Genomic DNA, 56,314 nt, shown 5'->3' with positions numbered 1-56,314 from the left:
GACGCCCTCCTCCTCGATGGTGCGGCTGTTCGCCGGCATCGAGCCCGGCGCGATGCCGCCGATCTCGGCGTGGTGGCCGCGGGAGGCGACGTAGAAGAGGATCCGGTCACCCTCCGTGGCGAAGACCGGTGTGATCACGGTGACGTCGGGCAGGTGGGTGCCGCCGTGGTAGGGGTCGTTGACGGCGTAGGTGTCGCCGGGGCGCATCGAGGTGCCGCGGCTGCGGATGACCTCTTTCACGCTGGTGCCCATGGAGCCCAGGTGGACGGGGATGTGCGGGGCGTTGGCCACCAGGTTCCCGTCCGGGTCGAACAGGGCGCAGGAGAAGTCGAGGCGCTCCTTGATGTTGACGGACTGGGCCGTCGACTCCAGGCGGGCGCCCATCTGTTCGGCGATCGACATGAAGAGGTTGTTGAAGACCTCGAGCAGGACCGGGTCCGCTTTCGTGTCGAGATCGGAACTCTGCGTGACCGTCGCGCGTTCCATGACCAGATGCCCGTCGCCGGTCGCCGCGGCCCGCCAGCCGTCGTCGACGACGGTCGTGGCACTGGCCTCGGTGATGATCGCCGGGCCGGTGACGGCTTCGCCGGGGGGCAGGGCCTCACGGCGGTGCAGGGGTACGTCGCGCCAGGCGCCGCCGGTGTGGAGGCAGACGGTCTCCGGGGCGGCGGGAGTGCCCTCGTAGGGGGCGAGGGCGGAGAGATCGGGGGGTTGGGTGATGCCGGTGGCTTCCACGGAGAGGGCTTCGACGACGACCGGGCGGTCGAGCGTGAAGGAGTACGTGGCGCGATGACGTTCTTCGAAGGCGTGTTTCATCGCCGCGGGCTCGGTGAGTTCGACGGTGAGGGTGGTGTCGGTGCCGTCGTAGCGGAGCTGGGCGCGGCGGGTGACTTCGACGCGGTCCTCGGGGACGTCCTCGGCGAGGAGTTCGGCGCGGGCCGCGGCCTCCAGGTCGTCGGCGGTCTTGCGGATGCCGGCCATGGCGGCGGGTTCCAGGGGGGCCTCGACGGACTGTTCGCGCATGGCCGTGGTGTCGGCGAGCCCGATGCCGAGCGCGGACAGGACCCCGGCCATGGGTGGCACCAGGACGGTGCGGATGCCGAGCGAGTCGGCGACCATGCACGCGTGCTGTCCGCCGGCCCCGCCGAAGGTGGTGAGGGCGTAGCGGGTGACGTCGTGGCCCTTCTGGACGGAGATCCGCTTCACGGCGTTGGCGATGTTGGCGACGGCGATGCTCAGGTAGCCCTCGGCGACCTGTTCGGGGGTGCGGTCGTCGCCGGTCCGCTCGCGGATCTCCCGGGCGAGCTCGGTGAAGCGGTCGCGGACCAGGCCGGCGTCGAGCGGCTGGTCCCCGCTCGGCCCGAACACCTGGGGGAAGTGGGCCGGCTGGATCCGGCCGAGCATGACGTTGGCGTCGGTGACGGCCAGCGGTCCGCCGCCCCGGTAGCAGGCCGGGCCGGGGTCGGCACCCGCCGAGTCCGGGCCGACGCGGTAGCGGGCGCCGTCGAAGTGCAGCACCGAGCCGCCGCCCGCGGCGACGGTGTGGATGTCCAGCATGGGGGCGCGCAGCCGGACGCCCGCGATCTGCGTGGTGAAGACCCGTTCGTAGCCGCCCGCGAAGTGGGAGACGTCGGTGGAGGTGCCGCCCATGTCGAAGCCGATGACCCGGTCGAAGCCGGCCAGCTGCGACATCCGGGCCATGCCGACGATCCCGCCGGCCGGACCGGAGAGCACGGCGTCCTTCCCGCGGAACTGCCCGGCCTCGGCGAGCCCGCCGTTGGACTGCATGAACATCAGCCGGACGCCTTCGAGTTCGTCGGCGACATGGCGGACGTAGCGGCGCAGCACGGGCGACAGGTAGGCGTCGACGACGGCGGTGTCGCCGCGCGGGACCAGCTTCATCAGGGGGCTGACCTCGCTGGACAGCGAGATCTGCGGGAAGCCGGTGCGGGCGGCCAGCTCGCCGATCGCCTGCTCGTGGGCGGGATACAGGTGACTGTGCATGCAGACGACGGCGACCGCGCGGATCCCGTCGTCGTACGCCTGCTGGAGCGGGCCTGCCAGGGCGTCCAGGTCGGGTGCGCGCAGCACTGTGCCGTCGGCGGCGATCCGCTCGTCGGCTTCGACGACCCGTTCGTACAGCAGCTCGGGCAGGTCGATGCGGCGGGCGAAGATGCGGGGGCGGTTCTGGTAGGCGATGCGCAGTGCGTCACGGAAGCCGCGGGTGATGACGAGGAGGGTGCGCTCGCCCTTGCGTTCGAGCAGGGCGTTGGTGGCGACCGTGGTGCCCATCCGGACGGCGTCGACGGAGGCGCCGGAGCCCTCCAGGAGCTCGCGTACGGCGGCCACGGCGGCGTCGGCGTAGCGCGCCGGGTTGTCCGAGAGCAGCTTGTGGGTGAGCAGCCGGCCGTCCGGGCGCCGCGCGACGACGTCGGTGAACGTACCGCCACGGTCGACCCAGAACTGCCAGCCTGTCACGTCACTACTCCGCTTCCGCGCCGGTCACAGCGCCCGGAGGCCGTTGATCACGTCGCGCAGAATACTCTCGTCCACCAGCTCGGCCGGGGGTACCGGCCGGTTGACGTGGACGAGTTCCCCGTCGACGAGGTCGCCGACCAGGACCCGGACCACTCCGACGGGGAGGTCGAGTTCCGAGGCCAGCTCGGCGACCGACTGCGGTGCGTCACGGCAGAGCTCGACGATGTCCACGTGTTCCGGGGACAGCGTCCGGTCGTCGTCCGGGTCGTCCACGTGCGGCTCCGTGACGACCACCGCGATCAGGTCGAGCCGGTGCTGGGCCGCACTGGTGGTGCGGCCCCGTGTCATCGCGTACGGACGGACGACCGGTCCGGCCTCGTCGTCGAACCAGTGACTTCTTCCCTGACCGTCTCCGCTCATGTCATCCCACTACCCGCCCGAGGGCAGATCGGTGCGCGGAGCGGACCCCAGATGTACGCCGACCCTCTTGACCAGGAGAGTCATCTCGTACGCGACCTGGCCGACGTCGGAGTCCGCGTCGGAGAGGACGGCGAGGCAGCTGCCGTCACCGGCGGCCGTGACGAACAGGAAGGCGTCGTCGAGCTCGACGACGGTCTGCCGGACACTGCCCGCCTCGAAGTGCCGGCCGACGCCCTTGGCGAGGCTGTGGAAGCCGGAGGCCACGGCGGCCAGGTGCTCGCTGTCCTCTCTGGTGAGGTCCTTGGACACCCCGGTGGGCAGGCCGTCGCCGGAGAGGACGACGGCCTTGCGGATGCTGGCGACCCGGTCCACGAGATCGTCCAGCAGCCAGTTCAGCTCGCCCTTGTTCGTCGCCGTGTGGCCGGTCGCCTTCGGATCGGTCATCGACCGTCCCCCTTAGTCGTTCCTTGTGCTGTGCTGTCCCGGGAGCCCTCGCCCTCGGCGTTCTCCGCACGGCCGCGCTGCCAGCCGCGCTGGAGCGAGCCCATGCGGCTGCGGACCTCGTCGGCGTCGCGCTCGACGGGTTCCGGCTCGCGCGCGGTGGGTGATGCGGGTTCCTGTCGCAGCTGTGGGGCCAGGTTGGCCTGCCGTACCCGCCTGGGCAGCGGCCGGGTGCCGGACGCGGCCTCCGGTGGTGTGCTGCCGGGGGGCGGGACGGAGTCGTCGGTGCCGCTGCCGGGGGTGTCCGCGGAGCGATGGGTGCGCCGGGGCAGGGCGGGGGGCCCGGGGGGTTCGTCCGGGCCGCCGGCCCGGGGTGCCGTGCGCTCCTCGACGCGGTCGGCCGGGCCGACGGTGCGGTGCGAGGACGAGTCGGTGCGGCGGCGGGAGGGCAGTGGGGCGAGTCCGCCGGGTTCGGGGCCGCCCTGGTCGCCCGGGGCGCGCTCGTCCGGGCCGACGCGACGCGAGCGCTGCTCGGTGACCGGCCTGCCGTGCGAGCTGACCAGCTTGGGCGTCCGCCGTACGGGCAGTGGCACGGGGCCGCCGGGGTGCTCCTCGCCGAAGCGCTCGGCGGTCTCGCGGCCCGGGTGGCGGAGTTCCGTCACGGCCGGCGTGGGGTCGTCCGCGGCGTCGGCGAGGGAGCGGCGGGGGCGGAACAGGCCGCCGCGCTCGCTGTCGTCGTCGGTGAGGGCGCCCGGGAAGTCGTCCAGCGCGTCCAGGTCGACGGGTGCCTCCAGCTCGACCGGGCCGTCCAGCAGTGCGGCCGGCAGGCCGGGCCGCTGCCCGGACACCTGGGCCAGGGAGCCTGCGCGGCTCTCGTCGGGCTCGGCCTCCCTGGCCGGGCGGCCGCGGTCGAGACGGAAGCCGACGCCGTTGGTGTCGGGGACGTCGTCGGTGAGCAGGACGTCGGGGATGAAGACGACGGCGGTGGTGCCGCCGTAGGGCGACGGCTGGAGCGAGACGCGGACGTTCTGGCGCTGGGCGAGGCGGCTGACCACGAACAGGCCGAGCCGGTCGGTGTCGGAGAGCTCGAACTCGGGTGTCTCGGCGAGCCGCAGGTTGGCGTCCAGGAGCGCCTCGGCCGCCATGCCGAGACCCCGGTCGTGGATCTCCAGGGTGAAGCCGTTGGCGACGCGCTCGCCGAGGACCTGCACGGCGGTGTGCGGCGGCGAGAACACCGTGGCGTTCTCGAGGAGTTCGGCCACGAGGTGGGTGAGGTCGGCGACGGCGGGTCCGGTGACGGCGACGCGGGGCAGCCGGCGGACCTCGATGCGTTCGTAGTCCTCGACCTCGGCCACGGCGGCGCGCACCACGTCCATGAGCTGGACGGGCCGGCGCCACTGCCGTGAGGGCGCGGCGCCGGAGAGGATGACCAGTCCCTCGGCGTGCCGGCGCATACGGGTGGTGAGGTGGTCGAGGCGGAAGAGGTCGGCGAGTTCGTCGGTGTCCTCGGTCCTGCGTTCCATGGAGTCGAGCAGGGTGAGCTGCTTGTGCAGCAGGACCTGGCTGCGGCGGGCGAGGTTGACGAAGACCTCGGAGACACCGGCGCGTAGTTCGGCCTGCTTGACGGCAGCCTCCACGGCGGCGCGCTGCAGGGTGTTGAGGGCCTGGCCGACCTCGCCGATCTCGTTCCTGTCGTACTCCAGGCGCGGGACCTCGGTCTCCACGTCGACCTGTTCGCCCGCGGACAGCCTGCGCATCACGCTCGGCAGCCGGACCCCGGACGCCTCGTGCGCCTCCTGGCCGAGCAGCCGCAGGTCGCGGATGAGGCTGCGGCCGACCCGGACCGAGACGACCAGCGAGAACAGTACGGCGACCACACCGAGGACGCCGACGACGGCCGCCTGGACGATCACGGTGACGGAGACGGGCCGGACGCGGTCCTGGAAGCGGTCGCCGACCTGGTCGTCGAGGGTGCGCAGTTCGCCGAGCACCGTGCCGGCGGTGGCGTCCCAGCTCTTGGCGCCGACGTCGTTCGGCATGCCGGACCCGGCGGCGAGGACGGACTTCTCGGCGGCCAGCAGCGGGGCGGTGGTGGCGCTCCTCCAGAAGCGGTCGAAGCGGTCGCGTTCGCCGGCCGGCAGCAGCGGGAGGCTGATGTCGTAGAGGAGGGTGCGCTGGGCGATGAGGTCGGAGATCTCGCGGGTCTCCTCCCGGGAGACCTTCCCGACCACCAGAGCGGAGCCCAGCAGGGCGTCCTCGCGGGAGACGAGCTCCCGGGCGCGGGTGATGTTGACGAGGGCGCGGGCCTGCTTGTCCATCTCGACGTCGTCGATGCCGTCGAGGGAGCCGAGCAGCGCGTAGCAGGGGTCGACGACGGCGTTGTAGAGGCCGAAGGCCTGGGCGCGGTCCACGGTGCCCTGCTCGACGCTGCGGCGCAGGGGGGCGATGCCGTCGAGACCGTCGAGTTCCGCGGTGAGGCGGTCGTTGTCCTCGGCGTCCAGGCCGTCGCGTACGCGCTGTTCCCGGGCGTTCCGGCGGAGCTCGGCCACGGTCTCGTCGGTGGCGGCGCGCGTGCGGTTCAGGGCGCTGAGCGCGTCGGAGGCGCGCGGGTCGGCGAGATAGACCAGGGTCTGCCGGCGTTCCTGCTGGAGAGCGCGGACCGCGTCCTCGGTGGGGTAGCCGAGGTCCTCGACGATCGCCGACACGTGGAACAGGTGAGTGACCTCGCGTCCCGTGAGCACGGCCGCGAATCCCCAGACGGCCGTCAGGGACACCAGCGGCACGAGAAGCAGCGCCACGATCTTCCGGCGGATCGACTTCCCGCGAAAGCGCATGGCCTCCCCCAGCTCGACCCCCGCCGGCCGGGGGTACACGTGTACGTCAACAAACGGCGCGAGCCTACTACCGTCACAGGGATAACTCGAAGAACTGTCCGGACGGTGAACTTCCGCCTGGGTGTGCGGACATGACGGACAGGAAGGACGAGTTGTCCGGGCATTGCGGGAGATTGCCACCGCGATCGCGTCGACTTCACGCGAGTAGGGCGGGAACGGCACGAAGGATCAGTTGGCCGGAATTTTTCCCTGGTCGGGAATCATCGGGCGAGTTCGTTCGTCCTTGTAGACGGGTGATGAGTGCGGATTCGGCCACAGGAGCCGCATCTCTGATCCGGGCGGCGTAAAACAGCGCAAGCCGGGCAGCCACTGGGGAGCCGGGGTCGTCGGACACCGGTGCGAGGGCTTGCCGGCGGTGGGGAGTGACACGTTGATGGGGACGGCTGAGCGGCGCCTGGCGCCCGAGGACGGCGCGGCCACGCACTTGACGGTGCGGCAACAGCAGGCGCAGTACCGGACGTTGTGGGTCGAGGAGCCTGCCAAGCGGTACCGGATGCCGGACCCGGTGCGGACGGCGGCGGTGCGGTCGGTGATCATCATCTCTGTCACGCTGATCCTGGCCATGGTGGCGTTCTTCTGCACGATGGCGGAGTCCTGGCTGGCGTTCCCGATGGTGATCAGCAGCGTGGTGAGCACGGTGGTGGCCACCTGGAGCGCGGTCGACGTCCTGGTGACCCGTCAGGTGTGGAACCAGCGCTACGGCGTGGTCTCGGAGCCGAGCAGCACGGCCCGCAGCCTCCGCCGCGAGCGGCGTACGGCCCGGCGGCAGCAGCGGGCCGCCGCGCGCGAACAGGAGCGGATACGGCGGCGGGGCGGCCAGAGCCAGACCGGACAGCTGACGCACCCCTGACACACCCCTGACGCACCTCCCGAGACCGCCGTGCCCGGTGCCGTGGGGGGGGCGACCGTCCGTCAGGCCGACGGCTTCCTGAACATCCGCGTGGCGGTGATCTCGCTGCGCACGGCCTCTCCCGCCTGCGGCTGCTGCGGCAGCCCTGGCCGGAGATGTTCCTCCACACTGATGTACTTGAGGCCGGCCCGTAGGTCGGCGTCGTTCCGCAACCGGATGACCAGGGGGAACTCGGCAAGCGCCGTGGTGTCGAACAGCCCGGTCGTGTAGAGCAGTTGCACGCCCAGCGCGTCCGACACGGCCCGCTGGAGCTCCAGCAGGTACGTCGCGTTGGCCCGCCCGATGGGATTGTCGAGGAACAGCGTTCCCGCGTGCCGGTGCTTGTCCCGTCCCCGGTCGTTGGAGCGCAGTGCGGCCATCGTGCAGTACAGGGCGATGGCCGCGGTCAGCAGCTGTCCACCGGAGAACACGTCCCCCATCTGCCCCACCGGTACCCGCTCGGCGCGCAGTACCGCGTCCGGCTTGAGGATCTCGACGGCGACGCCCTTCGGCTGCAGGGCGGCCGCGACTCCCCTCAGCAGCAGGGACATTCCGTCCCGTCGGAGATCGGAGTTCTTCTTCACGGCGGCGCGGGTCGCGTCGTCGACGACCTCGCCGAGCCGCTCGGTGAGCGTGGCCTGGTCGGGCTCCTCGAAGCGGATGCGGAGGAACTCCTGCCCGGACCACTCGCCGAGTCCCTCGGGCAGCCGGGAGAGCCGCTGGGCGGAGCGCAGGGTCGCCAGCGCGGACTCGACGAGCCCCCGCAGCCGGTCCACGATCGAGTCCCGGTTCCGCTCCAGCTGGGCCAGCTCGTCGGTCAGCACCCGCAGCCGCGGCGCGAAGGCGTCCGCCCACTTCTGGGCGTGCTCGGGCAGCGCGGCGGCGGGGAGCTCCCGGATCTGCTGGCGTGCGGGCGTCCGCACCGCCTCGTACCGGGTGGCGTTGGCGTGCCGTACGAGGACGTCGCTCGCCTCGCGGACGGCGGACTCGGCGGCAGACAGGTCACCCGCGCAGCCGCGCAGCGACCTGCGGGCCTCGGCGGCGGACTGCCGGGCCTCCTCCAGGCTGCCGGGATACGGCTCGGGCTCCTCCTGCTCCTCCTCGGCGGTGTGCTCGCGCAGCAGGTCGCGGAGCATGGCGGCGATCTCCTCGAAGCCGCCCGCCGCGTCCTCGGCCGCGCGGTGCGTGTCCAGCAACTCGGCGTGCGCCTCCCGGGCCTGGGCCAGCGCCTCGGTGCGTGCGGCCAGTTCGGCCGTCGCCGTGCGCAGCAGCGCCTGGGCGTGCTCGGCGTCGCGTGGCCGGAGCTCCTCGGGCAGTTCGGTGTGCGCGTCGCCGTCCGCGGGGGCGTGCCGCTCGGCCTCGCCGCGGAGCCGCCCGAGCTGCTCGCTCGCGGTGGACATGCGGGTCTCCAGAAGCTGCACCAGTTCCTCCGCGCGGGCGGCGGCGGCCTGCCGGGAGGGCCCGTCGGAGCCGTCGGGCGACAGCAGCAGCTGCTCGGCGCGGGTGCGGACCTTGTTGGTCAGCCGTTCCAGTTCCGCGAGCGCGGCGCTCTCGTCGCTCTCCGCACGGGCCTGCTCGGCCCGCAGGTCGGCGCCGACACCGACCTTCTCGTACACCTGCGAGGCGGCCCGGTAGGCCTCGCGCAGGGCGGCCAACGGGGACGAGGAGCCGGGGGCGTCCTCTTCGCTCTCGGGCATGTCGTCGGGGGCGCCGGCGATCTCGGACCGCTCGGCGCGCAGCGTACGGGCGGTGCGGCGGGCGTCGTCGGCGGCGCGCTGGGCGGCACGCCGGTCCTCGTCGGCGACCCTGGCGCGCTCCAGACAGGACTGGGCGCGGGCCTCCGACTCGGTGGCCTCGTCGGCGAGTTCACGGAGCCTGACCTGCCAGCCGGCCCGCTCGCGCAGCCGGAACGCGAGGCCGGCGAGCGCGTCGGCGGCGCGCCGGGCCCGCTGGGCGGCCTCCTGGCGCTCGTCGCGCAGCTGCGCGGCCTCGGCGGCGACCTCCTCGGCCTCCGCCCGCACGGTCCGGGCCTCGGCCAGCTCGGCCTCGGACTCCTCCGCGAACACCCGCGCGTCCCGGGCCTCCTGCGCCAGCTCCACGAGCCGTCCGGCCGGGCAGCCGGTGCGCCAGGAGGCGAGCCGCGCGGCCAGCTCGCGGTCCTTGCCGAGCCGGGCGGCAAGGGTGCGGATCTCCTCGTCCCGCTCGGTGGCCCGCGCGCGCAGCGCCTGCCGCTCCTCGTCGGCGGCGTGCTCGTCGTGCATGGCCGGGTTCGGCGGCACGAGGAACACGTCGCCCGGAACGGCGTCGGCGGCCGGGGTCGGTGCGAGCAGGGCGGCGGCGGTGCCGACGGCAACGGCGGAGCGGGGCAGCAGGGCCGCCTCGCTGAGCGCCTCGCGGGCGCGGGCGTGCGTGTCGGGGTCGGTGATGACCACGCCGTCGACGAGTTCGGGGCGGGCGGCCAGCACGCGCGCGTGGTCGGCGGGGTCGACGGCCTGGGCGAGGTAGCGCCAGCCGGGCAGGGCCGGGATGCCGTGCTCGCCGAGGAACTCGACGGTGGCCAGCACGTCGGGGCCCGGCGGCAGCAGCCCGCCGTCGCCGAGGGCGCCGAGGATCCGGGAGTCGTCGGCGGCGGCGGTCCGCAGGTCGAACAGCTGCCGCTCGGCGGATCCGACGGCGTCGTCGAGCAGCTCCCGCAACTCGTCCGCGAACCGGTCGAGTTCCTCGGGCACGAGGGCCGCGGGGGTGTCGCCGCCGCCCTCGTGCCGGGGCCGCGGAAGGGCGGTGCGGGAGCCTGTGAGGCCCAGCAGTTCGGTGAGCCGCTCCTCCGCCGCGAGGGTCTCGGCCAGGCGTTTCTCGGCGTCGTACGTCCGCTCGGCAGCGGTCGCCGCGTCCGCGGCACGGGCGGCGGTGAGTTCGGCGCGGGACTCGGCGGAGGCCGCCTCGCGCGCGTGCTCGCCCGCTCGGTGGGAGGCCTCACGGGCGGTGTCCCAGGCGGCCACGGCCGTCTTCTCGGCGTCGCTCGCCGCGAGGGCGGCTCTTGCCGGGTCGGCGTCCGGGGCGCTGTCGTCGAGCCAGCCCGCGCGGACCGCCTCGGCGGTCTCCTGCTCGACCTCGCCGAGCCGCTGCCTGAGGTGCCCGGTCTCGCTGCGGGCGCGCTGTGCCTCGGTGGCCGCGGAGGTCGAGTCCCGGTACGCGCTGTCGCCGACTTCCTGGAGTGCGGCGGACCGCTCCTCCTCCTCGTTGGCGAGGGTCTCCGCGCTCTCGGCGGCCCCGTGCAGGGCCCGGACGAGTGCGACGGCGGCCTTGGCGCGGGCGGCGAGGGCGGGGGCCGCGTCCCGCTCGGCCTCCTGGATGGCGGCGGCCACGCGCGCGACGCGGTCGGCGGCCGCGCGGTGGCGCAGCACGGCCTCGGCGGCCTGCCAGGCCGCGTGCAGGGTGCGGGCGTCGGCCAGCTCGCGCTTCTGCGCGGCGGCGGACTTCTCGCCGACGGCGAGCGCCAGGGAGGCGTGCCGGTAGGCGAGTTCGGCGGCGATCAGCGCACTGCGCTCGCGAGCTCCGTCGGAGTGCGTGACGGCGTAGGCGGCGGCCGTGACCCGCTGGGCGAGGTCGGCGGCGCGCACCCGCTCCTGCACGCCCCGTGCGGACAACCGGCGGGCCAGTGTCCGCGTACGGCGTTCGGCGCCCGCGTGGATGTCACGCGCGCGTCCCCGTGCCTCCGCGGCCTCCACGATCCGCCCCAGGAGGTCCACCGACCCGGCGGTGAAGTCCCGTTCGGCGATCAGCTCGGCGCGCCGTCCGAGCTTGTTGCCGAAGCCGCCGACCAGGTCGGCGAGTCCGTCGGTGTCCCGGGTGTCGGTCACGGCCCGCAGCAGCAGGTCGGTGAAGTCGGAGTCCTTCTTCACCGCGAACAGGCCCGCGGCCTCGCCCTCGTCGGCGTTCATCTCGCGCTGGTAGCGGAAGAGTTCCGGGTCGAGGCCCAGGTCACCGAGGTGCTCGATCCAGCGGTCGTGGATCTCCTCCCAGTACACGTCCAGGTGCGGGTAGGCCTTGCCGGCCTCGGTGATGGCGTCCCGGAAGCCCTTCATGGTGCGCCGCCGCCCCTGCGCCCCGGAGGTGCCTTCCACGGGCTGCTGCCGTACGGCGGTGGACTCGGCGACCGGCAGACTGTCCAGCGAGAGTCCCGGGCCGGGCCGGAACGAGTACCAGGCTTCGGCGAACTTCCGCGGGTCGTTGGAGACCTGCCGCCCCCGCCACTCGCTCGCCTTGCCGACGACCACGCACTCGCCGGTGAGTGTGTGCTGCCACTCCAGGGCGACGTGTCCGCAGTCGTCGGCGAGCAGGAACTTGCGCAGCACACCCGAGCTCGCGCCACCGAGGGTGTTGCGGTGACCCGGCAGCATCACCGAGAAGATCAGCTTGAGCAGCACCGACTTGCCGCCGCCGTTCTCCAGGAAGAGCACGCCCGCGGGCGCGGGGCGGCGCGGCGGGCCGACCGGCTCCTCCTCGAAGAACTCCGCCTGCGTCGGCGCGGGGTCGGGCACGGGCTCGCCGACACCCCGCAGGTCCAGCACGGTGTCGGCGTAGCGCGCACCGGCCGGCCCGATGGAGTAGAGGCGGACCCGGGACAGCTCGTACATGGCGGACTCTCGTAAGACGTGGGAAGAGGGTGGTGACGGCTCGGAAAGGGCTTCGGGAACGGCTCAGGAGTGGAACGGCAGACCCGCGTCGGCGACCAGGTCCAGATCCTCGGTGGCGTCGGCGGGCAGCAGGCTGGCCGTGCCGTCGGTGACCGGGACGACGCCGAGCTCCAGCAGCTCGGCCATGGCGGCGCTGCCGGCCATGTCCCGCACCTGGAGCTGGTAGCGGGCCGTCGTGCGGTACGTGCCGCCCTGGTCGTCGCCGGTGCGCTGGAGGAACCCGGAGTCGGTGAGGAAGACGACCGCCTTGCCGATGATGCCGGTGGTGGAACCGGCCAGCCGGCGGGCGTCCTTGGTGGCGCCGGTCGCGCTGCGTCTGGCCCAGATCCGCCAGGCGGCCTCCAGGCCGGGCGCGTCGGTGGCCGGGTCGGTGTTCTCCCCCGCCTCCTCGGCCCGCTCCTCCAGCCGCCGGCAGGCCTGCCGGACGAAGGCGTCGACGCCGTTGACGGTGATCCGCCCGATGTAGCCGTCGTCGGCCAGGTCCTCGGGGCGGGGGAACGCCAGCGCGGCGACGGCGAGATGGGCGAGGCCGTGCAGGAAGCGGTCGCTGCCGTCCGCCGACGTACGACGCGCGTAGTCGCCCATGCGAACGGCGAACACCGAGTCCTCGGCGGCCGTCACGGCCATCCCCGCCCGGGGCGACACCTCGAGCACCACCAGCCCCAGCCCGGCGGCAACGGCATCGGCGAGCCGCGCGAACGGTGGGTCCTCCCGGTAGCGCCGCAGCAGCTCCGTGTACTCCTGGTCACGCGCGGGCTGCAGCTTGGGCTGCAGCCCGAAGGCGACGAGCCGAGCCGCGTCGGCGGCGTCGGCGGGCGTGACGGCAGCGTTGGCCGGCGCAGCAGATGCGTCTGCCTCGACGTACTCGTTCACGACTACAACTCCTCGATCTTGAAAACAGAGGGCTGCGCAAGCGCCCCTTCAGGGGCGCTGGGGGTGCCCCCGGCCGAAGGCTGGGGGAGGAACCGCGCATCAGCCCCCACCGGCCCGCACCCGGCACTCGGCATCACGCGGCCTCGGTCCGGTCCGCAGCCATCCCCACCGCATCCAGCAGAGCGGTCCCCACGATCAGGTCGGCACCACCGAAGCCGGCGTCGTCCAGCTCCGTACCGTCGTCCACCGCGAACAACAGCTTCTCCTCGCCCTGCCGGTAGGCCGAGCCCACGGCCGGGCTGGCGGCGTGCACCGCCAGCAACGCGACGAGATAGGCCAGGTCCTCGCCGCCCACGCGCCGCGCCTCCGCCAGCAGCCCCGACAGTCTCCGCGGCGCGTCGGCCGGAAGGTCCAGCAACCGCATGGCGTCGGCCAGCTGCTCCTCGCTGAACCGGCTGTCGTCCGGCGTGGCGATGAGGTCCGGCTCCGGCATCTCCGCGCCCAGGTGCTCGCGCTCCACCGGCGGCGTCAGCAGTATGTCGACGAGGTCGCCGACCCGCACCGACACCGGTGTCCGCAGCCCGGTCCCGCGTGCGAAGAACGCCCCCGTGACGCGGCTCGCCTGCTCCAGCGGCAGCGGCAGCAACGGCGCGAGGAGGTGCCCGTACAGGTCCGTCCCCGACGTCGTCATGGGCGTCGCGAACGCCTGCCGGTCCTGCTCCGCACGGAACAGCGGCCCCGCCTCCAGCAGTCGCGACTGCAACTGGGTGTGCCGCCGGATGCAGTCCTTGACGATGTCGACGAGCTCGGCGGCGCGCCGCTTGTTCTCGGGCTCCTCGGTCTCGTCGCGGGCCTTGCGGATGTTGGTGAGGATCGCGTTCTCGTGCCGGTAGCGGTCGGCGACGTGGTCCAGGGCCTCGGCGATCATGTCGGGGACGGCGTTGAGCCAGTCCACCGCGCGGACGTTGCGCCGGGTGGCCTCCAGGGCCCGGCGCAGGCTCTCCGAGTACTGGACGGTCCGGTAGCGGGCCTGCTCCGCGGCGAGCTGGGCGTCGGCGAGCCGGCCGCGGTTGACCAGCACCTCCAGCTTGACCTCGGCGGCGATCTGGGCGCTGGTGACGTCCGTGTCGAGGGCGCCGACGAGGACGTTGACCGCCTCGTCGGTGGTACGGAGGTACACCGTGCCCTCCGGTCCCGGCACCTCCTCGATGAGCTTGAAGTCGTAGTCCCGGCGGACGTACGACCCGTCCGGCGCGAAGGTGCCGTACACCGCGCGGAAGCCGCGGTCGACGCTGCCGACGTTGATCAGGTTCTCCAGGACCCAGCGGGCCACGCGCTCGTGCTCGGCGACGGGGCGGTGCGGGGTCTGGGCGGAGATGCGCGGGATCAGCCGGGCGACGATCTGCTCGTGGTCCGCGCCGGTGTCGAAGTCCATGTTGAGGGTGACCAGGTCGATGGCGGAGAGGGCCACCTCGGCCATGCCGTACACCGAGTACTCGCCGGCCAGGTTCGCCTTGCGTGCGTCGAGGTCGTGCAGCGGCGCCGTGCAGGCGAGCGCGCGCAGCCGCCGCGCCAGGCCCTCGTCGGCGGCCGGGCCCGGTGCGGGGCGCGGCCCCGCACTGAGCTGGGGCGGCACGCTGTCCGTCGATGCAGGCGAAGTCACGGTGCACAGACTAGGTCCTGGGTCTGACATCGGCCCAAACGACGCGGAGCGGCTACGCCGGGAGCACCGGGTAACCGCAGGTGGTGCGTCAGAGTGCGGGTCGTCCGTGGCTGGTCGCGCAGTTCCTCCCCCAGCCTTCGGCCGGGGGCACCCCCAGCGCCCCTTTCGGGGCGCTTCAGTGCGGGGCGTTTCACGGGGTGCTGTCGACGCGGCGGCGGTAGACCTCGACCACCCGTTCCAGGGAGTCCGTGAGGTATGTCTCCAGCAGGCGCTCCGCGGCGCGCCTGTCGCCGCGCTCCAGCGACTCCAGGATCTCGCGGTTGCGGGCCAGGTACGGCTCGTGCAGGGCGTGGGGGTCGTCGACCACGTGGAAGGCGAGGCGGAGTTCCGCGAAGACGCTGCGCATCAGTTCGTCGGTGCGTTCGCTGCCGGCCAGGGCGACCAGTTCCCGGTGGAAGTGGATATTGGCCGTACCCACCGATTTCCAGTCATCCGCCGTGGCCGCCGACTGCCCCTCGACGACCGCCGCCGACAGGCTCTCCAGGGCGTACGGCGGGTCGCCGAGGCCGCGGACGACGGCGCACTCGACGAGGACGCGGGTGCGGTAGATGTCCTCGACGTCCTCCACGGTGAGAACCCGGACGAAGACGCCCCGGTTGAGTTCGTGGACCAGCAGGCGTTCGTGCGTGAGCAGCCGGAACGCCTCGCGCAGGGTGTTGCGGGAGACCCCGAGCGCGCCGCCGATGCCGTCCTCCGACAGGCGGGTGCCTGGCGGGAAGTAGCCGTCGGCGATGCGGCTCCTGAGGATGTCGGAGACCCGTTCCGCGGTGCTGGTCCGCCCGAGGAGGGCGCGGTCGTCGGCCAGTCCCGTCAGCTGCTCTGCCATGCCCGGAATTCAACCGCAGACACAGGAACGAAACAACACGGGTATTGAAGGATCGTTGAACGATCCTCTACGGTGCTCATCACGCTCACCTTGGTACGGCCGTTGACACGGCCCCGGCACGGCCCCGCACCGCTCACTCCCCGCACCCTCCGTCCCTCATCTGCGAGGTGCCCATGAGCACGACTCCTCCACCGCAGGCCCTGTCCTCCGACGCGCACCCGGGCAGGGGTGAACGCACCGCCGAGGACGGCGCGTTCGGCTGGCTGCGCGCCCTCGGCCCGCGCGGCCGGCGTGCGTTCGCCGGAGCTTTCGGCGGATATGCCCTGGATTCGTACGACTACTTCACCCTGCCGCTGAGCATGGTCGCGCTCGCGGCGTACTTCGGCCTGGACAGCGGCCAGACCGGCCTGTTCACCACCGTCACCCTGGTGGTCTCCGCGGTCGGCGGCGCCGCGGCGGGCGTGTTCGCGGACCGGGTCGGCCGGGTCCGCGCGCTGATGATCACGGTGATCACCTACGCGGTCTTCACGGTGGCCTGCGGCTTCGCACCCAACTACGAGACCCTGCTGGTGTTCCGCGCGCTCCAGGGCCTCGGCTTCGGCGGCGAGTGGGCGGTCGGCGCGATCCTGGTCGCCGAGTACGCGAGCGCCCGTCATCGCGGCCGTACGCTCGGCGCCGTCCAGAGTTCCTGGGCCGTCGGCTGGGCCCTCGCCGCGATCGTGTACACGCTGGTCTTCTCGTTCGTCGGCGGCGACCTGGCCTGGCGGGTGATGTTCTGGACCGGCGCGCTGCCCGCGCTTCTCGTGGTGTGGCTGCGCCGCCGGGTGCACGACGCCCCGCAGGCGGTCGCGGTACGCGAACAGAGCCCGCGGCGCGGATCGTTCGCCGCCATCTTCCGGCCGGGCACGGCCGACGCGCCCGGTCTGCTGCGTACCACGGTCTTCGCGGGCCTGCTGTCCACGGGTGTGCAGGGCGGCTACTACACGCTGGCGACCTGGGTCCCGACGTACCTCAAGACCGAGCGCGGTCTGTCGGTCGTCGGCACCGGCGGCTACCTGACCTTCCTGATCTCGGGGGCCTTCCTCGGCTATCTGACCGGTGGCTACCTCACCGACCGGCTGGGCCGGCGCCGCAACATCTGGCTGTTCGCGGTGCTGTCGGCGGTCTGCGTGCTGGCCTACGCGAACATCCCGGGCGGCGCCAACACCCTGCTCCTGGTGCTCGGTTTCCCGCTCGGCTTCTGCATGTCGGCGATCTTCAGCGGCTTCGGTTCGTACCTGAGCGAGCTGTACCCGACGGCCGTGCGCGGCACCGGCCAGGGCTTCACCTACAACGCGGGCCGCGCGGTGGGCGCGGTCTTCCCGACCCTGGTGGGCTTCCTGGCCGACAGCTGGGGCGTGGGCGGCGCGCTGGTCTTCGGTGCGGCCGGCTACGCACTCGCCGCCGTGGCCCTGTTCGGACTCCCGGAGACGCGCGGGAAGGAACTGGCGTGAACCGTACGGAAGAGCTCCTTGCCGCCCGTCCCGCGGAGGACCTGCCCGTCGCTCTCGTCGACGAGCACGCGCACGCGTGGAGCCCGGGAAGCGCCCGGGCCCGTTTCCGGGCGGGCCTCACGGGCCCCACGGCCGGGGTCGCGGCCGGTCACACGCAGGCCAACCTGATCTCGGTGCCCGCCGACTGGGCGTACGACATGCTGCTGTTCTGCCAACGCAATCCGAAGCCCTGTCCGGTGCTCGACGTCACCGACGCCGGTGCGACCGGCACCGAACTCGCCGAGGGCGCGGACCTGCGCACCGACCTGCCGCGCTACCGGGTGTGGCGGGACGGTGAGCTGGTGGACGAGCCGACGGACGTGCGCGCGTACTGGCGCGACGACCTGGTGTCGTTCCTGCTCGGATGCAGCTTCACGTTCGAGTGGGCGCTGGCCGGGGCCGGGGTGCCGATCCGCCATGTCGAGCAGGGCCGGAACGTGCCCATGTACGTGACCAGCCGGCCGTGCCGTCCGGCGGGACGGCTGCGCGGGCCGATGGTGGTGTCCATGCGCCCGGTGCCCCCGCAGCATCTGTCGGCGGCGATCCGGGAGAGCAGTCTGCTCCCGGCGGTGCACGGCGGCCCCGTGCACTGCGGCGATCCCGCCGCGCTCGGCATCGCCGACCTCGGCCGGCCCGACTTCGGCGACCCGGTGGCCGCCGAACCGGACGACATCCCGGTGTTCTGGGCGTGCGGGGTGACCCCGCAGGCGGCCGTGACGGCCTCCCGGCCGCCGTTCGCGATCACGCACGCACCGGGCCAGATGTTCATCAGCGACGCCCGCGACGAGCAGTACCGCGTGGCCTGACAGGAGAGACGGCACATCCATGACCTCGATCGACCTCAATGCCGACCTCGGCGAGGGCTTCGGCCGCTGGAAGCTCACCGACGACGAGCAACTGCTGTCCGTCGTGACCAGCGCCAACGTGGCCTGCGGCTTCCACGCGGGGGACGCGGCCACCATGCGGCGGGTGTGCGAGCTGGCGGCCGGGCGCGGGGTGACGATCGGCGCCCAGGTGTCCTACCGGGACCTGGCGGGGTTCGGGCGGCGCGCGATGGACGTGCCGCCCGCCGAACTGGCCGCCGAGGTGGCCTACCAGATAGGCGCCCTGGAGGTCTTCGCCCGGGCCGCCGGCGCACGCGTGGCGTACGTGAAGCCGCACGGCGCGCTCTACAACCGGGTCGTGCACGACGAGGAGCAGGCCGCCGCGGTGGTCGACGGCGTGCTCCTCGCGGACGCCTCGCTGCCGGTTCTGGGACTGCCCGGCTCCCGGCTGCTGGCGCTGGCGGGGAAGGCGGGGCTGCCGACGGTCACGGAGGCGTTCGCGGACCGCGCGTACACCGACGAAGGGACGCTCGTCCCGCGCGGGCAGCAGGGCGCGGTGCTGAGCGACCCGGAGGCGGTGGTGGAGCGCTCCGTGGAACTGGCGCGCTCCGGTGCGGTCGTCTCGCGCACCGGCGCCCGCATCGCGGTGCGCGCCCGCTCGCTCTGTCTGCACGGCGACACCCCGGGCGCCGTGGAGCTGGCGCGCAGGGTGCGCGCGCGGCTCACGGCGGCGGGCGTGACCGTGGCGGCCTTCGCATGAGCATGAGCACGAACACGGGCGGAAGCGTGAGCACGAGCACGAACCTGGGAGGAGACGCGCGCACGAGCACGAGCCCTCCGTCAGGCACGCGCGAAGCCACGCCCCTGTCGGTCCACCTGGTCGGCGACGACGCCCTCCTCGTCGAGGTCGGCTCCGGGGCACAGGCCCAGGCCCTGCACGCCGAGTTGCTGCGCCGCCGCGCGGAAGGCTCGCTGACGGTCCGCGAGATCGTGCCCGCCGCCCGCACGGTCCTGCTCGACGGCCTCGACGACCCGGCCCGCCTGGCCACCGAGCTGGCCACCGCCGTGGTCCCGCCCGCTCCCCCACGCGCGCGTGCGGCGATCGAACTGCCCGTGCGCTACGACGGTCCGGACCTCGCCGAGGTCGCCGCCCACTGGCGGGTTCCCGAGCGCGAGGTGGCCCGCATCCACGCGGACACCGAGTTCACGGTCGCCTTCTGCGGCTTCGCGCCCGGCTTCGGCTACCTCACCGGGCTCCCGGACCGCTACGACATGCCGCGCCGGGCCACTCCGCGCACCGCCGTGCCCGCGGGCGCGGTGGCGCTGGCCGGGCCGTACACCGGCGTGTACCCGCGTTCCTCACCGGGTGGCTGGCAGCTGATCGGGAGGACGGAGGCGGTGCTGTGGGACCACGCGCGCGTGCCGGCCGCGCTGCTGGCGCCGGGGACGCGCGTGCGGTTCGTGCCGGTGGAGGACGTATGACGGACCGCGCGCTCGTCGTGGTGCGGGCCGGTGCACTGACCACCGTGCAGGACCGGGGGCGGCCGGGACACGCGCATCTGGGGGTGCCCCGCTCCGGGGCACTCGACGCACCCGCCGCGGCGCTCGTCAACCGGCTGGTCGGGAACGCACCGGACGCGGCCGTTCTGGAGACGACGCTCAACGGGTGTGCCGTGCGGCCGCGTTCGACGGTCGTGGTGGCGGTCGGCGGCGCGCCGTGCCCCGTCGCGGTGGGCGGGCGTCCGGCGGCCTGGGGCGCGCCCGTCGTGGTTCCGGCCGGGGAGCTGCTGGAGGTGGGAGCGGCCCGCTCCGGCGTACGGAGTTATGTGGCCGTCTCCGGCGGGATCGCGGTGGAACCGGTGCTCGGCAGCCGGTCCACGGACCTGCTCTCCGGGCTCGGTCCCGCTCCGCTGGCGGACGGCACGGTGCTGCCGGTGGGCATGCCCGTGGGACCGCACGCGCGCGTGGACGTCGTGGCGCAGCCGTCCCCGCCGGCGGAGCTCGTGCTGCGGGTGACGCTCGGCCCACGGGCCGACTGGTTCACGGCGGCGGCCGTCCGGGCGTTCACCTCGCGCGCGTACCGGGTGTCGTCGGCGAGCAACCGCATCGGGCTGCGCACGGAAGGGCCCGCCCTGGAGCGGGCCCGTACCGGTGAACTCCCCAGCGAGGGCATGGTTCTCGGTGCCGTGCAGGTACCGCCGGACGGCCGTCCGGTGGTGTTCCTGGCCGATCATCCAACCACCGGCGGCTATCCGGTGATCGCGGTGGTCCGCGCCGCCGACCTCCCGCCGGCGGCCCAGGCGGTCCCGGGCATCCCGGTCCGCTTCGTGGCCGTACGCCGTCGCTGAGCCGCTGCGGCGGCCTCGTCCGGTGCCGTCGTCCGTGTGACCTCGTCGTCCTCACGCGGCGTCGGCGGGCCGCTCCGGCGGCTGGAGGGCGGCCAGCGCGGCGGAGACCGCGGCGGACGCGCTCAGGTCCAGGCGGGCGCTGGTGCCCCTGCGGCGGTGCCGCATCTCGTCGACGGCCAGCCGCAGCAGCTGGGGCAGCAGGTCGCGGCAGCGCCTGATCACCCAGGCGGTGCCGGCCGTGGCCAGCCAGAAGAGACTCGCCTTCTTCGTCGGCGGCGGGAACTCGGGCTCGGGGGACGGCGCCGTCCCCGTCGCCATGCCCAGCGGGGCGAGCAGGGCGTGGAAGCGGACGGCGAGCTGCCGGTGCCCGCGCTCGCACGGGTGCAGCCGGTCCGCGCTCCACATCTCGCGGTCGGTGAGCCAGGCGCCCTCCGACGCGTGCAGGTGGACGGCCCCGTACCGCTCGGACAGGGCGTGCACCACCGCGTTGACCGCACGCCCCCGGCGGGCCAGCGGACGGGCCAGGGCGCCCGGGAGTCCCCACATCGCGCCGGGGTCGGGCAGGCACGCCGTGAGCAGGGTCGCGCCCTGCTCGGTCAGGGCCGCGTAGACCTTGTCGAGCCGTTCGGCCACCGCGTGGATGTCGAACGTGCAGCGCAGGGTGTCGTTGACGCCTATGACGACGGCGACGATGTCGGGACGCAGTTCCAGCGCGGCCGGGGTCTGGCGTTCCAGCACGTCCCGGGTCTGCGCCCCGCTGACCGCGAAGTTGGTGAACTCCACCTCCCTCGCGGCGAGTCCGCCGGCCAGCAGCGCGGCCCAGCCGCGCCACCCGTCGCCGGCGGGGTCGCCCACGCCCTCGGTCAGCGAGTCCCCGAGCGCCACGAAACGAACCGTTCTCATGCCACGCCCTCCGGCACGACACGACGGACCGGTGCCGTCGTTCCGCTCTCGTCACGACGGGACAGCACCGGCGCGTCGTGCGCCGCGAGGAACGCCTCCACGGCAGTTCCCCAGCCGAAGCACTCCGCACGCGCGCGTGCCGTTTCCCGGCGCTCGGCGGCGGGCCGCTCCAGGAGCATCTCCACGGCGTCGGCGAACGCCTCGCCCCGGTCCGCCGCGGTGGCCCCGGCGGAACCGATCACCTCGGGCAGCGCGGAGGAGGCGCTCGCGACGACGGGCGTCCCGCAGGCCATCGCCTCCAGGGCGGCCAGCCCGAAGGTCTCGGCGGGTCCCGGCGCCAGGGCGACGTCGGCGGACGCCTGGAGGGCGCCCAGGCTGTCCCGGTCGGAGACATGCCCCAGGAACGTCACCGGCAGCCTGCGCTCCCGCACCCGCTGCTCCAGACGCTCCCGCAGCGGCCCGTCGCCGGCCACCACCAGGATGACCCGGCGGCCGCGCCGTGCCAGTGCCTCGACGGCGTCGATGGCGGTGCCGGGCCGCTTCTCCACGGACAGCCGCGAGCACATGACGAGCAGCGCCTCGTCCTCGCGCGCATAGCGGGCCCGCAGGTCGAGGTCGCGCAGCGAGGGGTGGCGGCCTGTGAGGTCGACGCCCAGCGGGGCGCGTACGACGTTCCGCGCGCCGATGCGGATGAACTCGCGCTCGGCGAACTCGGTGGTGCACACCACGCGTGCGTACGTGTGCGCGGTACGGATGTTGAGCGCGTCCGCGGTGCGCCGGGACATGTTCTCGGACATGCCCCAGGTGCGCAGGACTCCGTCGGCGGTCTCGTGGGAGACCATCACGGCGGGGATCCGGGCGCGCCGGGCCCAGCGGCCGGTCCAGCGCAGGGTGGTGCGGTCGGACACCTCCAGCCGGTCCGGGGCGAGGTGCTCCAGGAGGCTCTGGACCCGCTTCTTGTCGACGAGGACGCGGTAGCCGCCGGTGCCGGGCAGCAACGGGCCGGGCAGCGTGATGACCCGGCCCTGCTCCTCGTACCGGTCCGAGTAGCGCTCGCCGGGCACGATCAGCACCGACTCGTGCCCGGCCGCCACGAAGCCCTTGCCGAGTTCGCGCAGGGCGGTGCGCAGGCCGCCGGAGGCGGGGGCGACGAAGTTGGCCAGCCGGACGATACGCAGCGGGCCGGGCGAGGTGGCACTCATGCCGCCACCACCGGTCGGCGCGCCGCGAGCACGTCCTCGTAGTGGCCGATCAGCTGATCGCCGACGGCGGCCCAGGTGCGGCCCTCGACCGTGGTCCGCGCGGCGTGGCCGAACGCGGCCCGCATCCCGGCGTCGGCGACGAGGGAGGCCACGGCCTCCCGTACGGCTCCGGCGTCGCGGGGCGGGACCAGGAACCCGGTGCGGCCGTGGTCGACCAGGTCGATCGGGCCGCCGGCGGCGGGCGCGACGACCGGGACACCGCTGGCCATGGCCTCCTGGACGGTCTGGCAGAACGTCTCGAAGGGGCCGGTGTGCGCGAAGACGTCGAACGAGGCGAAGATCCGCGCGAGGTCGTCGCCGGTGCGGCGGCCGAGGAAGACCGCGCCCGGCAGCACCTCGGTGAGGTGGGCCTGGGCGGGCCCGTCGCCCACGATCACGACCTTGACGCCCTCCAGGCCGCAGACCCCGGCGAGGAGTTCGACCTGCTTCTCGGGCGCCAGGCGGCCGACGTAGCCGACGATGACCTCGCCGTTCGGGGCGATCTCGCGGCGCAGGGCCTCGTCGCGGAACTCGGGGCGGAAGCGGACGGTGTCCACGCCGCGCTGCCACAGCTGGATCCGGGGCACCCCGTGTGCCTCCAGGTCGCTGATCGAGGCGGTGGACGGGGCGAGGGTGCGGTCGGCGGCGCCGTGCACGGACCGGATCCGCCGCCAGGCGGCCGCCTCGCCGGCACCCACGTAGGTGCGGGCGTATCCGGCCAGGTCGGTCTGGTAGACGGCGACGGCCGGGATGCCGAGCCGGGCGGCGGCGGCCATGCCACGGACGCCGAGGATGAAGGGGCTGGCCAGGTGCACCACGTCGGGGCGGTGCTCGATCAGCGCGGCCGCGAGCTTACGGCTGGGGAGAGCCACGCGGACCTGGGGATAGCCCGGGAGCGGAAGGGAGGGGACGTGGACGACAGGGCACGGCGCGGCGGCCGCGGCGAGCCTGTTTCCGGGGGCGGGGGCCGGTGCGACGACGAGGGGAGCGTGACCGCGATCGACGAGGTGTCGGGCGGTCTGGAGCGCGCAGTGGGCCACGCCGTTCACATCGGGGGGAAAGGATTCGGTCACGATGACGACACGCATACCGGTGTTGTCGCCGCGCTGGACGTGGCCGCGTCAAAGTGGATCTTTCCGATTGTTAAACGTCCCATGAGCGTTGCCCTGCACACCCGAGCGGGCCAACCTGCGTCCATGCCCGGCTGACCCGACGGTCACCGGCCGTTCACCCAGCGGGCAGTTGTCCACGTATGGAACGTGTACGGGATCCCCCGTGGTTCCCGTGCTTCCCGCGCTTCCCGCGGTGAAGCAGTTGTCCGCTGCAGTGATATGTCACATAGCGGCAGCGATATGTCACATGGCGGCAGCGTCCGGCCCGATACGGCTGCGTACGGCCGTCTGCACCTCCGCCTCCTCGGCGGGGTCGGCGGCGAGCCGCCGGAGCTGTTCGACGACCCGGGCGTCACCGGTCTCGGCGTGCCGGGCGGCGAGTTCGCGGGTGGTCTCCTCGCAGTCCCACAGGCACTCGACGGCGAAGCCGGTGGCGAACGAGGGATCGGTGGCGGCCAGGGCGCGGGCGGCGCGGCCGCGGAGGTGGGACGAGGCGGTCTCGCGGTAGACGTGGCGCAGGACGGGGGCGGCGCAGACGATGCCGAGGCGTCCGGTGCCGTCGACGAGGGTCCACAGCGTCGGCGCGTCCGGGCCTTCGCCGCGTACGGCCTCCCGCAGGGCGGCGAGGACCAGCTCGCTGTCCTTCGTCCCGCCCCGGCAGGCCAGCATCCGTCCCGCGGCGGCGCCGAGGGCGTCGGGCCGGCGGGCCCAGCCGCGCGCGCGGTCCACGGCGGCGATACTGCGCATGCGTTCGAAGGCGTCGACGGCGGCCTCCACGACGGTGACCGTGCCGTCGGTGACTGCGGCCTCGATCAGGTTCAGCGCGTTGGGGTCGTTGCTGTCGGCGAGGTAGCGCAGGGCGGTGCAGCGGGCTCCGTCGGTGCCGTCCTTGGCGGCCTGCAGGATCTCCGGCCGGTCCTCGGGTCCGGCGACGGCGACCAGGCAGCGGGCGGCCGGCACATGGAGGGCCGCGCCCCGTTCGACACCCTGCTGGGCCCATTCGAAGACGGCCCGCACGCTCCACCCCGGACGGGGCCCGGTAGGTCGCATCTGGCGCTGCCAGCGGTCGAAACAGCCGGTCTCCTGCGCGGCACGCACGCGCGTGGCGACCGATTCGCGGGGATCCTCGGCCCACAGCCGCCAGGGCCGTGGCTCGAACGCGTCCCGTACGGCGGCGGCCAGCTCGGCCTCGCCCTCGGCGTCCGTGGTGAAACGCGCCAGCACCGGGGCGGCGAGGGCGCGCAGGCCCGCGTCGTCGTCGCGCAGCGCCAGCTCGTCCAGGGCCCAGGCCCAGTTGGAGCCCACCGCGGCATACCTGCGCAGCAGTGCGAGCGCGTCCAGCCTGCCGTAGGAGGCGAGGTGGCCCAGCACGGCCAGCGCGAGGCCGGTGCGGGACTCCTCGGTGTCGAGGACGTCCTCGGCGTCAAAGAGGTGCGCCTCGATGGCGTCCAGCTCGCCGTGCAGGTCGAGGTAGAGCCGGGCGTAGTACAGGGAGCGGTTCTCCACCTGCCAGTCGTGGCGGGGGTCGTGGAGCACGCAGTGGTTCAGTGCCGCGAGCGCCTCGGCGCGCGGGGCGGTGAGCGCGTGCAGCGTGCCGTCGCCACGGCCCCGCTGCAGCAGGCCGAGCAGCGTACCGCTGGGCGCTATGACCGGATCGAACATGGGAAACAGCCTCACATCAAGCGTCGACGCAACCGGAGAACACGCACTACCTGGCCGCGTGACACAACGTCGGAGCGCCCGCCGTCTCTTGCTTGCTGTAGACCATTTCTCTCTGCCTCTCGTCAGTGGCCCATGCGGGCCGCATCACGGCCCGCGCGGTGCGGCAACACCTGCCCGGCCATCGCGTCCGTGAATCACGACGTCATGATGACTCGGCACTTCGACCTGCCGCGACCGAAATTTCGGCGGCCCTGTACCGCCTCCCCCGTTTTGTGTGTTTTAGCTGGTCAGAACAGATGGGTCAGGAGGTGCCGAACAGTTCCAGAACCTCCACCTTGCCGAACATCCGTGCGGTGTCGACGGCCGAGGGAGTGCCCGCCGCCGGGTCCGCGCCGGCCTCCACCAGCACCTTGACGACTTCCGTCTCACCCTTGAAGACCGCTCCGGCGAGTGGCGTCTGACCTCGGTCGTTGACCCGGTCCGCCTCGGCGCCCCGGGCGAGCAGCTCACGCACCGCCGCGGCGTGGCCGTGATAGGCGGCGAGCATCACGAGGGAGTCACCGCGGTCGTTGGTGAGGTTGGCCGGAACGCCCGCGTCGAGGTACGCCACGAGCGCCTCGGTCCGCCCCTGCCGGGCCAGATCGAAGATCTTGGTCGCCAGCTCCACGACCTCGGGGTCGGGGGCTTCGCTCATCGGCCGGACCGCCTCTCCTGTGCACTGCGGGGACTATCGCGGACTGAGGGAGCGTACGGCAACGGGCGGGCCGCGGGGCCGTACGAGTGAATCGTCAGCGTACTGGCTCAGGGTGCACATGACCGGATCTGCCCGAGGTAAAGATCACCGCGACCCCGCCGGACGATCACTTTCCCGCACCACACGGCGGCCAATCCGGCCAACACAGGGCAAGAATGATCCACCAAACGGGTGAAATAAGCCGGGATTCACCCATTTACACCTTTAATCGTATGGATACCTGCTGTGATCCTGGAAGAACTCATGGTGACTGTCCCCCTTCGACACCAGGAGATCTCAAATGATCCTCTCCATCTCAGGCGTCATCGTGCTCGGCATCGTGGTCTTCCTCTTCTTCCGCAAGGACGGACTGAAGCCGTCGCACGCCACGGTCTCGGCGCTCTTCGGCTTCTATCTCGCCAGCACGGCCATCGCACCGAGCATCAAGGCAGGCGGCGAGAGCCTGGCGAGCCTGCTCGGCGGCATCAAGTTCTGACGCCCCACCCGCCCGTACGCACCGTGAGGAGACAGCAGTGGCCCGGCGCCCTCTCCCCCGCATTCTGAGCAACGGCGGCGCGCAGCTCGCCCGCAGCCGGGAGCTGGCCCGGACGGCCGCCGACAGCGCCACCGACGTCCTCCACCCCCTCATCACCGTGACCCGCGGGCTGAGCCGGCTGGCCGCGGCCGGGCGGCGCAGATGGGCGGAGACACCCAAGGACAAGCGCGGGCCGCTCCTGTTCCTGGTGGCCTCGGTCGTCCTGGTCGTGGCGCTGGTGCCGTACGGACCGCTGCTCGCCGTCATCACCCTGATGGCGGCGAGCGCCTGGCAGGGCCGCGACCGCACCCCACCCCCGCCGGAGGGCCCCGACGAGTCGCAGACCCAGCGGCTCCAGTCCCTGTACGAGGCCCTGGTGCCGTACTTCTCGGCCGCCGAGGACCCGGCGCCGCTGTACGCACACGGCGGGGAGTGGGACAAGGCCTTCCTCGCCCACGAGTTCGACGACGCGGGCCGCCTCGGCCAGCTGCTGCTCCGCTACCCCGCGTACTTCCCGGACGGCGAGCCACAGGCCCGCGCACGGATCGAGAACCTGCTCACCGCGAAGTCCGGACGGGGCCGCGAGTACCACTTCGGGTGGGACGAGGAGGGCAACCGGCTCACGGTGACCGTCCTCGCCCCGCTCCCCACCGACATCGCCGCCCAGCGTTTCGTCACCGCGCCGGGCGAGACGGTCCTCGGGTTCACCGACCCCAGCGAGGTCCAGCGCACGCTCCCGCTCGGGTACGGCGACGAACAGCGTGACGTACCGCCGGTGGTCTGGCGCACCGGCGCCCGCTCCACCGAACCGCACCTGCTGGTCATGGGCCGCCCCGGCAGCGGCACCTCGACCCTGCTGCGCTCCATCGCCCTGCAGGCCCTCCAGTACGGCGACGTCCTGATCGTCGAGGGCGGCGGCACCGGCGAGTACCTGTGCCTCGCCGGCCGGGACGGGGTCCTCGCGGTGGAGTGCGGGCTCGCCGGAGCCCTGGCCAGCCTGGAATGGGCCGCGAACGAGACGGAGCGGCGGCTCATCGCCCTCAGCCGTGCACGCCAGGCGGGCCACCCGCCGCCGGACGACTGCCGGCGGCCCCTGTGGATCCTCCTAGACCGCCCGAGCGCCTTCGTCCACCTGGCCACGGCGGACGGCCACCAGGACCCGCAGGCCCTCCTCCAGGCACCCCTTCGGCACGGCCGCGCGGCCAACGTCACCGTGGTGGTCGCCGAACAGCTCGACAACGCGGACGTGCTGAGCGAGGCGGTACGGCAGCACGCGTGCGCGCGTGTCGTGCTGGGACCGGCGCTGCCGGACGAACTGGCCGCGGTGCTGGGAGCCCCGGCGCACACGACGCCGTTGGCTCAGGTGCCGCCGGGTCGGGGATATGCCCGGCTGGGACACGGTCCGGTGCTGCGGCTTCAGGTACCGGCGACTCCGGATCCGTACGACGACGCGACGAGCGAGGTGGACCGGGAGGCGGTGCTGGCTCTGCTGCCGCCGAGGAGTGAGGTGGTGGAGCAGGCGGGGGTTCCGATGGAGGCCGCGGTCGCCGAGGGCTGAGGCGGGGTGGGATCGCCCGCCCGCGCTTGCGGGGTGCCGCTGTGCCCGCCCTCCCCCGCTCAGCCCCCACCCATCCGCAGCCGAACGCCCCGCCGCTACGCCACAAAGGTCCGCGGCGCCTCCGAGTTCCCCCCGCTGACCCCCGACTCCACCAGCCGCGCCGCCGCCGCCAGCCGCGCCGCCGCCTCCTCCGCCACCGCTCCGCCGACGGTGAACGGGAGGCGCACGTAGCCCTCGAAGGCCCCGTCGACCCCGAAGCGCGGTCCGGACGGGACGCGGACACCCACCCGCTCCCCCGCCTCCGCCAGCCGGGAGCCGGACAGGCCCCCCGCCCGGACCCAGAGGGTCAGCCCGCCCTTGGGCACCTCGAACTCCCAGGTCGGCAGCTCGCGGCAGACCGCTGTCACCAGGGCGTCCCGGTTCTCGCGGGCCTGGTTCCGGCGCAGTTCGACGGCCTGGGCCCAGCCCCCCGTGCTGAACAGCCAGTTCACCGCCAGCTGCTCCAGCACCGGCGTGCCCAGGTCGGCATAGGCCCGCGCGGCGACCAGGCTGCGGATCACGTCGGGAGCCGCCCGCACCCAGCCGATGCGCATGCCCGCCCAGAACGCCTTGCTGGCGGAGCCGACGGTGATGACGGTGGAGCCCGCCGGGTCGAAGCCGCAGACCGGGCGGGGCATCTCCACGTCGTCGTCCAGCCAGAGCTCGCTCATCGTCTCGTCGGCGACCAGCACCGTGCCCGCCGAGCGGGCCGCGTCCACCAGCCGACGCCGCTGGTCGTCGTCGGCGAGCGCCCCGGTGGGGTTGTGGAAGTCGGCGACCACGTAGGCGATCCGGGGCGCCGCCTCCCGCAGCACCTGGCGCCAGCGGTCCAGGTCCCAGCCGCCCAGCCCCTCGGCCATCGCCACCGGAACCAGGCGGGCGCCCGCCTCCCGCATCAGCTGGAGGATGTTGGCGTAGGACGGCGACTCGACGGCGATGCGCTCGCCGCGCCCGCCGAAGAGGTGGCAGATCGCGTCGATCGCACCCATCGCACCGGTCGTGACCATGATCTGCTCGGGCATGGTGGGGATCCCGCGCGTCGTGTAGCGCTCGGCGATCATCGAGCGGAGGACGGGGAGGCCTGCCGGGTAGTCACCGTGGGTGTGGGCGTACGGCGGGAGTTCCTCCAGGGCGCCCTGGACCGCGCGGGTGAGCCACGGCTCGGGGGCCGGCAGCGCGGCGCAGCCCAGGTCGATCACCGAGCCGAGCGCCTCGGGAGGCAGGGGTTCCAGGCCGCGGGCCGGGAGCGGGTTGCCGGCCGGGACCGCGGTCCAGCTGCCCGCGCCCCGGCGGGACTCGAGGAAGCCCTCCGCCCGCAGCGCCTCGTACGCCGCCGCCACCGTCGTACGGCTGACGGACAGGGCGAGGGCCAGTTCGCGTTCGGCGGGCAGCCGGGCGGCGACCGGGACACGGCCCTCCAGGACCAGCAGCCGGATGCCGTCGGCGAGGGCGCGGTAGGCCGGCGGCCGCCGGGTGCCGGGGCCGGCCGGGCGCTCCTGCTGCGAGTTGAGCAGCCGGGCGAGCTGCGCGGGCCCCACCGCCGAGGTCCACTGCGCCATGTGAATCAGTCCACCTTCCCCGAATTGGCCATGGATGGCTTTCCCTTCCAAGCCACAGAGTGACATGAGCCAGTCCACCTTTTCCACTGCCGTCTTTTCCACCAGGGGGGGTACCACTTGTCCACGCAAGGCCGTCTCGGACGACGGTTGGTCCAGCTCTACGCGGGGCTCACGCTGTACGGCGTCAGTTCCGCGCTGCTCGTCGAGGCCGGCCTCGGCCTGGAGCCCTGGGGCGTGCTGCACCAGGGGCTCGCCGGGCACACCGGGACGAGCATCGGCACCGTGTCGATCGTCGTGGGGGCGGCCGTGCTGCTCCTGTGGGTTCCACTGCGCCAGCGGCCGGGCCTCGGCACGGTCTCCAACGTCTTCGTCATCGGCCTCGCCATGAACGCCGCGCTCGCCGTCCTCCCCGACGCCCACGCCTTCGCCGTGCGGATTCCGCTGATGGCGGCCGGCATCGTGCTCAACGGGGCGGCGACCGGCCTGTACATCGCGGCGAGCTTCGGGCCCGGCCCGCGGGACGGCCTGATGACGGGGCTGCACCGGCGTACCGGCCGTTCGATCCGGCTCATCCGGACGGCGATCGAGGTCGCGGTGGTCGTCACGGGGTTCGCGCTCGGCGGGACGGTCGGCGTCGGCACCCTGCTCTACGCCGTGTCCATCGGCCCCCTGGCACAGCTGTTCCTGAAGGTGTTCGCCGTCCCGGCGGCATCCGGCCGCAGCACGGTCGTTGCCACGGGGTCATCCGAGCGCGCGATACTGCCCAAGTGAGCACGCTGACACGCCACCCGTACCTGGACCACCCCGGCCCCATCGCCTTCGCCCATCGGGGCGGAGCCGCGGACGGCCTGGAGAACACCGTGGCGCAGTTCCGGCGCGCGGTCGAACTCGGCTACCGGTACATCGAGACCGATGTGCACGCCACGGCCGACGGCAGGCTCGTCGCCTTCCACGACGACACCCTGGACCGGGTCACCGACGGGGCCGGCCGGATCGCCGACCTGCCGTGGGAGGACGTACGGCAGGCGCGTGTGGCGGGCCGCGAGCCGCTTCCTCTCTTCGAGGAGCTGCTGGAGGAGTTCCCGGACGTCCGCTGGAACGTGGACGCCAAGGCGGAACCGGCCCTGCGGCCGCTCCTCGACCTGATCGAGAAGACGGACTCCTACGACCGGGTCTGCGTCGGGTCGTTCTCGGAGGCACGGGTGCTGCGGGCGCAGCGGCTGTCCGGGCCGCGCCTGGCCACCTCGTTCGGCACCCGCGGTGTGGTCGGGCTGCGGCTGCGCTCCTGGGGACTGCCCGCGTCGGTGCGCCGGTCGGCGGTGGCCGCGCAGGTGCCCGAGTCCCAGTCGGGGGTCCCGGTGGTCGACCGGCGCTTCGTGCGCGCCGCCCACGCGCTCGGACTGCACGTCCACGTCTGGACCATCAACGAACCCGAGCGGATGCACCGGCTCCTGGACCTGGGAGTCGATGGCATCATGACCGATCACATCGACACGTTGCGTGAGGTCATGCAGAAGCGCGGCGTCTGGTTCTGAGGCGCGCGGGCGGTACTGCTGCGGGAGAGGCAAGGGCACGGGTGGGCACCGAAACCGTGCGGTCGGGGGTCTTCGACGAGGCCACCGAGCTGCGGCGCGAACAGCGCGGCTGGTATTTCTACGACTGGGCGTGCTCGGTCTACTCGACGAGCGTCCTCACCGTGTTCCTCGGTCCGTACCTCACGTCGGTCGCCGACCACGCGGCGGACGCCGACGGCTACGTCCACCCGCTGGGCATCCCCGTCCGGGCGGGCTCCTTCTTCGCCTACTCGGTCTCCCTGTCGGTGATCCTCGCGGTCGTCGTCATGCCCCTGGTGGGCAGCGCGGCCGACCGGACCGGCCGCAAGAAGCAGCTGCTCGGCGTGGCCGCGTACACCGGGGCCGCGGCGACGACGGGCATGTTCTTCCTGGCCGGCGACCGCTACCTGCTGGGCGGGCTGCTGCTGATCGTCGCGAACGCCGCCCAGTCCGTCGCCCTGATGCTCTACAACTCCTACCTCCCCCAGATCGCCCCGCCCGAGGAACGCGACACGGTCTCCGCCCGGGGCTGGGCCTTCGGCTACGTGGCGGGCTCACTGGTACTGATCGTCGACCTGGTCCTCTACTCCGCACACGACTCCTTCGGCCTCTCCGAGACCGAGGCGGTCCGGATCTGCCTGGCCGGGGCGGGTCTGTGGTGGGGCGCCTTCGCCCTCGTTCCGCTGCGGCGGCTGCGAGACCGGGGCGGCCGGGCGGCCGAGGCGACGGCGCCGGGGCTGCGTCAACTCGTGGCGACCGCCCGGGACATGCGCCGCCATCCGCTGACGCTCTCCTTCCTGCTTGCCTACCTCGTCTACAACGACGGCATCCAGACCGTGATCTCCCAGGCGTCCGTCTACGGCTCGGAGGAGCTCGGGCTCGGCCAGTCGACGCTCATCGGCGCCGTCCTGATGGTGCAGGTGCTGGCCGTGGCGGGGGCGCTGACGATGGGGCGGCTGGCCAGGACGTACGGGGCCAAGCGCACGATCCTGGGGTCGCTGGTGGCGTGGACGGTGACGCTGGCGGCCGGGTACTTCCTGCCGGCCGGGGCACCGGTGTGGTTCTTCGTCCTCGCGGGCGGCATCGGCCTGGTCCTCGGCGGCAGCCAGGCCCTGTCCCGCTCCCTGTTCTCCCATCTCGTGCCGCCCGGAAAAGAAGCCGAGTACTTCGCGGCGTACGAGATGAGCGATCGGGGGATGAGCTGGCTGGGACCGCTGTTGTTCGGGATCACCTACCAGCTGACCGGGAGCTACCGGTCGGCGATCATCTCGCTGGTGGCGTTCTTCGTCATCGGGTTCGCGCTGCTCGCGCGGGTGCCGGTGCGGCGGGCGATCGGCGAGGCCGGCAATCCGGTTCCGCAGAAGATCTAGCGGAAGATTTAGCGTTCAACGCGGAAGGGCGGTAGTGTACGCGTTTGGCCTGCCAGGCGTACCGTTACTGCGCGTCAAAGATGCCGAAACGGTGGGTGACATCTGATAGCAGATGTGACAAACCGGGCGCTGGTGGGTACAACAAGGGGCGGCTACGACGGCGACGCATGACCCTGAACGGGAATCTTTACCGCCGACCGGACGTTGACCGGATGACGACGACAGCGACACCTGTCCTGTGGGCGACAAGCCCGGGAGGCACGATTCATGAGTGAGCGAGCTCTTCGCGGTACGCGCCTCGTGGTGACCAGCTACGAGACGGACCGCGGTATCGACCTGGCCCCGCGCCAGGCCGTGGAGTACGCATGCGAGAAGGGGCACCGGTTCGAGATGCCCTTCTCGGTCGAGGCGGAGATCCCGCCGGAGTGGGAGTGCAAGGTCTGCGGGGCCCAGGCACTCCTCGTGGACGGCGACGGCCCTGAAGAGAAGAAGGCCAAGCCCGCGCGTACCCACTGGGACATGCTGATGGAGCGGCGCACCCGCGAGGAACTCGAAGAGGTCCTCGAGGAGCGTCTGGCGGTTCTGCGTTCCGGGGCGATGAACATCGCGATTCATCCCAGGGACAGCCGCAAGTCCGCATAGTTCCGTGTAGTTCCGTTTGTTTAACGGAAGCCGACACAACAACCGAGGGCGCCGTACGTTCTGTGACGTACGGCGCCCTCGGTTGTCGCGTTGTCCGGTGCCCACGGACTCCCTGCGGGCACCGGGTCGGAAGGAGACCGTCACCGCGTCAGCGGCGGCCGCTCCCCCGTCGGCTCGTCACCCGGCCGGGGGCCGTCGTTCCGGATCACCTCGCCCTGGACGACCTTTCCGTCCGGGCGATGCATGCGGGCCTGCTGGAAGGCGTCGCCCAGGGTGCCGGGTGCGGCGGAACGGAGCTTGCGGTCAAGGGTGCGCTCGGCGAAACGCGAGACCGCCTTCTGGACCGGGGGCAGCAGGAGCAGCAGGCCGAGGGCGTCGGAGACCAGGCCGGGGATCATGAGGAGCAGGCCGCCCAGCATCATCAGGCCGTTGCCGCCGCCGCGCTCCGGGGAGCCGCCGCGCTGGATCGCCTCGTTGAGACTGCGGAACGCACGCCGGCCGGCCCGCTTGATGACCACGGAACCGGCGACGAAGCCCGCCACCAGCAGCAGGAACACGGTCATGCCGCCCGCCGCGCCCGCGACCACCGTCAGCAGCCAGATCTCCAGCACCAGCCACACCGCGAGACCCAGCGGCAGGTATCTGCCGAGCCGGGAGCGACGGGGCCGGGTGGTGTACGGAGGGGTCTGCGCGCCAGTCGTCATGCACCCAGTGTGCCTGGGCCCGGCTCAGTGCGGCATAAGGGGATGATCAACCGGAACTGTGAGGTTCCCGGGCGTCCGCTAGGACGGCTTGCCCTTGCCGGTCATCCTGCCCACCCGCTCGGTGACGCCCCACGAGGTGACCCGCCACAGCGCCTCGACCAGGATGTCGCGGCTCATCTTGGAGTCGCCGAACTCCCGCTCGACGAAGGTGATGGGCACCTCGACGACCTGGTAGCCGGCCTTGACCGCGCGGCGGGCCAGGTCCACCTGGAAGCAGTAGCCCTGCGACGCGACCTCGTCGAGCCCGAGCCCCTCCAGGGCCTCGCGGCGGAAGGCGCGGTATCCGCCGGTGATGTCCCGCAGGGGGAGGTCGAGGGCGAGCCGGGAGTACAGGGAGCCGCCCCGGGAGATGAACTCACGGGACTTCGGCCAGTTGACCACCCGGCCGCCGGGCACCCAGCGGGAGCCGAGCACCAGGTCGGCGCCCTTCAGCGCGGTCAGCAGCCGGGGCAGCTCCTCCGGCTGGTGGGAGCCGTCCGCGTCCATCTCGACGAGCACGCCGTAGCCGTTGTCCATGCCCCAGCGGAAGCCCGCGAGGTAGGCGGCGCCGAGGCCTTCCTTGCCCTTGCGGTGCAGCACCTGGACGTGGTCGTCCTCGGCGGCCAGTTCGTCGGCGAGCTTGCCCGTGCCGTCGGGGCTGTTGTCGTCCGCCACCAGCACGTGCGCCTCGGGGACGGCCTGGCGCACCCGGCCGACGATGGACTTGATGTTCTCCGCCTCGTTGTACGTGGGAATGATCACCAAGGCCGTGCCGAGCGGGCCGAACCGCCTGCCCCGGGACTGTGCCGCAAGGGTTCCGTCGCCGTCGTTCACTGCTGCCCCTTCATGTCGTACGCAGGGGACCACCATAGTGGCCGCGGCCTGCACTGACGCGACGGCTCATTCGTATGGTGGTGTCGATTCCGCAAGAACGGGGTAAGGATGCCCGTTTCGGGTGGCGCCCATACGTGCGTTCGTCACTGTGTTCGCCCGCGGAGCCACTCTGTTCCCCTGCGGATGGGGGCCCGGCGCCCTTCGGGCCGACCTGGGACCCGCTGGCTGCGGGTCGACCGAAAGCCGTTGTCTACTGAGCTCCGGGCCCCACCCGGGTCACACCTCCCGACCGGCCGGAACGTTCCCTCGTCGGCGCGGGCGCTGAGCCTGGCTCCCAGTGACGGTGCCCCGGTGCGGCACACCGTCCCTGACCCAGCGGCGCTGCGACGAGGGCGCGAACTGCTCCCTGGTCGGGCGTCCGGTGGTGGACTCCGCCGAACCTACCGGCCCGCTGCCGCTGGCTGTCAACAGCCGTTTGACCTGCGGAAACGACCTCAAACCCCTGGTCAGCGCAGAGGATGCGCAGGTCGCGCGACGGGGCGGCGGCCGTCGATCACGGCCGCGCCACCCCGGGAGATCACTCGCCCGGCCGTACGAATGCGGGAGGTCACTCGCCCGGTCGTACGAACACGGTCCGGCCGCCCACCACGGTGCGCAGACAGACCGGCAGCTCGCGGCCCGGGGTCAGGTCGGGCAGGCCGGGGGTGCCGGAGCGCGGGTCGGTGGACCAGCGGGCGACCCGGTCGTCCGGTGCCTGCACCACCAGTTCGTCGGTGCGCCAGACCGCGTAGTCGGCGGGCGCCCCCGGCACCAGGACGCCCGCGTCGTCCCGGCCGATCGCGCGCCAGCCGCCGCGGGTGTGCGCGGTGAAGGCGGCGCGTACGGAGACCCGGTGCTCGGGCGTGTGGTGGAAGGCCGCGGCCCGGACGGTCCCCCAGGGGTCGAGCGGGGTGACGGGACTGTCGGAGCCGAAGGCGAGCGGGACCCCGGCCTTGAGGAGGGCGGCGAACGGGTTGAGGGTGCGGGCCCGCTCGGCGCCGAGCCGCTGGGCGTACATGCCCTCCGGGCCGCCCCACAGCGCGTCGAAGGCGGGCTGCACGGAGGCGATCAGGCCGAGTTCGGCGAAGCCGGCGATGTGCTCGGGCGTGAGCATCTCGGCGTGCTCGACGCGGTGCCGGGCAGCCCGTACCCGGGCCAGGCCGACCTTCTCGGCGGCGGCGCGCACGCCCTCCACGACGGCGGTCACGGCCGCGTCGCCGATGGCGTGGAAGCCGGCCTGCAGACCGGCCTCGGTGCAGGCGGCCACGTGGGCGGCGACGGCGTGCGCGTCCAGGTAGGCGGCCCCGGTGTGCACCTCGTCGGCGTACGGCTCGTGCAGGCAGGCGGTGTGGGAGCCGAGGGCGCCGTCGACGAACAGGTCTCCGGCCGCGCCGAGCGCGCCCAGCCGACGGGCCTTGGCGATGCCTTCGTCGGCCGCCTCGGCCCAGTAGCCGACGACGCGCGGTCCCGGCAGTTCGGCGGCGAGCCGCAGCAGCCCGGTGAAGTCGTCCTCGGAGGAGATCTTCGGCCCGCCGCACTCGTGCACGGTGCCGATGCCGAGCGAGGCCGCGTGCGCGAGGGCGGTGCGCTGGGCCTCCGCGCGCTGGGCGGACGTCACGGCCGCGAACGCGGCGGCGCGGACGGCGTGGTGGGCGTCGCTCGTCAGCGGGGCGTCCTCCCGGGGCACCGCGGCCGCGACCAGGTCCAGCAGGGCCGTGCTGACGACCGCCGAGTGGACGTCGATACGGGAGAGGTAGAGCGGACGGCCGCCGGTGGCCGCGTCCAGCTCGGCGCGCGCGGGCGGGCGGCCGTCGGCCCAGCGGGCGGCGTCCCAGCCGTGCCCGAGCAGCACCCGGTCGTCCGGGCGGGCAGCGGCGAAGTCCCTGACCAGCGCCAGCGCCGCGGCCAGCGAGGTGGCCCCGGACAGGTCGAGGCCGGTGAGCGCAAGGCCGGTGGAGGTGGTGTGGACGTGGGCGTCCGTGAAGGCGGGGGTGACCAGGGCCCCGTCCAGGTCGACGACCTCGTCGACCCCGTCCGCGAACGCGTCGGCGGCCCCCTCCGACCCGACCCAGGCGACCTGCCCCCGCTCCACGACCATCGCGGTCGCGAACGGATCGGCGGGACTGTGAACCTCTCCACGACGGAGAAGGACGGTCTGGGGCTCGGGGGCGCGCTCACTCATGGGGACCAGTCTCGCCCCTGGCGCCGATCACTCCGAAACGGGGGCGCCCTCAACGCGCCCCAAAGGGGCGCTGGGGCACCCCCGGCCGAAGGCCGGGGGAGGAACTGCGCGACCAGCCACGAACCACCTGCAGCCGACACGCGGAGCGTTTTTGCGGTCGCGACAGCTGCGGCGTCCGCCGTAGCTCAGATCTTCGGCGGCCGAGCCTCGTACGGTGTCGACAGCACCACCGTCGTCCGTGTCGAGACCCCCGCCAGGCTGCGCAGCCTGGCCAGCAGCTCCTCCAGTTCGTGCGGGGTCGCCACCCGCACCTTGAGGATGTAGTTCTCGTCGCCCGCCACGCTGTGGCACGCCTCGATCTCGGGGACGCCGGCCAGCCGGTCCGCGATGTCGTCGGGAGCGCTGGGGTCGAACGGTTTCACCGAGATGAACGCCGTCATCGGCAGCCCGACGGCCTCCGGGTCGACGACCGCGGCATAGCCGCGGATGACGCCACGCTGCTCCAGCCTGCGCACCCGCTGGTGCACGGCCGACGTGGACAGACCCGTGGCCTTGCCCAGGTCCGTGTAGCTCATCCGCCCGTCCTTGACGAGCAGCTGCACGATTTGACGGTCCAGCTCCTCCATGGCGCAAAAGCTACAGTGCGCCTGATCTCCACGGATAGCTCAGCGGCCCAGGTCATGGCCGGTTCGTGATGTCACGGAGCGTCGGCTGCGGGCCGCCCGACGGACAAATCCGCCGCAGCGGGCACCTGCGTACGGCATGTGACCAACGCCACAGCCCCCGAACAGGGTCCGTGATGCTCTCGTGATTACCGCCGAGAGCGGACGGGAAGTGCTTGCTGTGGTCGAGGCCGCAGCGCCGTAACGGCCCAGCCCGAGGGGGAGTTACCCATGCAGAGTCTTAAGCGCCCTGGTCGTTCCGTGTCCAAGCGCCCGCAGTTGGTGGTCGAGCCCGAACCGGAGGGCGTCGAACCCGACCTCTACGAGGCCGAGGAACCGGATGCCTACGACACCTTCGAGATGTTCCGGGTGATCTGCCCGGACTGTGCGCAGTCGATCGCGCTGCTGGCGGACGAGGAGTTCCTGCCGGAGCACGCGCTGTGCGCCTCGCCGTGGAACCCGTTCGGCCTCACGGTCTGTGCCGGCACGGGCCGCGCGGCGGACGACGTCCCGTCCGCGGACGAGTCGGCCGAGCCGCAGGAGCAGGACACCGCCCTCCTGCTCACCCTCCCGCAGGGTCTGAACTGGCGGACGCAGCCCTTCTCGCACGTCGGCGGTCCGGGCTCGCGCCCGATGCGCGTACCGGCGCTGCGCCCCGGCCACCAGGCCGTCCGTCAGGCTGCCTGAGTCACCGCACCGCGTCCCAGTAACTGCCCTGCACCATGGCGCGAAGACTCCCGTGGTGCAGGATCAGTGTGTCCGGATCCGCGGGGACGGCGGCCTCGCCGAAGTACACCTGCCGGTAGGCGATGCGCAGCATGACGATCGCGTGCCGCAGGGCGGCGTAGAGGGTGTAGAAGTCCATGTCCCGCGGGGTGTGGCCGGTCAGGCGGGCGTAGCGGGCCTCGACGCGGTCGCGGCGCAGGAATGCGGGCAGTCCCGGCTGTCCGGAGGCGGCCGTGAGGTCCTGGAAGAAGCGGTGCAGGTAGACGGTCCAGCCGAGGTCCACCTCGCGCGGGGCCACGGCCGCCATCTCCCAGTCGAGGACGGCGACGGGGTCGAACCCGTCGTACACGACGTTCCCGATCCGGGCGTCGCCCCAGTTGAGGACGGGTGTGCCGGGTTCGCGCGGCCACAGGTCGGCCAGCCGGTCGAAGGCGGCCTCGATCAGGGGTGAGCGGGCGAGTCCGTCCACCACCCAGTCGTAGTAGCGCCGTTGGGACTCGACATGCCGGTGCAGGGCGTCGCCGTCTCCTGGAGGGGCGAGGAACTGCGCCTCTTCGACGGGGACTTGGCTGTGCAGCCGGGCCAACAGGCCGACGGAGGCCCCTTCGAGGCGCTCGCGTTCGGTGTCGGTCGCCGCGTGCAGCCAGTTCCCCTCGTACGTGTAGGGCATGACGTCGGGCGGGACCCGTCCCTCGACGCGCTCCATCACGAAGAAGGGCGCGCCGAGCGGTCCGGGGTCCTCCTCCAGCCACAGGACGCGGGGCACGGGCAGGTCCGTGCGGTCGGCGACCAGCCGCATGGTGCGGTACTGGCGGGTGAGGTCGTACGACGGGAAGACCGTGTACGCCGACGGGTCCGCTGCCAGCCTCAACGCGCAGGCACGCAGTGGTGGTTCGGGGTGCTCGATCTCGAAGAGCAGGGTCTCGCTGGACATGCCGTTGGAGGCGGGGACCGTGACACCGGCGGCCTTGGCGCCGGGGAGCCGGGTGTCCAGCCAGGCGGTCAGCCGGCGCGCGAGGTCTTCCGGGTCGCGGGTGGTGGTGCGTGGACGCGGTTTCGTCGTCATCGCGGCCTCCTCCTTCAGGGCGCCACCGAGTCGAAGCCGGTGAAGCCGCTGGGATCGTGTCTGCCGAACGAGCCGTGCTCGAAGATGCCGTGGCCGAGCCGTCCGTCGAGGCGGAAGCGGGCGGAGTGGTCGGTGACGCCGTAGGCCGCGCGGGGGTGCGGCGCGGTCAGGTCGTAGGTACGGCGGTCCACCCATCCGCGGCCCTGCCAGGTGCCGTGCTGCCAGTCGTCCGCGGGCGGGTAGCCGGCGCCGACCGCGAGCGGCGACGAGGCGAGGATCTCCACCTCCAGTTCCTGGGGTTTGCGCGGGTCGCCGAGGTGGACGACGGCACGCTCGGGGTGGCGGGTGCCGGAGCGGTAGGCGATCTCGGTCCGCGGCCAGCCGAGTTGGCGGTCGCGGTCGCCCGGCCGGACCAGGGTGGCGTCGTTCAGCGTGCGGTGGCCGTCGGCGTCCTCCTGGGTGACGACCATCAGGAAGCTGTCCTCGAAGCGGACCGGGCACCAGATCCAGTGGAAGCCCTCGGTCGGGTTCTCCTCCGCGAGCCGCCCGGCCTCCTCGCCGGGGATCGGGCGGACGCCCCAACTGCGGTCCCGGGTGCCGGTCCAGCCGTCCGGGTCGACGCGGTACTCCTCGCCGCCGGCCCGGATCGCCCCGGACACTCCCCCGGCCTGCACGAACCTGCGGCCTTCGAGCGTCAGCCGGTCGCCCCGGCGCTGGAGATGGTGCGGCTCCCACAGGGCCGGGAAGCCGGCGGTCCAGGTGAGGTCGTACGAGAGCGCGTCGTCGTCGCAGGTCAGGCGGAAGCGCCGGAGCGGCTCCTCGACCTCGATGCGCAGCGGGCCGACCGCGAGCCGCATCCGGTCCTCACCCAGGGCGTCCGAGGCGCGGACCGCGTACAGGGTGTCCCCGGTGCGCAGGGTGGCGTAGGCGTCGATCACCCCGACGTTCGGGTAGACACCGAGGCCGAGGATGAGCAGGGCACGGCCGTCGTGGTCGAGGACGTGGAAGATGCAGCGGTCGTAGGCGTTCCGGTCCCCGGTGGCGACGTGCTTCATGGAGAGCGGGACCTGGTGCACGGGGTACTCGTCGAGCGGTACGGGACGGTCGTCGGCCATGGCAGGCCTCCCCGGAGGCTGGAGACGGTCCGGCTGACGGTACGTCAGAAAACGAGGGGAGGCCAGATCCGGGAGCGGACGTCCACGAACTCACGCACGATTCGGCGGATCGGTGACCAGGGCGGCCGCCCCCGCGTTGGCCGGGCATGACGACCACCCACACCGCTCTCGGCCGTCAGCGCCGGATCTTCGTGCCCCCGCCCGCGGCATCGCTGCCGCCGCCCGCGCCGCAGGATCCGCCCATCTACCGCGACCTGATGCGGACCTGGGCCGACCGGGGCCGCGCCCTGCCGGGCCGCCACGACCCGGAGTGGGTCAGGCTGGCGGCGCCGACGGTCACCCGCGGGCAGTTCAGCGGATTCAGCGACTTTCCGGCCCCGCCACGTGACGGGCGATGACCATCCGCTGGATCTGGTTGGTGCCCTCGACGATCTGCAGGACCTTGGCCTCGCGCATGTAGCGCTCGACCGGGAAGTCCGCGGTGTAGCCGTAGCCGCCGAGTATCTGGACGGCGTCGGTGGTGACCTTCATCGCGGTGTCGGTGCAGTGCAGCTTGGCCATGGCGGCCTGCTTGGCGAACGGCCGGCCGGCGTCGCGCAGCCGGGCCGCCGCGAGGTACAGGGCCCGGCCGGCCTCGATCTGGGTGGCCATGTCGGCGATCATGAAACGCAGGCCCTGGAAGTCGGCGATGGGGTGGCCGAACTGCCGCCGCCCGGTGGCGTAGCCGACCGCCTCGTCCAGGGCGGCCTGGGCCAGGCCGATCGCGCAGGCCGCGATGCCGAGCCGCCCGGAGTCCAGCGCGGAGAGGGCGATGGCGAAGCCCTGGCCCTCCTCGCCCAGGCGGCGGTCGTCGGCGACCCGGACGTCGTCGAAGTGGACCTGTGCGGTCGGTGAGCCCTTCATGCCCATCTTCTTCTCGGGCACCGCGCCGCCGAGTCCCTCGGCGTCGCCGGGGACCAGGAAGGCGGTGATCCCGTGCGAGCCCTCGGCGCCGGTGCGGGCCATGACCGTGTAGAAGTCGGCGACACCGCCGTGCGTGATCCAGGCCTTGGTGCCGTTGATCACCCAGGAGTCGCCGTCCCGGACGGCCCGGGTGCGCAGGGAGGCGGCGTCCGAACCGGAGGCCGGCTCGGAGAGGCAGTAGGCGCCGAGCAGGCCGCCGCCGAGCATCGCGGGCAGGTGCTCGACCTGCTGCTGCTTGGTGCCGTGGGCGGCGAGCGCGTAGCTCGCGAGGGTGTGCACGCTGACGCCGAGGCCGACGGTGAGACGGGCCGCGGCCAGTTCCTCCAGGACCTGGAGGTAGACCTCGTAGGGCTGGTCGCCGCCGCCGTACTCGGCGTCGTACGGCAGGCCGAGCAGGCCTGACTCGGAGAGCAGGGTGAAGACCTCGCGCGGGAAGCGCCCGGCGTCCTCCTCCTCGGCCGCCTTCGGCGCGATCTCACGCCGGGCGATCTCCCGGACCAGCGCGAGCAGGTCCCTCGCCTCGTCCGTGGGCAGTTGACGCTCCACCGGCTGCGGGTCGCGGTCGGACATGGCGTCGGTCTCCTCCCTGTCGGGCAACGGCGGCCACAGCCCGTGGGATAGGGGCGGCTCCGCCTCTCGTGCGAGTGCGGCCGAGGTCGGCGTTCCGGGTCTCGGAAGCTGCTGACCTGCGGCTGCGCAGTGAGTATGCCCGATCGGGGACCTCCCGTCACCAGTTAACGACCGCTTACTTCAGGAAATCCAGGCCAACATCCGCAACCCACGAAATTGGTCCGAACCATTGACCCGACTGGTCTAGTCCTCCTAGGGTTCATGACCAACGCTTTACCGCGTTCATGCCAATCGGCGCGCGTTCCCCTCTCCCCCAGGAGGAGACACCCGATGCACACCACTCACCGCTCCCGGTTCCGGGCGCTGCTCTCCGCGGCCTGTTGTGCCGTCCTCGGCGCCGGGCTGCTGGCCGGCGCGGGCACCGCGTCCGCGGCCGCCCGGTCCGCCCCGTCCGCTCCCCAGGTGCAGGCCGGCTCCAAGGTCGTCGGCTACTTCACGGAATGGGGCACCTACGACCGCAAGTACCTGGTCAAGAACGTCGAGACCTCCGGCTCGGCCGCGAAGCTCACCCACATCAACTACGCCTTCGGCAACGTCACCGGCGGCAAGTGCGCGATGGGCGACTCGTACGCGGCGACCGACCGGACCTACACCGCCGCCGAGTCCGTGGACGGCGTGGCGGACACCTGGGACCAGCCGTTGCGCGGCAACTTCAACCAGCTGCTGAAGCTGAAGAAGAAGCACCCGAACCTCAAGATCCTCTGGTCCTTCGGCGGCTGGACCTGGTCGAGCGGCTTCGGCGAGGCGGCCAAGAACCCGACCGCGTTCGCCCAGTCCTGCTACGACCTGGTCAAGAACTCCAAGTGGGCCGGTGTCTTCGACGGCATCGACATCGACTGGGAGTACCCGAACGCCTGCGGCAACACCTGCGACACCAGCGGCCGGGACGCGTTCCGGAACGTGATGGCGGCGCTGCGGGCGAAGTTCGGCAGCAGCTCGCTCGTCACGGCGGCGATCACCGCCGACGCCACCAGCGGCGGCAAGATCGACGCGGCCGACTACGCGGGCGCGGCGCAGTACGTCGACTGGTACAACCCGATGACGTACGACTACTTCGGCGCCTGGGCCGCGACCGGCCCGACGGCCCCGCACTCGCCGCTGAACTCGTACTCGGGCATCCCGACGGCGAACTTCTACACGTCGGCGACCATCGCCAAGCTCAGGGGCCTCGGCATCCCGGCCGCCAAGCTGCTGCTCGGCATCGGCTTCTACGGCCGCGGCTGGACCGGCGTCACCCAGGCGGCGCCCGGCGGCTCGGCGACCGGTCCGGCGGCGGGCACGTACGAGGCGGGCATCGACGACTACAAGGTGCTCAAGACCAAGTGCCCGGCGACCGGCACGGTGGGCGGCACGGCGTACGCCAAGTGCGGCAGCGACTGGTGGAGCTACGACACCCCGGCGACCATCGCGACCAAGATGACCTACAAGAACCAGCAGGGACTGGGCGGCACCTTCTTCTGGGAGCTGAGCGGCGACACCGGCAACGGGGAGCTGATCAAGGCCATCAACTGACCCCGGCCACGGGGGCCCGGGGCGGGGGAACCACGAGCCCTCCGCCCCACCGTCCGGTCCGGCGCGACAGCGCGGCGGACCGGCCCCGGTGCATCAGGCGTCCCGGCGGGCCGGGGCCGGGGCACGGTAGGACGGGTCCAGTTCCTCGATGGCGCGCAGGGTGCCGCCGAGCGTCTTGACCAGCAGCTCGCACATGGTCTCGCGGGTGAGTTCGGGCCGGTCGATCCAGTCGAGGGTGGCGCCCTCCACGCTGCACAGCCAGGCGAGCAGGCCGACCCTGGCGAGCGGGGCGATGTCGGTGCGGCCGTAGGCGCCCTCGGCGATGGTCGCGACGATCGCCGCGCGCACCCCGTCCCGGATGGCGTGCACCTCGGTGTCGAAGCCGACTCCGCCGCTGACGATCGTGCGGTACGCGGCCTGGTGGTGCTCGGCGTAGCGCAGGTAGCTGTCGATGGTCCGGTGGACGCGGTCCACCTGGGGCAGCTCCAGGCCGCTCGCGGCATAGGTGACCAGGTCGGCGACGGAGTCCTGGATGATCGCCAGGTAGTAGCCGCGCTTTGACTGGAAGTAGTAGTAGATCAGCCCTTTGGCGACATGCGCCTGCTTGGCGATGTCGTCCATGGAGAGCGCGTCGTACGAGGTGTCGGCGAACAACTTCCGCCCGATGGCGATGAGTTCGGCGCGACGAGCCACGGAACGCTCGGTGCCGCGCGCCCGGGGACGGGCGGCGGCACGTTGTTGACTGATATTCAATTTCGACCCTGGTCTCAACGGGCTGCGGGACATCCGCAGTATGTCAGTTCAGGTCACAGCAGACCGAGTTGAGTGACCAACATGGCGACGACCACGACAAGAGTCCAGCCCATGACGTGTTCCAGAACCTTCGGGCCGTCGTCCTTGGGGCCGCCGGTACGGGCGCGGGCGGCGGTGGCGGAATGCGTGGTCATGACGTCCACCATGCCATTGATTGCGGCTTTTGCGGCGGAGAGCTTGGTCACAGCACGACTGCGGCCCCGGAGATCTCCGGGGCCGCAGTCGTGCCCGGTCAGCGCACGCCGACCGCGTCGAGCGCCTTGAGCTGGGCCGCGGTCGGAGCGGCCGGGAAGTACAGGTAGCAGACGCCTCCGGTGCCGGAGGCGACCTTGCCACTGGCGTTGTACCGCTTGGTCCGCAGCCAGATGTTCTCGAACTCCCGGCGCAGATAGACCCGCCGGACCGCGTCGTCGTCGGCCGAGCACGGGTCGTTGGCGATCACGTCGCCGTCCGCGGTGAAGCCGATCACGGTCATCAGGTGCCCGGAGGTGCCGTAACCGGCGCCCGTCAGCTCCGCCGCGAGGAACGACTGTGACGTTATGGCCGGGATGCCGGCCGCGATCAGGGTCTCCAGGTCGGTGAGCGAGGCCAGTCGCGTTATCACGCCCTGGAGGTCCTGGTACGTCGACGCGTAGGCGGCGTTGAACGGCCAGTTGCCGCAGCCCCCGTACTGGTAGTCGTAGGTGTAGCGGGCCGCGTAGCAGACCTGCGGGTCGGTGAAGGACGGGTCGACCCAGGCCAGCTGTGCGGCGGTGGGCCGGGCGCCCCAGTACTCGACGATCATCTGCGAGGAGGTGGGGCTGCACCAGGCCTCGCCGCCGTTGTCGTACTCGGGGTACTGGCCCTTGTGGATCTCCTGCGAGTAGCGCGGGACCCTGAGTTCCTGGGCCAGGCCCGGGGTGGAGGCCGGGACGGTGAAGCGGTCCGGGATGTCGGAGCCCATGGCGCCGAGCCGCCAGACGGTCGGGGTGAGCTTGGTGCCCGGCTTGCGGTAGAGGGTCAGGCGCAGCTGGTACGAAGTGAGGCGCAGGCCGGTCGTCGCGTCGTCGACGGCGAAGGTGTCGGTCCAGATGGTGCTCTTGCCGTCGGTCTGGCCGTCCACCGAAGTCCGCTTGACGTCCTGGTCGCCTGCCGCCCAGCGGCCCATGACGTACCAGGGGGTCGCGGTGCCGTCGGAGTAGGTGCCGTGCAGTTCGACCTGGATCCAGGTGCCGGCCGGGGTGTCCGCGTTCCAGGAGGCGATGGTCTCGGTGGCGGGGACGGCGAGCTGGTGCACCGGACCGGTCCAGGTGGCGTACTCCCAGGTGGCCGTGGTGCCGGTGTGGGGGTCGGTGTACGAGGTGGTGCCGGCCGGGGTGCCGATCACCACGCCGGGCCGGTCACCGGCGACCGCTCCGGCACCCTTGGCGGTGCCGGACTTCCAGTCGCTGTAGGTCGTCCAGGAGCGGTAGTCGATCGGGCGGGTCCCGTCCCGGCCGTGGTGGCCGGGACGGCCGTGCCCGGCCCGGCGGGTCTCGGTCCGGGCGGTGTCGTCGGCGTCGGTCTCCGGCGCGGCGACCGCGGGTACCGCGGGGACGACGCCCTGGGCCACGGCCGCCGCCGCGACGGAGGCGGCGGCTGCCAGAACGGTTCTGCGGGACGGCTGTTCGGCTCTGCTCATGGGTGGAGGACCCCCAGGTGTGCGCGACACGGCTGATCCGGAGCAAGGTCTGTGCGCCAACTATGGGGCAGGCGCCATGCCCCTGCCAGCACTTCCGCCCATGCCACGCCCACCAATATTGGTCTCGTCCGCTGAAAGGGCCCCGGCGCGGTCGCCGGAGCCCCTTCAGCGGTCATCGTCGCCCTCGCCGGCTCAGATGAGGTCCATCGCGGCGACCTCGTCGGGGCGGCCGTAGCTGACCGGGCCCTGGAAGCGGCGGCGGGCGGTGGCGAACCACCAGACCGTGGCCACGGCCAGGACGACGGCCAGTGCGATCGGCGCGTAGTTGAAGGAGTCGACGGTGATCGGCGAGGCCTGCGGCAGCATGAACAGGATGCTGCTGAGCAGGGTCCAGACCACCGCCAGCCAGCCGACCGGCCTGCTCCAGCGGCCCAGGTTCCACGGCCCCGGCTGGAATGCGTCGCCCAGGCGCAGCCGCAGGAACACCGGCACGGCGTAGGCGAGGAACAGGCCGACGACGTTGACGCTGACGATCGCGGTGAACGCCGTGTGCGACCACCAGCCGGGCACCACCAGGGCGACCGAGCAGGCCACCGCGAGCCAGACGGCCTTGACGGGGGTCCGGGTGCGGGGCGAGACCGAGTGCCACAGGCGGGAGCCGGGCATGGCGCCGTCCCGGGAGAAGGCGAAGATCTGGCGGGTGTTGCTGGTGAGGTTGGCGAGGCCGCAGAAGAGCATGGCGCCGATGACGACGAGCAGCATGACCTTGGCCCAGCCCATGCCGAGTCCGTCGATGAGGATCTGGACAGGCGGCGCGGAGGAGCCCGCCACCTTGGCGTAGTCGCCGATGCTGTACACCAGGGCGAGCATCAGGACCAGGCCGGTGATCGCCGAATAGCCGATGGACCGGATGATCCCTCTGGGGGCGTTGACGGTCGCCTGGACGGTTTCCTCGGACATGTGGAAGCTGCCGTCGAAGCCGGTGAAGGTCCAGCTGGTGACCAGCAGCCCGAGCAGGCCGCCGTAGAGGCCGTTGGTGAAGCCGGTGTTGTTCACGAAATGGGTCACGAAGGACGCCGACCGGTGGTGGTCCGGCATCACGATCAGTGTGCTCACGATCACCACGAGTCCGATCAGCAGCCACCAGACGGAAATCCGGTTCAGTACGGCGACCAGCTGCACGGTGTAGGTGTTGGCGAGCCCCTGGACCACGATGATCAGGGCCGTGATCAGGACCGTCTGGTGGGCGGTCGGCGTGTACGAGGGCCACTGCAGGGCGACGAAGGCCTGGATGAAGGTGGCGGCCGCATAGCCGGTGGCCGCGGTGCCGCCGATCTGGCCCACGAAGTTCAGCCAGCCCGTGTACCAGGACCAGGCGCCCTTGTGCCGTTTGGCGAGTTTGCCGGCGGAGAAATACAGGGCGCCGCTCGTCGGATAGGCGGAGGCGACTTCCGCCATCGCGGCGCCGATGCACAGCACCATCACGCAGACGCCGATCCAGCCGAACACGAGAATGCGGGGGCCACCCGCGTTCATACCGAATCCGAAGGACGAGAAGATCCCGGAGAGAATATTGATGATGGTGAAGGAGATCGCGAAATTGTCGAAGGCCTGGAATCGGCGGGTGAGTTTCCGCGGATAACCCATCGCGTGCAGGGTCGCGTCGTCGTCCGGCGTGACGGGGTCCGCTGTGCTTTCTGACACGTGCCGGCCTTTCTCTCGGAATCTAGGAGGGGATGGGCAGGCCGCAGGCGCGGCGGGCCCGGGAGAGCTGGTCGGCCGGTTCGCCGAAGACGCTCCAGGGCATGCGGGAGGCGTACGGCCCCATGGCCGTGAAGACCGCCCGCGCCTCGAACGCGCACCGGGCCATGACCAGCGCGTGCGCGAGGTAGGCGAGGTCGAGCACCGGGGTGAAGCGGTATCCGGCGACCGTGGGCAGCCAGTTGTGGTAGACCGACAACGCGGTGCTGCGCCACTGGGGCTGTTCCCAGACCCGCTCGGCGAGCAGCTGGGTGGGGTTGTGGCTCTCCACCAGCGCGACCAGCGGCAGCAGCCGCAGCGCGGAGTCGGCGGGGGCCCGCTGGGCGAGGAAGGCGGCGACGTCCCAGGCCGCGTTGACCGAGCCGCCGTACCGGGTGAAGAAGAAGGACAGGAAGCGGTGGTGGGCCTCGCGGTGCCAGGGGTCGAGGCCGAGGGTGTGCGCGAACAGCCGCCAGGGGCCGGACGGGGAGGTCAGCAGGCCGCCCGGGGCCGGGTCGTGCGGGCGGTGCAACCGGGCCATGGCCAGCTTGGCGGCCCAGGGCGTGGGGTCGGCGGGGTTCGTGGCGCTGGCCCGGTCGCAGGCGGCGAGGGCGATCCGCTCCAGCGCCTCGGCCCGCTCGTCACGGGCGTCGGCCGCCCGGATCGCGCGCTGTACGGCCACCCGGGCCCACATCAGCGCGGACTCGGGACCCGGTTCCTCGGCCAGCCACCGTTCCACCAGATCGGTACCGGCCGCCTCGGAGGCGAGGACCAGGGAACGGTGCGCACGCAGGGCGAAGTCGGCACGCGTCTCGGCCAGCGCCTCGCGGGCGCTCAGATATCTTCCGGCGCGCACGTCCACGCATACGCTCGCGAGCAAGCGGTCGTCGGCCGCCGGATGCCATACGTAGTGCCCCTCGAATAACTCCGCGGCCATCTTCCCCTGTCCGTCCCCGTCCGACGCGTGCACCAGGCACCTTACTCAGGGCCGGGCACACCGGAAACGCACGAGATCGACATATCGGTCAGCCGGTCGGAAATATTGGCGGCCACGGTGGAGAACGGCTCGAAACTGGTTCAAGCCGATACTTTCGCGGGGCCGTAAACACCCGCTATGCGCCGCACTACTAGAATGTTTCCGGAAAACACCCCACCCGCAGCACACCTCGGGAACGGCCATTCACCAGCTCGCCTCCGCACTCCGGGCCCTGCCCCCCTCCTGCGGCCCGGTCCGCCTCGTCGGCGTCGACGGACACGCCGGGTCCGGCAAGACCACGTTCACCGGCCGGCTCGCCACGGCCCTGGACGGGGCGCCGGTGCTGCACCTCGACGACATCGCCAGCCACGAGGAGTTGTTCGCCTGGACCGGCCGGCTGCTGACCCAGGTGATCGAGCCGCTCGGGCAGGGCCGGACGGCGCAGTACTCCCCCTACGACTGGCACACCCGCCGCTTCGGCCCGCCCCGCCCGCTGGAGCCGGCCCCAGTGATCCTCGTCGAGGGCGTCGGCGCCGGCCGCCGGGCACTGCGCCCCTTCCTGGCGGGGCTGCTGTGGATGGAGCTGCCGCACGAGGAGGCCTGGACGCGGGGCAGGGCGCGGGACGGCGCGGAACAACGGGACTTCTGGGCCCGGTGGGTCGCGGCGGAACGCGAACACTTCTGCGAAGACCCCTCAAGGCCGTACGCCGACCTGCTGGTGACACAGTCACATAAGGGATATGAGGTACTGCCGGGGCCTGCGGAAACACTTGGACCGGACCAGTTCATCACCCACCGTGACGGACCGTCCGCTGTGTGCTGAACTTGTGAAGACGCGCCTCCAGGAAGTTGCCCGAGTACCTCAACTCGGCTTGACCGGGGGGCCGTACAGGACTTACGTTCTGGATGAGCGGCCGTTCGAGGCCGCCCTGCAGACGCGAAGCCCCCGGTTGTTCCCCCGTGATCGGGGGCTTCGTTCTGCCCTTTACCCCTTTTGTGTGCGCGGCGCGCGTCCCCGCGCTCACCCTCGGTCACCGATCCGTGTGCGCCCCGTCTGCCCCCACCTCGCCAAACGGCCTGTGCGGCACCCTTCGGCAGGCGGTGGAACCGCAGGTACGATGCCCTCGGTGCGACCTTCGAACGGCTGCTTCGCGCACCTGCAACTCCGGTCCGCGGCACAGCGGTTCGACCAACGGCGGCCATCGGGGGGAGCCCGGGGGCCAACCACGGGGGCACGGTTTGTGGGGGACGTGATGGATTTCGGCACGCAGGGCCCCGAGGCCCCGGCCGACCTCGCCTGGCTGCGAGGCGTGGACGCCTACACGATGGGCGCCTATCCGCAGGCGGAGGAGGAGTTCCGCGCCGCGGTGCGGATGGATCCCGGGATGGCGGACGCCTGGCTCGGGCTGCACGCGCTGCGCGTGGACACGACGACCGCGCTGCTGCGGATGTTCCGGCACCGGGAGCGCTTCGGCGAACAGCGCGGCCGGCATCGCCGCACCCTGAACTCCTGGTACTGGCTGGGCTGGTGGGTGCAGCCGGTCCTGGAGAGCCCGCGCGATCTCCTTCTCGCGCACGCCTCGCACTGGCTGGACGGCCGGCACGTCCCGGAGCTCGACCGGGCCCTCGCCGGGCTCCCGCCGGTGGACGCCGACCCGCAGGTCCGCTTCCTGCACGCCTGTCGGGCCTACCTGGTCAAGGACTGGGAGCAGCTGGTACGCCACACCGACCCGCTCCACGACGATCCCATGCTCGGCATCGAGGCCGGCCTGTTCGGCGGCATGGCCCGGGTCCGCCTGGAGATGTACGGCCAGGCCGAACCGCTGCTCTCCGCCGCGCTGATGCGCTGCCGCAGCGAGCAGCCGCAGCGCAAGGAGCTGCGCTACTGGCTGGCGCGGGCACACGAGGGCACCGGCCGCAGCGCCGCCGCGCTCCCCCTCTACCGGGCCGTGCACCGCGTCGACCCCGCCTTCATGGACACCTCGGCGCGGCTGGCCGCGATAGCCGAGGGCGACGGGTACGACGACACGGCCGACTTCGCGTCGATCACCCTCACCGGTGCCGGGCAGGACGTCGTGGACGGCCCGGACATGCTCGACCCGCTCTTCGGCACCGAGGGGCGCGATCTGCGGCTCGGGGACCCGGAGCCGCCGACCGGGGCGATGCCGTCGGTGATCGACCCCGCCGTGCGCGAGAAGGTCGTGCCGTCGCCCCCGCTGCCGGCCGGGCCGACCGACCCCGCGTTACTTGAGGAGGCGCTCGCCGAACTGGAGCGCATGGTCGGGCTCGAACCCGTGAAACGGCAGGTCAAGGCGCTGTCCGCGCAGTTGAACATGGCCCGGTTGCGAGCCGGGCAGGGGCTGCCGGTGCAGCCGCCGAAACGCCACTTCGTCTTCTCCGGGCCGTCGGGCACCGGGAAGACCACCGTCGCCCGCATCCTCGGCCGGGTCTTCTACGCCCTGGGCCTGCTCGGCGGGGACCACCTCGTGGAGGCGCAGCGGGCCGACCTGGTCGGCGAGTACCTCGGCCAGACCGCCGTGAAGGCGAACGAACTGATCGACTCCGCGATCGGCGGCGTACTCTTCGTCGACGAGGCCTACTCCCTGTCCAACTCCGGTTACGGCAAGGGGGACGCGTACGGCGACGAGGCGCTGCAGGTGCTGCTGAAGCGGGCCGAGGACAACCGCGACCACCTGGTGGTGATCCTGGCCGGCTACCCGGAGGGCATGGACCGCCTGCTGGCCGCGAACCCCGGGCTCTCCTCGCGCTTCACCACGCGGGTCGACTTCCCCTCCTACCGGCCCCTCGAACTGACGTCGATCGGCGAGGTGCTGGCCGCCGAGAACGGGGACGCGTGGGACGAGGAGGCGCTGGACGAGCTGCGGTCGATCGCCGGGCACGTGGTGGACCAGGGCTGGATCGACGAACTGGGCAACGGGCGGTTCCTGCGGACGCTGTACGAGAAGAGCTGTGCGTACCGGGACCTGCGGTTGTCGGCGTATCCGGGGATGCTGTCGCGGGACGACCTGGCGACGCTGCGGCTCCCGGACCTGATGCAGGCGTACGGAGAGGTGCTGTCGGGTCGGGGGCCGCAGGATCCGGCGGCCGGGATGTAGGTGCGGGTGGGGTGGGGCCGGGGGGTGGGGACGCTTACCGGCGCTGACCGGGTGCCGCCGCGCCCACCCGTGCCGCCTGGGGGCACCTCCCAGGCCCTTAAGGCACTGGGGGAGGCACGACTGCCCGCAGCTAAGTTTTCAGGGGCGCGGGGAACTGCGCGACCAGCCCCCACGCGCCCGCAGCCGGACTACGGCCTCACCCGGCCATGACCTCCTCCGGCTCCCCACTCGAACGCGGCTCCGGCGTCCTGGCCGGCGTCGGCTGTTTCCGGTGCGCCGGGTCCGTCACCTCGCCGACCAGCAGCTCAAGGACGTCCTCCAGGGCCGCCAGGCCGAGCACCCGGCCGTTCGCGTCGGCGACCTGCGCGAGGTGGGTCGCGGCCCGGCGCATCACGGTCAGCGCGTCGTCGAGCGGCAGCTCGGCCCGCAGGGTCGTCATCGGGCGCCATATCTGCTGCGGAACCGCCCGGTCCGAGTCCTCCAGGTCGAGGACGTCCTTCACGTGCACGTAGCCCATGAAGGCCCCGGACTCGGCCGCCACCGGGAAGCGGGAGTAGCCGGTGCGGGCGGTGAGCTCGACGATCTGGCCCGGGGTGACCGACGGCGGGACCGTGATCAGGGACTCGCGGCGCAGCAGCACGTCCGTCACCGGGCGGGAGCCCAGTTCCAGCGCGTCCTCCAGGCGTTCCTGTTCCTCGGGGTCGAGGAGGCCCGCCTGGCCGGAGTCCTCCAGGAGCCGGTTGAGCTGCTCGCTGGTGACGACGGCCTCGACCTCGTCCTTCGGCTCGACCCGGAACAGCTTGAGGATGCCCTGGGCGCAGGCGCCGAGCGCGACGGTGATCGGCCGGCACACGCGGGCGAAGGCGACCAGGCCGGGGCTCAGCCACAGCGCCGCCTTCTCGGGCGCGGCCATCGCCAGGTTCTTGGGCACCATCTCGCCGATGACCAGGTGGAAGAAGACCACTCCGGCCAGCGCGATCACGTAGCCCAGGGGGTGGATCACGCCTTCCGGCAGGTGCACCGCCTCGAACAGCGGCTCCAGCAGGTGGGCCACCGTCGGTTCGGCCACCGCGCCCAGCGTCAGCGAGCAGACGGTGATGCCGAACTGGGCGGCGGCCATCATCTGCGGGAGGCGCTCCAGGCCGTAGAGGACCTGGCGGGCGCGGGCGGTGCCCAGGGGTTCGATCTGGCTGCGGCGGACGGAGACGAGGGCGAACTCGGCGCCGACGAAGAAACCGTTGGCCAGGACCAGCAGGCCGGCGAAGACCAGTTGGAGGACGCTCATCGGGCGGCCTCCGCGACGGCGGGGGCGGTGCGGACCAGACGGACCCGCTCCGCGCGGTAGTGGCCGACGCGGCGGACGGACAGCCGCCAGCCGGGCAGCTCGGCACGGTCGCCGGGCGCCGGGATCCGGCCCAGCAGGTCGGCGACCAGGCCGGCGACCGTCTCGTACGGGCCCTCGGGCACGTCGAGTCCTATCCGCTGGAGGATGTCGACGCGGACACTGCCGTCGACGTCCCAGGCGGGCTTGCCGTCCTGGGAGGGGGCGGACGCGAGTTCCGGTGCGTCGGGGCTGTCGTGCTCGTCGCGGACCTCGCCGACGAGCTCCTCGACGATGTCCTCCAGGGTGACCACGCCCGCCGTACCGCCGTACTCGTCGACGACGACCGCGATGGGCTGCTCGGAGCGGAGCCGGGCGAGGAGGGGCTGGACCGGCAGGGTCTCGGGGACCAGCAGGGCCTTGCGGGCGATGCGGCCGACCGGGGTGCGCAGCCGGTCGTGGACCGGGATCGCCAGCGCGTCCTTGAGGTGGGCCATGCCGACGATCTCGTCGATCTTCTCCCGGTAGACGGGGAAGCGGGACAGGCCGGTGGCCCGGGTGAGGTTGACGACGTCCTCGGTGGTCGCCGTGTCCTGGAGGGCGCTGACCTTCACCCGGGGGGTCATGACGTGCTGGGCGGTCAGCTCGCCCAGGGACAGGGTGCGGACGAACAGGTCGGCCGTGTCCTGTTCCAGCGCGCCGGCCTGGGCCGAGTGCCGGGCCAGGGAGACCAGCTCGCCGGGGGTGCGGGCGGAGGCCAGTTCCTCGGTGGGCTCGACGCCGAGGGCGCGGACGAGCCGGTTGGCGACCGTGTTCAGCGCGGCGATGACCGGGCGGAACAGGCGGGAGAAGCGGGCCTGCGGGCCGGCCACGACCCGCGCGACCTGGAGGGGCTTGGAGACAGCCCAGTTCTTGGGTACGAGTTCGCCGATCACCATCTGGATCGCCGAGGCGAGCAGCATGCCCACCACGACGGCGATGCCGGAGACCGCGCCGTCGGGCAGGCCGATCGCGGTCAGCGGGCCGCGCAGCAGCTCGGCCAGTGCCGGTTCGGCGAGCATGCCGACGACGAGGGAGGTGATGGTGATGCCGAGCTGGGTGCCGGAGAGCTGGAAGGAGAGCTCCTTCAGCGACTCGACAACCGTACGGGCGCGCTTGTCGCCGTCGGCGGCGGCCTTCTCGGCCTCGGGCCGCTCCACGGTCACCAGGCCGAACTCGGCGGCGACGAAGAAGCCGTTGGCGAGGATGAGCAGGAACGCGGCTGCCAGGAGCAGCAGGGGGGTGGTCATGATGCCGCCGCCTCCGAAGCCTCGTGGACTGCGGGAAGGCGGTCCACGGTATGTCGGGAGGGGGCGGCGCAGGTACTACAGGACGATCCGTCCATCGCCGGAGAGGGTCACTCCTCGGTTAGCAGGAACCCCTGTGCGCGGGGCGCGCGACAGGGGTGGAGACGGGACGTGAAAAGCCTCCGCCAACAGATTAATCAAGACAGGGCCCGGTGCGGCAGGGGCGACGGCCCGGAGACGCCCCCGAAGTTGCGTGATTTCAGCCCTGATGCTGTTCGGGGTCGTGGCTCGTGTGGGCCTCGACGAGGGCGCGCAGGGCCGTGGCGTCGGCGATGGCGTGCTGTTTGGCGATGCCCGGCTGGATGCCGAGCGCGGGCAGGCTGGTGCCGTCGCTGAGGTTGAGGAACACCCACGGGTCACCCGGGCGGAGGTTCACCTGGACGATCTCCGCCCACGCCAGGTGCCGCTTGCCGGCGACGTTGACGACGGTGACCCCGGACTCGTCGGCGACCACCTTCACCCGGGCCAGCTGGGCCAGCACCCAGAAGATCAGCGCGCCGGTGGCGACGAAGCTGAGCTTCTCCCCCGGGCCGAGCTGCTCCAGGAGCAGCGCGACCGCGGAGATGGTGGCGAAGATCGCGAGACCCGCGGTGAGCAGGATCACGCGGGTGAGGCCCGGCCGGAAGGTGACGGGCAGCGAGGGAAGATCGGACATCGCGCGCGGGGCCTCAGAGGCGGCAGGCGTGGATCGCCGTGGTCAGGATGGCGCGGGCGCCGATGTCGTACAGGTCGTCCATGATCCGCTGGGCGTCCTTGGTGGGGACCATGGCACGGACGGCGACCCAGCCCTCGTTGTGCAGCGGGGAGACGGTCGGCGACTCCAGGCCGGGGGTGAGGGCGACGGCCTTCTCCAGCTGCTCGACCCGGCAGTCGTAGTCCATCATCACGTACGTCCGGGCGACCAGGACGCCCTGGAGGCGGCGCAGGAACTGCTGGACCTTGGGTTCCTCGGCGTCGGCGCCGGTGCGGCGGATCACGATCGCCTCGGACTTCATGATCGGCTCGCCGAAGACCTCCAGGCCGGCGTTGCGCAGGCTGGTGCCGGTCTCGACGACGTCGGCGATGACCTCGGCGACGCCCAGCTCGATGGCGGTCTCGACGGCGCCGTCCAGGTGGACGACGGAGGCGTCGACGCCGCTGTCGGAGAGGTGCCTGGCGACGATGCCCTCGTAGGAGGTGGCGACCGTCTTGCCCTTGAGGTCCGCGAGGCCGGTCGCCTCGCCGGGCTTGGCGGCGAAGCGGAAGGTGGAGCGGGCGAAGCCGAGCGGCAGGATCTCCTCGGCGTTGGCGCCGGAGTCCACGAGCAGGTCACGTCCGGTGATGCCGATGTCGAGGCGGCCCGAGGAGACGTAGATCGCGATGTCACGGGGGCGGAGGTAGAAGAACTCGACGTCGTTGACCGGGTCGACGATGCGCAGTTCCTTGGACTCCCGCCGCTGCCGGTAGCCGGCCTCATGCAGCATGTCCGCCGCAGGGCCTGAGAGGGAACCCTTGTTGGGGACGGCGATGCGCAGCATGAGGTCGGCTTCCTTTGCTCGAATGCCCGAATGGGCGGGTTTGTCGGAAAAAGTTCTACAGGTGGGCGTAGACGTCGTCCAGCGAGATGCCGCGGGCGACCATCATCACCTGGACGTGGTAGAGCAGCTGCGAGATCTCCTCGGCGGCCGCTTCCTTGCCCTCGTACTCGGCGGCCATCCAGACCTCGGCGGCCTCCTCGACGACCTTCTTGCCGATGGCATGGACCCCCTTGCCGACCAGCTCGGCGGTGCGGGAGGTGGCGGGGTCCCCGTGGGCGGCCTTGTGCTGGAGCTCGGTGAAGAGCTCCTCGAAAGTCTTGTTGGACATGGTGAGCGCCAGACTACGCCAATCGCCGCGTCGCTCAGTGCCAGGGTTCGGATACCGAGCGGAGGGTGGCCGCCGTCGCCACCGCCGCCGTCACCGCCTCGTGGCCCTTGTCCTCGTTGGAGCCCGGAAGGCCGGCGCGGTCCAGCGCCTGCTCCTCGTCGTCGCAGGTGAGT

The 56,314-nt window shown here is 72.4% G+C and carries 49 protein-coding genes and 1 pseudogene (2 of these 50 only partly in view); 18 read left to right on the top strand and 32 right to left on the bottom strand.

Translation table 11 applies throughout. From position 1 onward, the window contains the following. The 4 genes and pseudogenes from ACIQVL_RS25165 to ACIQVL_RS25150 form a co-directional block, all read right to left on the bottom strand. A pseudogene (locus tag ACIQVL_RS25165) lies at positions 1–2,478 on the bottom strand (hydantoinase B/oxoprolinase family protein); it reaches 1,162 nt to the left of the window's first position. Between the two features lie 24 nt (positions 2,479–2,502). Next, positions 2,503–2,898 (bottom strand): DUF742 domain-containing protein, encoded by a 396-nt coding sequence (locus tag ACIQVL_RS25160; RefSeq protein ID WP_366353410.1) that lies wholly within the window; start codon positions 2,896–2,898, stop codon positions 2,503–2,505. A 9-nt stretch (positions 2,899–2,907) separates the two neighbouring features. Beyond that, a complete protein-coding gene (locus ACIQVL_RS25155; protein ID WP_293993347.1) occupies positions 2,908–3,342 on the bottom strand; it encodes a roadblock/LC7 domain-containing protein in 435 nt (144 codons plus the stop codon). After that, positions 3,339–6,173, bottom strand: a complete 2,835-nt coding sequence (locus ACIQVL_RS25150) for a nitrate- and nitrite sensing domain-containing protein (RefSeq protein ID WP_403476393.1) — start codon at positions 6,171–6,173, stop codon at positions 3,339–3,341. Before ACIQVL_RS25150 ends, ACIQVL_RS25155 begins: the two co-directional genes overlap by 4 nt. A gap of 433 nt (positions 6,174–6,606) precedes the next feature. Between ACIQVL_RS25150 and ACIQVL_RS25145 the strand changes: the two genes are divergently transcribed. Then, entirely contained in the window at positions 6,607–7,083 is a 477-nt protein-coding gene (locus ACIQVL_RS25145) for a hypothetical protein (RefSeq protein ID WP_403429771.1), read from the top strand. Between the two features lie 62 nt (positions 7,084–7,145). Here the strand turns inward: ACIQVL_RS25145 and ACIQVL_RS25140 are convergent, their stop codons facing one another. The 4 genes from ACIQVL_RS25140 to ACIQVL_RS25125 form a co-directional block, all read right to left on the bottom strand. Continuing rightward, on the bottom strand, positions 7,146–11,759 hold the full coding sequence (locus ACIQVL_RS25140) for a hypothetical protein (RefSeq protein WP_403476392.1): 4,614 nt from the start codon (positions 11,757–11,759) through the stop codon (positions 7,146–7,148). A gap of 63 nt (positions 11,760–11,822) precedes the next feature. Continuing rightward, positions 11,823–12,692 carry a hypothetical protein gene (locus ACIQVL_RS25135; RefSeq protein WP_403429768.1) on the bottom strand — a complete coding sequence of 290 codons (870 nt, stop codon included), beginning with the start codon at positions 12,690–12,692 and terminating at the stop codon, positions 11,823–11,825. A 133-nt stretch (positions 12,693–12,825) separates the two neighbouring features. Beyond that, the gene (locus tag ACIQVL_RS25130) at positions 12,826–14,355 is read right to left on the bottom strand and encodes a hypothetical protein (RefSeq protein ID WP_403476391.1); all 1,530 of its coding nucleotides are present in this window, start codon (positions 14,353–14,355) and stop codon (positions 12,826–12,828) included. A gap of 190 nt (positions 14,356–14,545) precedes the next feature. Then, positions 14,546–15,241 (bottom strand): GntR family transcriptional regulator, encoded by a 696-nt coding sequence (locus tag ACIQVL_RS25125; protein WP_403429764.1) that lies wholly within the window; start codon positions 15,239–15,241, stop codon positions 14,546–14,548. Positions 15,242–15,414: 173 nt separating this feature from the next. Between ACIQVL_RS25125 and ACIQVL_RS25120 the strand changes: the two genes are divergently transcribed. From ACIQVL_RS25120 to ACIQVL_RS25100, 5 genes are all read left to right on the top strand, one after another. Continuing rightward, on the top strand, positions 15,415–16,734 hold the full coding sequence (locus ACIQVL_RS25120) for an MFS transporter (RefSeq protein ID WP_403476390.1): 1,320 nt from the start codon (positions 15,415–15,417) through the stop codon (positions 16,732–16,734). Further along, positions 16,731–17,579 (top strand): putative hydro-lyase, encoded by an 849-nt coding sequence (locus ACIQVL_RS25115; protein WP_403429761.1) that lies wholly within the window; start codon positions 16,731–16,733, stop codon positions 17,577–17,579. The genes ACIQVL_RS25120 and ACIQVL_RS25115 overlap by 4 nt, the downstream gene beginning before the upstream one ends. A 19-nt stretch (positions 17,580–17,598) precedes the next feature. After that, a complete protein-coding gene (locus tag ACIQVL_RS25110) occupies positions 17,599–18,357 on the top strand; it encodes a LamB/YcsF family protein (protein WP_403476389.1) in 759 nt (252 codons plus the stop codon). Positions 18,358–18,461: 104 nt separating this feature from the next. Continuing rightward, positions 18,462–19,079 (top strand): 5-oxoprolinase subunit PxpB, encoded by a 618-nt coding sequence (gene pxpB, locus ACIQVL_RS25105; RefSeq protein ID WP_403476406.1) that lies wholly within the window; start codon positions 18,462–18,464, stop codon positions 19,077–19,079. Continuing rightward, on the top strand, positions 19,076–19,945 hold the full coding sequence (locus tag ACIQVL_RS25100; RefSeq protein ID WP_403476388.1) for a biotin-dependent carboxyltransferase family protein: 870 nt from the start codon (positions 19,076–19,078) through the stop codon (positions 19,943–19,945). The genes pxpB and ACIQVL_RS25100 overlap by 4 nt, the downstream gene beginning before the upstream one ends. Before the next feature lie 51 nt (positions 19,946–19,996). Here the strand turns inward: ACIQVL_RS25100 and ACIQVL_RS25095 are convergent, their stop codons facing one another. The 3 genes from ACIQVL_RS25095 to ACIQVL_RS25085 are packed head-to-tail and all read right to left on the bottom strand — an operon-like array spanning position 19,997 to position 23,177. Beyond that, a complete protein-coding gene (locus ACIQVL_RS25095; RefSeq protein ID WP_403429756.1) occupies positions 19,997–20,848 on the bottom strand; it encodes an SGNH/GDSL hydrolase family protein in 852 nt (283 codons plus the stop codon). Next, positions 20,845–22,050, bottom strand: a complete 1,206-nt coding sequence (locus ACIQVL_RS25090) for a glycosyltransferase (protein ID WP_403429755.1) — start codon at positions 22,048–22,050, stop codon at positions 20,845–20,847. Before ACIQVL_RS25090 ends, ACIQVL_RS25095 begins: the two co-directional genes overlap by 4 nt. Beyond that, positions 22,047–23,177, bottom strand: a complete 1,131-nt coding sequence (locus ACIQVL_RS25085) for a glycosyltransferase family 4 protein (RefSeq protein WP_403429753.1) — start codon at positions 23,175–23,177, stop codon at positions 22,047–22,049. Before ACIQVL_RS25085 ends, ACIQVL_RS25090 begins: the two co-directional genes overlap by 4 nt. Here ACIQVL_RS25085 and ACIQVL_RS25080 point away from each other — a divergent pair. Further along, positions 23,079–23,297, top strand: coding sequence for a hypothetical protein (locus tag ACIQVL_RS25080; RefSeq protein WP_403476407.1), 219 nt, complete (start codon positions 23,079–23,081; stop codon positions 23,295–23,297). The two genes, ACIQVL_RS25085 and ACIQVL_RS25080, sit on opposite strands and share 99 nt — an antisense overlap. Before the next feature lie 147 nt (positions 23,298–23,444). Here the strand turns inward: ACIQVL_RS25080 and ACIQVL_RS25075 are convergent, their stop codons facing one another. Together ACIQVL_RS25075 and ACIQVL_RS25070 are read right to left on the bottom strand one after the other, a co-directional pair. Continuing rightward, entirely contained in the window at positions 23,445–24,863 is a 1,419-nt protein-coding gene (locus ACIQVL_RS25075; protein WP_403476387.1) for a HEAT repeat domain-containing protein, read from the bottom strand. A gap of 301 nt (positions 24,864–25,164) precedes the next feature. Then, on the bottom strand, positions 25,165–25,557 hold the full coding sequence (locus tag ACIQVL_RS25070; protein WP_403429749.1) for an ankyrin repeat domain-containing protein: 393 nt from the start codon (positions 25,555–25,557) through the stop codon (positions 25,165–25,167). Positions 25,558–25,897: 340 nt separating this feature from the next. Between ACIQVL_RS25070 and ACIQVL_RS25065 the strand changes: the two genes are divergently transcribed. Continuing rightward, positions 25,898–26,092, top strand: a complete 195-nt coding sequence (locus tag ACIQVL_RS25065; protein WP_189268091.1) for a hypothetical protein — start codon at positions 25,898–25,900, stop codon at positions 26,090–26,092. Positions 26,093–26,129: 37 nt separating this feature from the next. Beyond that, positions 26,130–27,689 carry a hypothetical protein gene (locus ACIQVL_RS25060; protein ID WP_403429747.1) on the top strand — a complete coding sequence of 520 codons (1,560 nt, stop codon included), beginning with the start codon at positions 26,130–26,132 and terminating at the stop codon, positions 27,687–27,689. 95 nt (positions 27,690–27,784) lie between these two features. Here ACIQVL_RS25060 and ACIQVL_RS25055 read toward each other — a convergent pair whose 3' ends face one another. Next, positions 27,785–29,287, bottom strand: coding sequence for a PLP-dependent aminotransferase family protein (locus ACIQVL_RS25055; protein ID WP_403476386.1), 1,503 nt, complete (start codon positions 29,285–29,287; stop codon positions 27,785–27,787). 117 nt (positions 29,288–29,404) lie between these two features. On the opposite strand from ACIQVL_RS25055, the gene ACIQVL_RS25050 reads away from it, so the two are divergent. The 4 genes from ACIQVL_RS25050 (at position 29,405) to ACIQVL_RS25035 (ending at position 32,852) form a co-directional block, all read left to right on the top strand. Continuing rightward, complete coding sequence (locus tag ACIQVL_RS25050; RefSeq protein ID WP_403476385.1) at positions 29,405–30,058, top strand: YitT family protein; 654 nt, start codon at positions 29,405–29,407, stop codon at positions 30,056–30,058. Next, entirely contained in the window at positions 30,055–30,822 is a 768-nt protein-coding gene (locus ACIQVL_RS25045; protein ID WP_403476384.1) for a glycerophosphodiester phosphodiesterase, read from the top strand. Before ACIQVL_RS25050 ends, ACIQVL_RS25045 begins: the two co-directional genes overlap by 4 nt. A 41-nt stretch (positions 30,823–30,863) precedes the next feature. Then, positions 30,864–32,210 carry an MFS transporter gene (locus ACIQVL_RS25040; RefSeq protein WP_403476383.1) on the top strand — a complete coding sequence of 449 codons (1,347 nt, stop codon included), beginning with the start codon at positions 30,864–30,866 and terminating at the stop codon, positions 32,208–32,210. Positions 32,211–32,477: 267 nt separating this feature from the next. Then, positions 32,478–32,852 (top strand): RNA polymerase-binding protein RbpA, encoded by a 375-nt coding sequence (locus ACIQVL_RS25035; protein ID WP_010046329.1) that lies wholly within the window; start codon positions 32,478–32,480, stop codon positions 32,850–32,852. A 140-nt stretch (positions 32,853–32,992) separates the two neighbouring features. Here the strand turns inward: ACIQVL_RS25035 and fxsA are convergent, their stop codons facing one another. The 4 genes from fxsA to ACIQVL_RS25015 all read right to left on the bottom strand — a co-directional run bounded on the left by fxsA (position 32,993) and on the right by ACIQVL_RS25015 (position 37,276). Further along, positions 32,993–33,556: an FxsA family membrane protein gene (gene fxsA / locus ACIQVL_RS25030; RefSeq protein ID WP_403429740.1), complete on the bottom strand. Its 564-nt coding sequence runs from the start codon at positions 33,554–33,556 to the stop codon at positions 32,993–32,995. A 78-nt stretch (positions 33,557–33,634) separates the two neighbouring features. Further along, positions 33,635–34,429, bottom strand: coding sequence for a polyprenol monophosphomannose synthase (locus tag ACIQVL_RS25025; protein ID WP_403429738.1), 795 nt, complete (start codon positions 34,427–34,429; stop codon positions 33,635–33,637). Positions 34,430–35,036: 607 nt separating this feature from the next. Then, positions 35,037–36,650, bottom strand: coding sequence for an amidohydrolase (locus ACIQVL_RS25020; protein WP_403476382.1), 1,614 nt, complete (start codon positions 36,648–36,650; stop codon positions 35,037–35,039). A 185-nt stretch (positions 36,651–36,835) separates the two neighbouring features. Beyond that, complete coding sequence (locus ACIQVL_RS25015) at positions 36,836–37,276, bottom strand: Lrp/AsnC family transcriptional regulator (protein WP_066997022.1); 441 nt, start codon at positions 37,274–37,276, stop codon at positions 36,836–36,838. Positions 37,277–37,543: 267 nt separating this feature from the next. On the opposite strand from ACIQVL_RS25015, the gene ACIQVL_RS25010 reads away from it, so the two are divergent. Further along, positions 37,544–37,999: a hypothetical protein gene (locus ACIQVL_RS25010; protein WP_403476381.1), complete on the top strand. Its 456-nt coding sequence runs from the start codon at positions 37,544–37,546 to the stop codon at positions 37,997–37,999. A 1-nt stretch (position 38,000) separates the two neighbouring features. On the opposite strand, the gene ACIQVL_RS25005 is transcribed toward ACIQVL_RS25010, so the two are convergent. Together ACIQVL_RS25005 and ACIQVL_RS25000 are read right to left on the bottom strand one after the other, a co-directional pair. Continuing rightward, positions 38,001–39,104, bottom strand: a complete 1,104-nt coding sequence (locus tag ACIQVL_RS25005) for a phosphotransferase family protein (protein ID WP_403429734.1) — start codon at positions 39,102–39,104, stop codon at positions 38,001–38,003. 14 nt (positions 39,105–39,118) lie between these two features. Beyond that, positions 39,119–40,219 (bottom strand): hypothetical protein, encoded by a 1,101-nt coding sequence (locus ACIQVL_RS25000; protein ID WP_403476380.1) that lies wholly within the window; start codon positions 40,217–40,219, stop codon positions 39,119–39,121. A 146-nt stretch (positions 40,220–40,365) separates the two neighbouring features. Here ACIQVL_RS25000 and ACIQVL_RS24995 point away from each other — a divergent pair, with 146 nt between their 5' ends. Continuing rightward, positions 40,366–40,617 (top strand): hypothetical protein, encoded by a 252-nt coding sequence (locus tag ACIQVL_RS24995; protein ID WP_403429731.1) that lies wholly within the window; start codon positions 40,366–40,368, stop codon positions 40,615–40,617. On the opposite strand, the gene ACIQVL_RS24990 is transcribed toward ACIQVL_RS24995, so the two are convergent. Then, entirely contained in the window at positions 40,580–41,752 is a 1,173-nt protein-coding gene (locus ACIQVL_RS24990) for an acyl-CoA dehydrogenase family protein (protein ID WP_403476379.1), read from the bottom strand. The genes ACIQVL_RS24995 and ACIQVL_RS24990 overlap by 38 nt on opposite strands. Positions 41,753–42,082: 330 nt before the next feature. On the opposite strand from ACIQVL_RS24990, the gene ACIQVL_RS24985 reads away from it, so the two are divergent. Beyond that, entirely contained in the window at positions 42,083–43,324 is a 1,242-nt protein-coding gene (locus ACIQVL_RS24985) for a glycoside hydrolase family 18 protein (protein ID WP_403429728.1), read from the top strand. A 93-nt stretch (positions 43,325–43,417) separates the two neighbouring features. Here the strand turns inward: ACIQVL_RS24985 and ACIQVL_RS24980 are convergent, their stop codons facing one another. The 5 genes from ACIQVL_RS24980 to ACIQVL_RS24960 form a co-directional block, all read right to left on the bottom strand. Beyond that, on the bottom strand, positions 43,418–44,077 hold the full coding sequence (locus ACIQVL_RS24980; protein WP_403429726.1) for a TetR/AcrR family transcriptional regulator: 660 nt from the start codon (positions 44,075–44,077) through the stop codon (positions 43,418–43,420). 53 nt (positions 44,078–44,130) lie between these two features. Continuing rightward, positions 44,131–44,271, bottom strand: a complete 141-nt coding sequence (locus tag ACIQVL_RS24975) for an SCO1431 family membrane protein (RefSeq protein WP_343236213.1) — start codon at positions 44,269–44,271, stop codon at positions 44,131–44,133. Between the two features lie 98 nt (positions 44,272–44,369). After that, positions 44,370–45,797 carry a peptidase C39 family protein gene (locus ACIQVL_RS24970; protein ID WP_403429724.1) on the bottom strand — a complete coding sequence of 476 codons (1,428 nt, stop codon included), beginning with the start codon at positions 45,795–45,797 and terminating at the stop codon, positions 44,370–44,372. A gap of 192 nt (positions 45,798–45,989) precedes the next feature. Continuing rightward, positions 45,990–47,444: an amino acid permease gene (locus tag ACIQVL_RS24965; RefSeq protein ID WP_403476405.1), complete on the bottom strand. Its 1,455-nt coding sequence runs from the start codon at positions 47,442–47,444 to the stop codon at positions 45,990–45,992. A 79-nt stretch (positions 47,445–47,523) separates the two neighbouring features. After that, a complete protein-coding gene (locus ACIQVL_RS24960; protein ID WP_403429823.1) occupies positions 47,524–48,474 on the bottom strand; it encodes a hypothetical protein in 951 nt (316 codons plus the stop codon). 241 nt (positions 48,475–48,715) lie between these two features. Between ACIQVL_RS24960 and ACIQVL_RS24955 the strand changes: the two genes are divergently transcribed. Both ACIQVL_RS24955 and ACIQVL_RS24950 read left to right on the top strand, forming a co-directional pair. Then, complete coding sequence (locus ACIQVL_RS24955; protein ID WP_403429821.1) at positions 48,716–49,336, top strand: uridine kinase; 621 nt, start codon at positions 48,716–48,718, stop codon at positions 49,334–49,336. Between the two features lie 430 nt (positions 49,337–49,766). Next, entirely contained in the window at positions 49,767–51,629 is a 1,863-nt protein-coding gene (locus tag ACIQVL_RS24950; RefSeq protein ID WP_403429723.1) for an AAA family ATPase, read from the top strand. Positions 51,630–51,825: 196 nt separating this feature from the next. Here the strand turns inward: ACIQVL_RS24950 and ACIQVL_RS24945 are convergent, their stop codons facing one another. From ACIQVL_RS24945 to ribH, 6 genes are all read right to left on the bottom strand, one after another. Next, a complete protein-coding gene (locus ACIQVL_RS24945) occupies positions 51,826–52,914 on the bottom strand; it encodes a hemolysin family protein (RefSeq protein WP_403429721.1) in 1,089 nt (362 codons plus the stop codon). Further along, a complete protein-coding gene (locus ACIQVL_RS24940) occupies positions 52,911–54,239 on the bottom strand; it encodes a hemolysin family protein (protein WP_403429719.1) in 1,329 nt (442 codons plus the stop codon). Before ACIQVL_RS24940 ends, ACIQVL_RS24945 begins: the two co-directional genes overlap by 4 nt. A 256-nt stretch (positions 54,240–54,495) precedes the next feature. Beyond that, positions 54,496–54,951: a PH domain-containing protein gene (locus ACIQVL_RS24935; RefSeq protein ID WP_403429717.1), complete on the bottom strand. Its 456-nt coding sequence runs from the start codon at positions 54,949–54,951 to the stop codon at positions 54,496–54,498. Between the two features lie 13 nt (positions 54,952–54,964). Beyond that, positions 54,965–55,813 (bottom strand): ATP phosphoribosyltransferase, encoded by an 849-nt coding sequence (gene hisG, locus ACIQVL_RS24930; protein ID WP_403429716.1) that lies wholly within the window; start codon positions 55,811–55,813, stop codon positions 54,965–54,967. A 55-nt stretch (positions 55,814–55,868) separates the two neighbouring features. Then, positions 55,869–56,141, bottom strand: coding sequence for a phosphoribosyl-ATP diphosphatase (locus tag ACIQVL_RS24925; protein ID WP_030946750.1), 273 nt, complete (start codon positions 56,139–56,141; stop codon positions 55,869–55,871). A gap of 34 nt (positions 56,142–56,175) precedes the next feature. Next, positions 56,176–56,314 carry the 3' end of a 6,7-dimethyl-8-ribityllumazine synthase gene (gene ribH / locus ACIQVL_RS24920; protein WP_403429714.1) on the bottom strand. Its footprint extends 347 nt past the window's final position, so 139 of the gene's 486 nt are visible here — the last part of the coding sequence; the start codon falls outside the window, past its right edge; its stop codon occupies positions 56,176–56,178.

Source organism: Streptomyces sp. NPDC090499 (assembly GCF_044769305.1).
Classification (GTDB): domain Bacteria; phylum Actinomycetota; class Actinomycetes; order Streptomycetales; family Streptomycetaceae; genus Streptomyces.
The sequence above is the reverse complement of the archived record's forward strand: the minus strand, read 5'-3'. Positions and strand labels throughout refer to the sequence as shown.

Coding starts and splice junctions, on each gene's coding strand:
- ACIQVL_RS24940 (WP_403429719.1), bottom strand. CDS start 54,239: ATGACCACCCCCCTGCTGCTCCTGGCAGCCGCGTTCCTGCTCATCCTC.
- ACIQVL_RS24995 (WP_403429731.1), top strand. CDS start 40,366: ATGACGACCACCCACACCGCTCTCGGCCGTCAGCGCCGGATCTTCGTG.
- ACIQVL_RS25160 (WP_366353410.1), bottom strand. CDS start 2,898: ATGAGCGGAGACGGTCAGGGAAGAAGTCACTGGTTCGACGACGAGGCC.
- ACIQVL_RS25090 (WP_403429755.1), bottom strand. CDS start 22,050: ATGAGTGCCACCTCGCCCGGCCCGCTGCGTATCGTCCGGCTGGCCAAC.
- ACIQVL_RS25140 (WP_403476392.1), bottom strand. CDS start 11,759: ATGTACGAGCTGTCCCGGGTCCGCCTCTACTCCATCGGGCCGGCCGGT.
- ACIQVL_RS25000 (WP_403476380.1), bottom strand. CDS start 40,219: ATGGCCGACGACCGTCCCGTACCGCTCGACGAGTACCCCGTGCACCAG.
- ACIQVL_RS25015 (WP_066997022.1), bottom strand. CDS start 37,276: ATGGAGGAGCTGGACCGTCAAATCGTGCAGCTGCTCGTCAAGGACGGG.
- fxsA (WP_403429740.1), bottom strand. CDS start 33,556: ATGACGACTGGCGCGCAGACCCCTCCGTACACCACCCGGCCCCGTCGC.
- ACIQVL_RS24960 (WP_403429823.1), bottom strand. CDS start 48,474: ATGGCCGCGGAGTTATTCGAGGGGCACTACGTATGGCATCCGGCGGCC.
- ACIQVL_RS24975 (WP_343236213.1), bottom strand. CDS start 44,271: ATGACCACGCATTCCGCCACCGCCGCCCGCGCCCGTACCGGCGGCCCC.
- ACIQVL_RS24935 (WP_403429717.1), bottom strand. CDS start 54,951: ATGTCCGATCTTCCCTCGCTGCCCGTCACCTTCCGGCCGGGCCTCACC.
- ACIQVL_RS25005 (WP_403429734.1), bottom strand. CDS start 39,104: ATGACGACGAAACCGCGTCCACGCACCACCACCCGCGACCCGGAAGAC.
- ACIQVL_RS25035 (WP_010046329.1), top strand. CDS start 32,478: ATGAGTGAGCGAGCTCTTCGCGGTACGCGCCTCGTGGTGACCAGCTAC.
- ACIQVL_RS25145 (WP_403429771.1), top strand. CDS start 6,607: ATGGGGACGGCTGAGCGGCGCCTGGCGCCCGAGGACGGCGCGGCCACG.
- ACIQVL_RS24970 (WP_403429724.1), bottom strand. CDS start 45,797: ATGAGCAGAGCCGAACAGCCGTCCCGCAGAACCGTTCTGGCAGCCGCC.
- ACIQVL_RS25155 (WP_293993347.1), bottom strand. CDS start 3,342: ATGACCGATCCGAAGGCGACCGGCCACACGGCGACGAACAAGGGCGAG.
- ACIQVL_RS25150 (WP_403476393.1), bottom strand. CDS start 6,173: ATGCGCTTTCGCGGGAAGTCGATCCGCCGGAAGATCGTGGCGCTGCTT.
- ACIQVL_RS24925 (WP_030946750.1), bottom strand. CDS start 56,141: ATGTCCAACAAGACTTTCGAGGAGCTCTTCACCGAGCTCCAGCACAAG.
- ACIQVL_RS25085 (WP_403429753.1), bottom strand. CDS start 23,177: ATGCGTGTCGTCATCGTGACCGAATCCTTTCCCCCCGATGTGAACGGC.
- ACIQVL_RS25100 (WP_403476388.1), top strand. CDS start 19,076: ATGACGGACCGCGCGCTCGTCGTGGTGCGGGCCGGTGCACTGACCACC.
- ACIQVL_RS25075 (WP_403476387.1), bottom strand. CDS start 24,863: ATGTTCGATCCGGTCATAGCGCCCAGCGGTACGCTGCTCGGCCTGCTG.
- ACIQVL_RS25065 (WP_189268091.1), top strand. CDS start 25,898: ATGATCCTCTCCATCTCAGGCGTCATCGTGCTCGGCATCGTGGTCTTC.
- ACIQVL_RS24965 (WP_403476405.1), bottom strand. CDS start 47,444: ATGGGTTATCCGCGGAAACTCACCCGCCGATTCCAGGCCTTCGACAAT.
- ACIQVL_RS25125 (WP_403429764.1), bottom strand. CDS start 15,241: ATGGCAGAGCAGCTGACGGGACTGGCCGACGACCGCGCCCTCCTCGGG.
- ACIQVL_RS25070 (WP_403429749.1), bottom strand. CDS start 25,557: ATGAGCGAAGCCCCCGACCCCGAGGTCGTGGAGCTGGCGACCAAGATC.
- ACIQVL_RS24990 (WP_403476379.1), bottom strand. CDS start 41,752: ATGTCCGACCGCGACCCGCAGCCGGTGGAGCGTCAACTGCCCACGGAC.
- ACIQVL_RS24985 (WP_403429728.1), top strand. CDS start 42,083: ATGCACACCACTCACCGCTCCCGGTTCCGGGCGCTGCTCTCCGCGGCC.
- ACIQVL_RS25120 (WP_403476390.1), top strand. CDS start 15,415: ATGAGCACGACTCCTCCACCGCAGGCCCTGTCCTCCGACGCGCACCCG.
- ACIQVL_RS25110 (WP_403476389.1), top strand. CDS start 17,599: ATGACCTCGATCGACCTCAATGCCGACCTCGGCGAGGGCTTCGGCCGC.
- ACIQVL_RS25020 (WP_403476382.1), bottom strand. CDS start 36,650: ATGAGTGAGCGCGCCCCCGAGCCCCAGACCGTCCTTCTCCGTCGTGGA.
- ACIQVL_RS25095 (WP_403429756.1), bottom strand. CDS start 20,848: ATGAGAACGGTTCGTTTCGTGGCGCTCGGGGACTCGCTGACCGAGGGC.
- ACIQVL_RS25010 (WP_403476381.1), top strand. CDS start 37,544: ATGCAGAGTCTTAAGCGCCCTGGTCGTTCCGTGTCCAAGCGCCCGCAG.
- hisG (WP_403429716.1), bottom strand. CDS start 55,813: ATGCTGCGCATCGCCGTCCCCAACAAGGGTTCCCTCTCAGGCCCTGCG.
- ACIQVL_RS25055 (WP_403476386.1), bottom strand. CDS start 29,287: ATGGCGCAGTGGACCTCGGCGGTGGGGCCCGCGCAGCTCGCCCGGCTG.
- ACIQVL_RS24950 (WP_403429723.1), top strand. CDS start 49,767: ATGGATTTCGGCACGCAGGGCCCCGAGGCCCCGGCCGACCTCGCCTGG.
- ACIQVL_RS24945 (WP_403429721.1), bottom strand. CDS start 52,914: ATGAGCGTCCTCCAACTGGTCTTCGCCGGCCTGCTGGTCCTGGCCAAC.